49 protein-coding genes, 1 other RNA gene and 1 pseudogene are annotated in these 53,315 nt (G+C 64.0%); 38 read left to right on the top strand and 13 right to left on the bottom strand.

Annotation, left to right across the window (positions count from 1 at the left end; all coding sequences use genetic code 11):
* Positions 1 to 131: 131 nt before the first annotated feature.
* Positions 132 to 770 (bottom strand): TetR/AcrR family transcriptional regulator, encoded by a 639-nt coding sequence (locus AC5ZGW_RS32760; RefSeq protein ID WP_130231679.1) that lies wholly within the window; start codon positions 768 to 770, stop codon positions 132 to 134.
* 138 nt (positions 771 to 908) lie between these two features.
* Here AC5ZGW_RS32760 and AC5ZGW_RS32755 point away from each other — a divergent pair, with 138 nt between their 5' ends.
* A complete protein-coding gene (locus AC5ZGW_RS32755; protein ID WP_130231677.1) occupies positions 909 to 2,138 on the top strand; it encodes a cytochrome P450 in 1,230 nt (409 codons plus the stop codon).
* Positions 2,139 to 2,269: 131 nt separating this feature from the next.
* Positions 2,270 to 5,959, top strand: a complete 3,690-nt coding sequence (locus tag AC5ZGW_RS32750) for an AsmA family protein (RefSeq protein ID WP_496114024.1) — start codon at positions 2,270 to 2,272, stop codon at positions 5,957 to 5,959.
* A gap of 213 nt (positions 5,960 to 6,172) precedes the next feature.
* Here the strand turns inward: AC5ZGW_RS32750 and AC5ZGW_RS32745 are convergent, their stop codons facing one another.
* The 6 genes from AC5ZGW_RS32745 to ssrA form a co-directional block, all read right to left on the bottom strand.
* The gene (locus AC5ZGW_RS32745; RefSeq protein ID WP_130227612.1) at positions 6,173 to 7,747 is read right to left on the bottom strand and encodes an ABC-F family ATP-binding cassette domain-containing protein; all 1,575 of its coding nucleotides are present in this window, start codon (positions 7,745 to 7,747) and stop codon (positions 6,173 to 6,175) included.
* 117 nt (positions 7,748 to 7,864) lie between these two features.
* Complete coding sequence (locus AC5ZGW_RS32740) at positions 7,865 to 8,128, bottom strand: ribbon-helix-helix domain-containing protein (RefSeq protein WP_035688975.1); 264 nt, start codon at positions 8,126 to 8,128, stop codon at positions 7,865 to 7,867.
* A complete protein-coding gene (locus tag AC5ZGW_RS32735) occupies positions 8,125 to 8,313 on the bottom strand; it encodes a DUF4169 family protein (RefSeq protein WP_028161785.1) in 189 nt (62 codons plus the stop codon). Before AC5ZGW_RS32735 ends, AC5ZGW_RS32740 begins: the two co-directional genes overlap by 4 nt.
* Positions 8,314 to 8,640: 327 nt before the next feature.
* Positions 8,641 to 10,062 (bottom strand): class II fumarate hydratase, encoded by a 1,422-nt coding sequence (fumC, locus tag AC5ZGW_RS32730; RefSeq protein ID WP_130227613.1) that lies wholly within the window; start codon positions 10,060 to 10,062, stop codon positions 8,641 to 8,643.
* A 72-nt stretch (positions 10,063 to 10,134) separates the two neighbouring features.
* Complete coding sequence (locus AC5ZGW_RS32725; protein ID WP_130227637.1) at positions 10,135 to 10,656, bottom strand: SspB family protein; 522 nt, start codon at positions 10,654 to 10,656, stop codon at positions 10,135 to 10,137.
* Between the two features lie 164 nt (positions 10,657 to 10,820).
* Positions 10,821 to 11,183, bottom strand: a transfer-messenger RNA (tmRNA) gene (gene ssrA / locus AC5ZGW_RS32720).
* An 88-nt stretch (positions 11,184 to 11,271) separates the two neighbouring features.
* Here ssrA and AC5ZGW_RS32715 point away from each other — a divergent pair.
* The 14 genes from AC5ZGW_RS32715 (at position 11,272) to AC5ZGW_RS32650 (ending at position 23,101) form a co-directional block, all read left to right on the top strand.
* Complete coding sequence (locus AC5ZGW_RS32715) at positions 11,272 to 11,883, top strand: chromate transporter (RefSeq protein ID WP_130227614.1); 612 nt, start codon at positions 11,272 to 11,274, stop codon at positions 11,881 to 11,883.
* Positions 11,880 to 12,413, top strand: a complete 534-nt coding sequence (locus tag AC5ZGW_RS32710; RefSeq protein WP_130227615.1) for a chromate transporter — start codon at positions 11,880 to 11,882, stop codon at positions 12,411 to 12,413. The genes AC5ZGW_RS32715 and AC5ZGW_RS32710 overlap by 4 nt, the downstream gene beginning before the upstream one ends.
* A gap of 87 nt (positions 12,414 to 12,500) precedes the next feature.
* Positions 12,501 to 13,265 carry a tripartite tricarboxylate transporter TctB family protein gene (locus AC5ZGW_RS32705; protein WP_130227616.1) on the top strand — a complete coding sequence of 255 codons (765 nt, stop codon included), beginning with the start codon at positions 12,501 to 12,503 and terminating at the stop codon, positions 13,263 to 13,265.
* 7 nt (positions 13,266 to 13,272) lie between these two features.
* Entirely contained in the window at positions 13,273 to 14,790 is a 1,518-nt protein-coding gene (locus AC5ZGW_RS32700) for a tripartite tricarboxylate transporter permease (protein WP_028161791.1), read from the top strand.
* Positions 14,791 to 14,915: 125 nt separating this feature from the next.
* Positions 14,916 to 15,899, top strand: coding sequence for a tripartite tricarboxylate transporter substrate binding protein BugD (locus AC5ZGW_RS32695; protein WP_130227617.1), 984 nt, complete (start codon positions 14,916 to 14,918; stop codon positions 15,897 to 15,899).
* Positions 15,900 to 16,226: 327 nt separating this feature from the next.
* Entirely contained in the window at positions 16,227 to 17,021 is a 795-nt protein-coding gene (locus tag AC5ZGW_RS32690; RefSeq protein WP_130227618.1) for a thymidylate synthase, read from the top strand.
* Positions 17,022 to 17,031: 10 nt separating this feature from the next.
* On the top strand, positions 17,032 to 17,517 hold the full coding sequence (locus AC5ZGW_RS32685; RefSeq protein ID WP_130227619.1) for a GNAT family N-acetyltransferase: 486 nt from the start codon (positions 17,032 to 17,034) through the stop codon (positions 17,515 to 17,517).
* On the top strand, positions 17,517 to 17,936 hold the full coding sequence (locus AC5ZGW_RS32680) for a HEPN domain-containing protein (protein ID WP_165435346.1): 420 nt from the start codon (positions 17,517 to 17,519) through the stop codon (positions 17,934 to 17,936). Before AC5ZGW_RS32685 ends, AC5ZGW_RS32680 begins: the two co-directional genes overlap by 1 nt.
* On the top strand, positions 17,915 to 18,301 hold the full coding sequence (locus AC5ZGW_RS32675; protein ID WP_130227621.1) for a hypothetical protein: 387 nt from the start codon (positions 17,915 to 17,917) through the stop codon (positions 18,299 to 18,301). The genes AC5ZGW_RS32680 and AC5ZGW_RS32675 overlap by 22 nt, the downstream gene beginning before the upstream one ends.
* A 10-nt stretch (positions 18,302 to 18,311) precedes the next feature.
* Positions 18,312 to 18,836 (top strand): dihydrofolate reductase, encoded by a 525-nt coding sequence (locus tag AC5ZGW_RS32670; RefSeq protein WP_130227622.1) that lies wholly within the window; start codon positions 18,312 to 18,314, stop codon positions 18,834 to 18,836.
* A 161-nt stretch (positions 18,837 to 18,997) separates the two neighbouring features.
* On the top strand, positions 18,998 to 20,140 hold the full coding sequence (hflK, locus tag AC5ZGW_RS32665) for an FtsH protease activity modulator HflK (protein ID WP_130227623.1): 1,143 nt from the start codon (positions 18,998 to 19,000) through the stop codon (positions 20,138 to 20,140).
* The gene (hflC, locus tag AC5ZGW_RS32660) at positions 20,137 to 21,057 is read left to right on the top strand and encodes a protease modulator HflC (RefSeq protein WP_130227624.1); all 921 of its coding nucleotides are present in this window, start codon (positions 20,137 to 20,139) and stop codon (positions 21,055 to 21,057) included. Before hflK ends, hflC begins: the two co-directional genes overlap by 4 nt.
* Positions 21,058 to 21,131: 74 nt before the next feature.
* Positions 21,132 to 21,332: a DUF2065 domain-containing protein gene (locus AC5ZGW_RS32655; RefSeq protein ID WP_130227625.1), complete on the top strand. Its 201-nt coding sequence runs from the start codon at positions 21,132 to 21,134 to the stop codon at positions 21,330 to 21,332.
* A gap of 263 nt (positions 21,333 to 21,595) precedes the next feature.
* Positions 21,596 to 23,101 (top strand): Do family serine endopeptidase, encoded by a 1,506-nt coding sequence (locus AC5ZGW_RS32650; RefSeq protein ID WP_130227626.1) that lies wholly within the window; start codon positions 21,596 to 21,598, stop codon positions 23,099 to 23,101.
* Positions 23,102 to 23,206: 105 nt separating this feature from the next.
* Here the strand turns inward: AC5ZGW_RS32650 and serB are convergent, their stop codons facing one another.
* On the bottom strand, positions 23,207 to 24,100 hold the full coding sequence (gene serB, locus AC5ZGW_RS32645) for a phosphoserine phosphatase SerB (RefSeq protein WP_130227627.1): 894 nt from the start codon (positions 24,098 to 24,100) through the stop codon (positions 23,207 to 23,209).
* Here serB and miaA point away from each other — a divergent pair.
* From miaA to ilvC, 8 genes are all read left to right on the top strand, one after another.
* Complete coding sequence (gene miaA / locus AC5ZGW_RS32640) at positions 24,099 to 25,037, top strand: tRNA (adenosine(37)-N6)-dimethylallyltransferase MiaA (protein ID WP_130227638.1); 939 nt, start codon at positions 24,099 to 24,101, stop codon at positions 25,035 to 25,037. The genes serB and miaA overlap by 2 nt on opposite strands.
* A gap of 383 nt (positions 25,038 to 25,420) precedes the next feature.
* Entirely contained in the window at positions 25,421 to 27,196 is a 1,776-nt protein-coding gene (locus AC5ZGW_RS32635; RefSeq protein ID WP_130227628.1) for an acetolactate synthase 3 large subunit, read from the top strand.
* Between the two features lie 9 nt (positions 27,197 to 27,205).
* Entirely contained in the window at positions 27,206 to 28,189 is a 984-nt protein-coding gene (locus AC5ZGW_RS32630) for a threonine dehydratase (RefSeq protein ID WP_130227629.1), read from the top strand.
* Positions 28,190 to 28,214: 25 nt separating this feature from the next.
* On the top strand, positions 28,215 to 28,757 hold the full coding sequence (gene ilvN / locus AC5ZGW_RS32625; protein ID WP_028161804.1) for an acetolactate synthase small subunit: 543 nt from the start codon (positions 28,215 to 28,217) through the stop codon (positions 28,755 to 28,757).
* Positions 28,758 to 28,760: 3 nt separating this feature from the next.
* On the top strand, positions 28,761 to 29,456 hold the full coding sequence (locus tag AC5ZGW_RS32620) for a class I SAM-dependent methyltransferase (RefSeq protein ID WP_028161805.1): 696 nt from the start codon (positions 28,761 to 28,763) through the stop codon (positions 29,454 to 29,456).
* Between the two features lie 27 nt (positions 29,457 to 29,483).
* Positions 29,484 to 30,359, top strand: a complete 876-nt coding sequence (locus AC5ZGW_RS32615) for an EamA family transporter (protein WP_130227630.1) — start codon at positions 29,484 to 29,486, stop codon at positions 30,357 to 30,359.
* 8 nt (positions 30,360 to 30,367) lie between these two features.
* Complete coding sequence (locus AC5ZGW_RS32610) at positions 30,368 to 30,973, top strand: LysE family translocator (protein WP_130227631.1); 606 nt, start codon at positions 30,368 to 30,370, stop codon at positions 30,971 to 30,973.
* A gap of 149 nt (positions 30,974 to 31,122) precedes the next feature.
* On the top strand, positions 31,123 to 32,142 hold the full coding sequence (gene ilvC, locus AC5ZGW_RS32605; RefSeq protein WP_028161808.1) for a ketol-acid reductoisomerase: 1,020 nt from the start codon (positions 31,123 to 31,125) through the stop codon (positions 32,140 to 32,142).
* 216 nt (positions 32,143 to 32,358) lie between these two features.
* Here ilvC and AC5ZGW_RS32600 read toward each other — a convergent pair whose 3' ends face one another.
* A complete protein-coding gene (locus AC5ZGW_RS32600) occupies positions 32,359 to 33,471 on the bottom strand; it encodes a DUF2336 domain-containing protein (protein WP_245474853.1) in 1,113 nt (370 codons plus the stop codon).
* A gap of 261 nt (positions 33,472 to 33,732) precedes the next feature.
* Between AC5ZGW_RS32600 and AC5ZGW_RS32595 the strand changes: the two are divergent.
* From AC5ZGW_RS32595 to AC5ZGW_RS32585, 3 genes and pseudogenes are all read left to right on the top strand, one after another.
* Positions 33,733 to 33,996: pseudogene (locus tag AC5ZGW_RS32595) on the top strand (SDR family oxidoreductase); the annotation flags it as partial.
* Positions 33,992 to 34,165: a Rossmann-fold NAD(P)-binding domain-containing protein gene (locus tag AC5ZGW_RS32590; RefSeq protein ID WP_165435347.1), complete on the top strand. Its 174-nt coding sequence runs from the start codon at positions 33,992 to 33,994 to the stop codon at positions 34,163 to 34,165. The pseudogene AC5ZGW_RS32595 and the gene AC5ZGW_RS32590, both read left to right, overlap by 5 nt.
* A gap of 49 nt (positions 34,166 to 34,214) precedes the next feature.
* Positions 34,215 to 34,460 carry a hypothetical protein gene (locus AC5ZGW_RS32585; RefSeq protein WP_028161811.1) on the top strand — a complete coding sequence of 82 codons (246 nt, stop codon included), beginning with the start codon at positions 34,215 to 34,217 and terminating at the stop codon, positions 34,458 to 34,460.
* A gap of 141 nt (positions 34,461 to 34,601) precedes the next feature.
* On the opposite strand, the gene AC5ZGW_RS32580 is transcribed toward AC5ZGW_RS32585, so the two are convergent.
* A complete protein-coding gene (locus AC5ZGW_RS32580; protein WP_245474854.1) occupies positions 34,602 to 36,452 on the bottom strand; it encodes an ATP-binding protein in 1,851 nt (616 codons plus the stop codon).
* A 288-nt stretch (positions 36,453 to 36,740) separates the two neighbouring features.
* On the bottom strand, positions 36,741 to 37,358 hold the full coding sequence (locus AC5ZGW_RS32575; RefSeq protein ID WP_130227634.1) for a hypothetical protein: 618 nt from the start codon (positions 37,356 to 37,358) through the stop codon (positions 36,741 to 36,743).
* Between the two features lie 114 nt (positions 37,359 to 37,472).
* Here AC5ZGW_RS32575 and AC5ZGW_RS32570 point away from each other — a divergent pair, with 114 nt between their 5' ends.
* Positions 37,473 to 38,144, top strand: a complete 672-nt coding sequence (locus AC5ZGW_RS32570) for a TetR/AcrR family transcriptional regulator (protein WP_130227635.1) — start codon at positions 37,473 to 37,475, stop codon at positions 38,142 to 38,144.
* Positions 38,145 to 38,302: 158 nt separating this feature from the next.
* On the top strand, positions 38,303 to 40,012 hold the full coding sequence (locus AC5ZGW_RS32565) for a sulfatase-like hydrolase/transferase (RefSeq protein WP_130227636.1): 1,710 nt from the start codon (positions 38,303 to 38,305) through the stop codon (positions 40,010 to 40,012).
* Here the strand turns inward: AC5ZGW_RS32565 and AC5ZGW_RS32560 are convergent.
* Both AC5ZGW_RS32560 and AC5ZGW_RS32555 read right to left on the bottom strand, forming a co-directional pair.
* Complete coding sequence (locus AC5ZGW_RS32560) at positions 39,999 to 41,573, bottom strand: ABC transporter permease/substrate-binding protein (RefSeq protein ID WP_496114023.1); 1,575 nt, start codon at positions 41,571 to 41,573, stop codon at positions 39,999 to 40,001. The two genes, AC5ZGW_RS32565 and AC5ZGW_RS32560, sit on opposite strands and share 14 nt — an antisense overlap.
* Complete coding sequence (locus AC5ZGW_RS32555; protein WP_130230174.1) at positions 41,570 to 42,358, bottom strand: ATP-binding cassette domain-containing protein; 789 nt, start codon at positions 42,356 to 42,358, stop codon at positions 41,570 to 41,572. Before AC5ZGW_RS32555 ends, AC5ZGW_RS32560 begins: the two co-directional genes overlap by 4 nt.
* A gap of 160 nt (positions 42,359 to 42,518) precedes the next feature.
* On the opposite strand from AC5ZGW_RS32555, the gene AC5ZGW_RS32550 reads away from it, so the two are divergent.
* From AC5ZGW_RS32550 to AC5ZGW_RS32510, 9 genes are all read left to right on the top strand, one after another.
* A complete protein-coding gene (locus AC5ZGW_RS32550) occupies positions 42,519 to 43,319 on the top strand; it encodes an ABC transporter ATP-binding protein (protein ID WP_165435583.1) in 801 nt (266 codons plus the stop codon).
* Positions 43,319 to 44,101, top strand: coding sequence for an ABC transporter permease (locus AC5ZGW_RS32545; protein ID WP_130230178.1), 783 nt, complete (start codon positions 43,319 to 43,321; stop codon positions 44,099 to 44,101). Before AC5ZGW_RS32550 ends, AC5ZGW_RS32545 begins: the two co-directional genes overlap by 1 nt.
* Positions 44,102 to 44,269: 168 nt before the next feature.
* Entirely contained in the window at positions 44,270 to 45,295 is a 1,026-nt protein-coding gene (locus tag AC5ZGW_RS32540; RefSeq protein ID WP_130230180.1) for an ABC transporter substrate-binding protein, read from the top strand.
* Between the two features lie 10 nt (positions 45,296 to 45,305).
* On the top strand, positions 45,306 to 46,007 hold the full coding sequence (locus tag AC5ZGW_RS32535; protein WP_130230182.1) for an NUDIX hydrolase: 702 nt from the start codon (positions 45,306 to 45,308) through the stop codon (positions 46,005 to 46,007).
* Between the two features lie 10 nt (positions 46,008 to 46,017).
* Positions 46,018 to 46,965: a polyphosphate kinase 2 family protein gene (locus tag AC5ZGW_RS32530; protein WP_130230184.1), complete on the top strand. Its 948-nt coding sequence runs from the start codon at positions 46,018 to 46,020 to the stop codon at positions 46,963 to 46,965.
* Positions 46,966 to 47,462: 497 nt separating this feature from the next.
* Positions 47,463 to 49,022 (top strand): 2-isopropylmalate synthase, encoded by a 1,560-nt coding sequence (locus AC5ZGW_RS32525; RefSeq protein ID WP_130230185.1) that lies wholly within the window; start codon positions 47,463 to 47,465, stop codon positions 49,020 to 49,022.
* 349 nt (positions 49,023 to 49,371) lie between these two features.
* Positions 49,372 to 51,312, top strand: coding sequence for an adenylate/guanylate cyclase domain-containing protein (locus tag AC5ZGW_RS32520; RefSeq protein WP_130230187.1), 1,941 nt, complete (start codon positions 49,372 to 49,374; stop codon positions 51,310 to 51,312).
* A 260-nt stretch (positions 51,313 to 51,572) separates the two neighbouring features.
* Entirely contained in the window at positions 51,573 to 52,046 is a 474-nt protein-coding gene (locus AC5ZGW_RS32515) for a hypothetical protein (protein ID WP_130230189.1), read from the top strand.
* A 26-nt stretch (positions 52,047 to 52,072) separates the two neighbouring features.
* Entirely contained in the window at positions 52,073 to 52,834 is a 762-nt protein-coding gene (locus AC5ZGW_RS32510) for a lysozyme family protein (protein ID WP_245475092.1), read from the top strand.
* Positions 52,835 to 53,315: the final 481 nt, after the last annotated feature.

The following is a 53,315-nucleotide window of genomic DNA, read 5'->3' as shown; positions in this document are numbered from 1 at the left end:
ATCAAGCCGGATATTCGATCCCATTGCACATCGCTCAGAACCAGCCGATCCATGACACCCAAGGCTTCCTCCTAAAACAAAGCCTTGAATCACGTTCAATCTGATTTGAGAATCCCAAGAGTCCACACGACCTAGCGCTCCAGCCGGGCTACAGCTACGGCGCGGTCGGCGCTCCCGATCGTGCGCTGCAGATCGCCGATCGCGCGCAGGAAGCTGTCGGCGGGCGTGGTCTCCGGATCGATCAGGCGGTGCAGGCGAAAGCCGTCCTCGAGCGCCAGCACGATTGCGGCGGTCCACGCCGCATCCAGCCGGCCGTTCCTGCCGCTATCCTTCCGCGCGGTCTCGATGATGTCGGTGACCAGCTTGCGCCGGGCGCGCAGGCGCTTTGCAAGTTCGGGCCGGCGCTTCTCCGCGCGTGCGACGAACAGGATCATCTCCATGTGCAGAAGCGGCGAGCGGCCGAGCGGATCCTGCCTGGTGCGGTCCATGTGCTTCAGCGCGTCGATGAAGTCGGCGAGGTTGGTGTGTTGAGCAAGCAGGTCGAGGTTGCGCCGGATCGATTGCTCGACATGGTCCTCGAGCATCGCGATGATGAGTTCTTCCTTGCTCTTGAAGTTCGAATAGAACGCCCCGCGCGTGAAACCGGCGGCGGCCGCGATCGCCTCGATGCTGGCGCCGCCGATCCCCTGTTCCTCGAACACGCGCGCCGCCGCCTCGAACAGCTTTTCGCAGGTATCGTCCCTGGTCGGTCTGGTCCTGACTCTTGACATCGGCCCTGTTTAGGCCACAATGCAACTCGATACAAGAGTGTATCGAGTTTCAGGGGGAAACGCTTGGCTCCGCACGAAGCGGCGGCCGGTAGCGTTCAATGTGAAATCGTCGCAACGCGGCAACCGATTGAGGTCACCATGAACGAGCAAGCTCGGCCGGCGAACAGCGATCCGCTGTTCAATCCCCTGGCGCCGGAATTCATCCGCAATCCCTATCCACATTACGAGCGGCTGCGCACCGAGGACCCGATGCACGTCACGCCGTTCGGCGCTTTCGTCGCGAGCCGTCAGGCGGAGGTGAGCTTCGTCTTGCGCGACAAGCACTTTGGCAAGGACTATGCCGGCCGCGCCATACGCCGCTACGGGCCAAAGGCCATGGAGGACCCGGTCTTCCGCAGCATGAGCCAGATGATGCTGCAGCAGGATCCGCCCGATCACACCCGTCTGCGCGGCCTTGTGGTGAAGGCATTCACGGCGCGCCGGGTCGAGGACATGCGGCCGCGGATTCAGGAGATCGTCGATCAGACGCTCGATCGTGTCATCCCGCAGGGCAGGATGGACCTGATCGAGGACTTTGCGTTCCGCCTGCCGGTGACGGTGATCTGCGACATGCTCGGAATCCCCGAGGAGCATCGCGAAACGTTTTATACCGGCGCGCGCGACAGCGGGCGCATCCTCGAACCGGTGCCGTTGTCGCCTGAGGAGATCAAGCAGGGCAACGCCAGGACCAAGATGTCGGAGATGTATTTCCAGCAGCTCTTCGAGCTGCGGCGGAAGCAGCCCGGCGACGACCTGACGACGCAGCTCGTGCAGGCGGAGGAGGATGGCCACAAGCTCAGCAACGAAGAGCTGACCGCCAACATCATCCTTCTGTTCGGGGCCGGGCACGAGACGACCGTCAACCTGATCGGCAACGGCCTCTTGGCGCTGCACCGCAATCCCGATCAGCTCGCGCTGCTCAAGGCCAATCCCGGCCTGATCACCAACGCGATCGAGGAATTCCTGCGCTATGATTCCTCCGTGCAAATGACCGGGCGCGCGGCTCTGGAGGACATCGATCTCTGCGGCAAGCGCATACCCAAGGGCGAGGCCGTGCTGTGCCTGCTGGGCTCGGCCAACCACGATCCGGCTGTCTATCCCGACCGCCCGGAACGGCTCGATATCACCAGGCCCAACGTGAAACCGCTGTCCTTCGGCGGCGGCATCCATTTCTGTCTCGGCGCCCAATTGGCGCGGATCGAGGCCGAGATCGCGATCTCGACGCTGCTCCGCCGCCTGCCGGAGCTGCGGCTGGATGACGCGGAAAATCCACAGTGGCGGCCGACCTTCGTGCTGCGGGGGCTACGGCGCCTGCCGGCGAGCTGGTAACCTTCTCGACCCTCGCCAGCGGGTGCAGCGCGATACCGCTGTGACTTCGCCATACTTCTCTCTATATACTGGGCTGCTCCGGCGCTGTATTGGCCACGTGCGCCGCGGGGCGGGGCTCAAAGGGAGACACCGTGCAGACGACGCTGCTCGGCCTGGCAATCGCGTTCATTCTTGCGCTGATCGCCGCGCTGGTCGGACCGTACTTCATTGACTGGAACCAGTTCCGTCCGCAATTCGAGGCAGAGGCGACGCGAATCATCGGCGCGCCCGTGCGCATCGGCGGCGAGCTTGACGCGCGGCTACTGCCGGCGCCGCAGCTTCGGCTGCGTTCGGCCGTGGTCGGCGGCGGCAATGATCGCGGCAAGATCCGGGCCGACAAGCTCGACGTCGAATTCAGCCTGGGTTCGCTGATGCGCGGCGAATGGCGCGCCACGCAGCTCACCGTCAATGGCATGTCGGTGGATCTCGGTCTGGACCAGAAGGGACGGATCGACTGGCCGGCCTCGCAGGGCACGTTCGACTTCGCCTCGCTGGCGATCGATCGCGTCAACCTCACCGGCCGCATCGCCCTGCATGACGCCGCGAGCCGCAGCACGCTGGAATTGAGCGACATCGCGTTCAGCGGCGATGTCCGGTCGCTTGCCGGCGCGATCCGCGGCGACGGCGATTTCACGTTCGACGGCTCCCGCTATCCGTTCCGGATCTCCTCCGGCCAGAGCGCCGACGGCAATGGCACCCGCGTGCATGTCAACATCGACCCCGGCCAGCGCCCGCTCGCGGCCGATCTCGACGGCATACTCACCTTCGAGGCCCGCGCGCCGCGCTTCGAAGGCGTGCTGGCGCTGGCCTCGCCGCCCGCATCAAAGAAGGACGCGGCCGCGGCGACGCCCTGGCGTGTCGGAGCCCGGATCAAAGCGGATTATTCGGCGGCGCGGCTCGACCAGATCGAGGTCAGCTATGGCAATGACGAGCGCGCGCTGAAGCTCGCGGGCGCAGGCGGCATCCATTTCGGCGCTTCGCCGCTGCTGCGCGCCTCACTCTCGGCGCGGCAACTCGATGTCGACCGCTTTGCCGCGAAGGACAACAATGCTGAGCCGATTCATGCGCTGCCGGCGCTGCGCGCTCTGCTGTCGGGCGTTCCCCACGTCGCGCTGCCGTCCCAGATCGAATTCTCGTCCGAGCAGATCATGCTCGGCGGGCGGCCCTTGCAGGATATCGCCGCCGAGCTTCACGGCGACGACAAGGGCTGGACAGTGCGGCGGCTCGACTTCCGCGCACCGGGCGCCACGCGCGTCTCGCTCAGCGGTGCTGGCCCGCAAAGCGCCCAGTCGGACAGCTTCAAGGCGGCGCTCAATGTCGAGTCGTCCGATCCCGATGCGCTGATGGTGTGGCTGCAGGGCCGTAGCGATCCGCCGTCTCGCAATCAAAAACCGCTCAAGCTGCGTGGCGACGTCACGCTCGCCGCAACCGGCTTTGCGGTCGATGCCATGAAGGCCGAGATCGACGGCGGTGCGATCACCGGACGTGTCGCGGTGTCATATCCCACCGGCAATCGTGGCGCGAAGGTCGAGGCCACCGTGAAGGCCGACCGGCTGGATCTCGATGCGGCCACCGCGGTCATACGCTCGCTGGCGGGACCGCAGGCCGAATGGCCGGAGGAAGCGCAGCTCTCGCTTGACATCGCTCGCGCGATGTCGGCTGGGCAGGAGCTGCGTCCGCTGCAGGCCAAGCTTGCCTTTGGACCGAAGATGGTCTCGCTCGAGCGACTTAAGATTGGGCAGCCGGACAGCGTGACGATCGAGGGCACCGGCAATTTCGATCGCATCAACGCGACCGGAAAGCTCGCGCTCGACGCAAACGCGGCCTCGTTCAGCCAGTTGACTGGTCTGGTCTCATCGTTCGCACCGTCAGCCGCATCGCGCTTCAACAAGCTGGCTGCGATCCCCGGTCCGGCGCGGCTGAAGCTCGCGCTTGATCTCGACAAGGGACAGGCCGATCGCGGCAGCCTTCGCGCCGCGTTGGAGCTCGACGCGGTGCAGCTCAAGGGCACCGCTACGGTGACAGCGAAGCCGCAGGTCGCAGCGATCCGCAGCACCGATCTCGATGCCCTCAGCCGCAGCGATCTCGGCGTCGACGCCAGATTTTCAGCGGGGCAGGGGCGTGCAATGCTCGCGCTGCTCAACCTCGATCGAGTCATCGCCATCGGCGACGGCCCCGCGCAATTCGAAGGCTCGATCAACGGCGCCTGGCGCGCGCCGTTGCGGCTGAAGGCGAGGATCTGGGGCGCGGGGCTTGATGCGGACGCCGAAGGCGCGGCCGAGCCATGGGACGAGGCGAAGAAAGCCAGCATCAACCTGCGGGTCAGGAGCGCCGACATCAGTCCGCTGCTCGATCTCAAGCCGTCGGACACCCCGGTGAACGGCGTCCGCCTGTCGTCGCGCGTCTCACTCGCCGGCAACAAGCTCTCGTTCGACGATCTCGACAGCATCATCGGCGGCTCGCGACTGCGTGGCCGGGTTGCGCTCGCCATGGGGGAGGAGAAGAACATCGAGGGTGAGATCGGGCTCGACCAGGTCGCGCTTGCACCGGTGTTTGCGTTTGCGATCGGTGCCGGCGGACATGATTCGACCGAGCCGCTCGGCGGGGGCATCATCAAGGGCTGGCGCGGCAACATCGTCTTCCAGGCGTTGCGCGGCGAGCTGCCGGGCGGCAGCGAAGTGCAGCCGGTGAGCGGCACGATCAAGAGCGATGGCCAGGCGCTGACCTTTGAGGCCCTCAAGGGCAAGATCGGCGGCGGCGATCTCAGCGCCGCCATCGATGCAAGGCCGAGTGCGAATGGCATCACCGTCAATGCGAGCGTGCAGCTTAGCGGCGTTGACGGAACGGCGTTGCGCTACCGAAATCTCAACATGCCCAAGGGGCGCGCCTCCTTGCAGATGACATTGATGAGCCAGGGCCGCAGCGCGTCGGCGCTGGCTGGCGCGCTGTCCGGCAGCGGCACGGTCACGCTTGAAAGTGCGCGCATTGCCGGGCTCGATCCGCGCGCCTTCGACGTTGCGATCCGCGCCAGCGAGAACGGGCAGGTTTCGGATGACGCTAGGCTGAAGCAGATCGTCGAGCAGGCGCTCGCAAACGGCGTGCTGTCGGTCGCCTCAGCCCAGCTTCCGTTCAACATTCGCGACGGGCGGATCCGCGTTGGCGCCAGCACGCTGGCGGCCAATGGCGTCAACGCCACGATCTCCGGCGGCTACGACATTCCGGCCGATCAAGCCGACATCCGCGCCGTGCTGGTGCCGACCGCGATCACCGCGGCGAGCCGGCCGGAAATCCAGTTGCTCGCGGTGGGCACGCCCGACGGGCTCACCCGCAGCGTCGATGTCGCGGCGTTATCGTCGTGGCTCGCGGTGCGCGCGATCGACCGCGAGACCAGGCGATTGGATGCGATTGAGCGCGGCGAGCCGCCTCCAACGTTCCAGCCGACGCCGCCGCTGATCCCGCCGCAGGAGCCGGCGGAAGCTCCCGATGCAAGCGCGACGATCCCGCCGACAGCAACTGATGTGCCGATCCCGGGCCGCGATCCGCGCAAGGGAGCACAAAAGCCGAAAACGACCGCACCGCGGCCGCCGCTGGCGCAGCCTCCGGCCAGCGCGCCAGCCGCCAATCCGCCCGCGTCAGTCGCGAGCCAACCGCAGCTCGCGCCATTGCCGCCGCCGATCGACGTCAAGCCGCCGCCGGGCGCTGCGAAACCAAAACCCCGTCCGCCGCTCGCACTGACGCCCCAGGTCGCCAACCCACCATCGCGTCCGGCGGCGCAAAATTAGAGCGCGATTAAGGTCAGGGTCGAACTGTGTCCGCGACCGAGGCTGCGCTTCCTCTCCCCGTTCTTACGGGGAGAGAGTTGGGGTGAGGGGCTCTCTCCGCGAGCACGGTGACAGAAGGACTCGCGGAGCCTCCCCCTCACCCGAAGTTCGAGCTGTGCTCGAATTTCGACCTCTCCCCGCAAGCGGGGCGAGGTGAACCCGGGGCTCGCCGCCTCAGAGCGTAATCTCCCGTTCGATCCCGATCGCCTGCAGGAATGCCCTGTCAGGGCTGACGACGACCAGCGCGCCATCGAAGTCGCGCAGCGCGCTTTCCAGTTCTTCGATCGCGGCGAGGTCGAGATGGTTGGTGGGTTCGTCCAACAGCAGCAATAGCGGCGGCTCCGGCCGTGCGAACACGCAAGCCATACCTGCGCGAAGGCGCTCGCCGCCGCTCAACGTATCCACGATCTGCAATGCGGCCCTGTTGCGGAAGGCAAATCGCGCCAGCGCGGCATGCGCTTCATTGGCTGACAATTCCGGGTTGAGCCGGCGCAGATTGTCCAAGATGCTGGTGCCGGCATCGAGCAGGCCGACATGCTGGTCGAGCATCGCGATCCGCTCGGTGCGACGATGGATCATGCCGGCGGTCGGCTGCGCCTCTCCGGTGATCAGGCACAGCAATGTGCTCTTGCCCGTGCCATTGGCGCCGTCGATCGCAACGCGCTCGGGGCCGCGCAGTTCGAACGACAGCGGCCCGAACAGGCGGCGGTTGGCAAAGGCCATCGCCACGCCGTCGAAGGCGACGAGCTCGCGATTGGAGGGAAGGGCGGTCTTCGGCAGGTCGATCGACAGCGGCGTCACGATCTCCACCCGCGCGCGGGCCTCCTCGAATGCATCCGCGCGCTCGCCGATCAGGCGCTCGGCGAGATGGCCTTCGCGGGCGGCGCTGGCCTCCGCGCGTTCCTTCTCGCGGTCCATGAACATCTTGTCTTCGATGCCCTTGGCGCGCCAGGCTCGGCCGGCCTTGTCGCGGCGCGACTTTCTTTCGCGCGCCTTCTGCGTCGCGCGCTCGGCGCTGCGCAGCGCGTCAGCCGCCCGCTCCAGTTCGGTTTCCGCACGCGAGCGCGCCGCGTCGCGCTGCTCGGCGAAATCAGGCCACGCGCCGCCAAAAATCGTGACGCCAACCGGCGTCAGTTCGACGATGCGGTCGACATGCTCGAGCAGCGTACGGTCGTGGCTTGCGACCACGATGCCGCCTTGCCATCGCCCGAGCAATTGCGCCACCGCCTCGCGGCCGTCGGCGTCGAGATTGTTGGTGGGCTCGTCCAGCAGCAGCACGTCAGGTGCCTGGATCAACAGGCGCGCCAGCGCGACGCGCGTTCGCTCGCCGCCGCTGAGCGATGCCACCGGGCGATCGAGCGATAGCGTGGGCAGGCCCGCTTCCGTCAGCGCGGTCTGTAGTCGTGCTTCCAGTGTCCAGTCAGCCGCGGCTGCATCCTCGAGTGTGCCGTCGCCGCGCTCGAGCCGGCGCAGGCACGCGAGCTCGCTATCGACGCCGACGGCTTGCGCCACCGTCGCCCGTTCGTCGGCGATCTGCGCGAGCATGCCGATCGATCCGGCACGGTAAACCGATCCGGCTGCCGGTTCGATCTCGCCCGCGATCAGGCGCAGCAGTGTCGATTTGCCGCAGCCGTTCCGTCCGACGATGCCGGTGCGCTCGCGTCCAATCGCGAGCGTCAGCTCATCGAACAGTGAGCGGCCGTCAGGCGCGTGAAGCGAGATGGAATCCAGGACGACAAAGGCAGGCATGGAGAGCTTCCGAAATGGACAGGTTTCGCGGCGCGGTTAGCTTGGCGATATCCATTTCGCTCTCCACTCAGGTTTGTCGGTGAAGCCGGTGCCTGAGCACCGGCTATCTGCAACGGATCAGGCTTGCGGCCTGTTGTCCGGTGCCTGGACCGTCGTCGCGGCGACTGCGCGCGAACGGAAATACTCCAGCACGAAAAGCCGGATCGCCGACGACAGATTGCCCTGCTGGCGATTGCTGTCGATTTCGCCGACCAGCTCCGACAGCGTCATGTTCCGAAGGCCCGAGATTTCCTTCATGCCATTCCAGAACGCTTCTTCCAGGCTGACGCTGGTCTTGTGGCCGGCGACCACGATCGAACGTTTGACGACGGGCGATTTCATGATGCGTCTCCGCCGTCGATACGATGCTGATCCAACAGCTTCTCGTCGCGCGCTTTGCGAAGCTCGTCCGCTTTCCGTTCGGACTTGGTGCGACCAAATCGTGCGCGGTTGGTTTCGGCCTGCTTCGCAGCTTCTTTGCGCTGCTCTTGTTTTCTTGCTCGGTTCAAGTTGATCACGTCCCCCATGCTCGCCCCATCATCCAGCGATCCGAAGGCGCAAATGCCTGTTGGCGAAACAGGCCGCAGCCAAGTTGCGCGCAAGCACTGCACATGCCCATCCGAAATCCCTATATAGCGCCTAGTGATAAGCATCAAAAGGTCAGCTTCGCCCCACGAAAACCTATATTTCGCTGCTGTCCCATGCGTCAACGCAACGCCCGCTGCAACCGATCTTATTCTTTAGGCGTTATGATCCATAATTATATCACGCGCGGGGCTAGCGCTAATTCGTAGCGAGTCAGCGCAACGCATCACCGTTTTTTCCCGGGAAAATTATGCAATTTGCAGTTTCACTTAACCCGGATGTGTCATTTTGTCCGGCTGCACCAGGGAGTCGAATTCACGTTCCGATACATAGCCGAGCCGCAGCGCCTCTTCCTTGAGCGTCGTGCCGCGCGCATGTGCTGCTTTCGCGACTTTCGCGGCGTTGTCGTATCCGATCTTCGGCGCAAGCGCAGTGACGAGCATCAGCGATCGCTGCATCAACTCACCGATGCGTTTCTCGTCGGCGCGTATCCCGACGACGCAATGCTCGGTGAAGGAGCGGATAACATCCGACAGGAGCTGAACGGAACTCATCATGCAATACGCCAACACCGGCTTGTAGACGTTCAGCTCGAAGTGTCCCTGGCTGCCCGCTATGGTGACGGCGGTTTCGTTCCCGAAGACGTACGTGCATACCATCGTCATCGCCTCGCATTGCGTCGGGTTCACCTTGCCCGGCATGATCGATGAGCCCGGCTCGTTCTCCGGCAGGATCAGTTCGCCGAGGCCTGAGCGCGGACCCGAGCCGAGGAAGCGGATGTCGTTGGCGATCTTGAACAGCCCGGTCGCCACCGAATTGATCGCGCCGTGCACCAGCACATAGGCGTCGTTGGAGGCCAGCGCCTCGAACTTGTTCGGCGCACTGATGAACGGCAGCTTCGTGATCTTGGCGACGTGCCTTGCGAACAGTCTCGCAAAGCGTGGCTTGGAGTTGAGGCCGGTGCCGACGGCGGTGCCGCCTTGCGCGAGCGGCAACAGATCCTTCGCCGCCGTGCGTAGCCGCGCGATGCCACTCTCGACCTGCGCGGCATAGCCGGAGAATTCCTGACCCAGCGTCAGCGGCGTCGCATCCTGGGTGTGGGTGCGGCCGATCTTGACGATCTTCGCGAACGCTTTCTCCTTGCGGCGCAGCTCGCGATGCAATTCGCCGAGCGCAGGAATCAGCCTCTCGAAAATTCCCTGCGCCGCCGCGATGTGCATCGCCGTCGGAAACGAGTCGTTCGACGATTGGCTCATGTTGACGTGGTCGTTGGGATGAACCGGTTTCTTCGCGCCGAGTTCAAAGCCGAGCAGTTCGTTGGCGCGGTTGGCGATCACCTCGTTGAGGTTCATGTTGGTCTGCGTGCCCGAGCCTGTCTGCCACACCACCAGCGGGAAATGATCGTCGAGCTTGCCTTCGATCACTTCTTTCGCGGCACGCGTGATCGCATTGGCTCGGCGCGCGTCGATCAGACCAAGCTCGCGGTTGGTGAGCGCTGCCGCCAGTTTCACGATGCCGAGCGCATGCACGATCTCGATCGGCATGCGGTCGCGGCCGATGCGGAAGTTCTGCCGGGAGCGTTCGGTCTGCGCGCCCCAATAGCGATCGGAGGCGACGTCGATCGGACCGAAACTGTCGGTCTCGACGCGGATGGTTTTGTTTTTTTGTGAAGAGGATGTTGATCGAGCCATTGCCAATGTCCGTTGCGCCGTGAAGCGGCGTAACGTTCATTCTACAGCGTCGATGATTGGTGCGTGTTTAGATTATTTCTTGCGGAAGCGGTCGAGCCGAACCACCTCGGCGCCTTCGCTCGGCTTGTCCGAGTCTTCCTTTTCTTGCGAATCACTCTCGGCCGCCGGAGCAGGCGGCGGTGGCGCAGGCGAAGCCGCAGGCAGCTTGGGCTCGGGCTTCTCGGGCGCAACGTCCTCCTCGGACGGTTCGAAATGCAGGCCGAACTTCACGGAGGGATCGAGGAAGCTCTTGATGGCGGCGAAGGGCACGACGAGCCGTTCCGGAATGCCGCCGAACGAAAGTCCGACCTCGAAACGATCGTCCGTCACCACGAGGTCCCAGAACTGGTGCTGCAGGATGATCGTCATCTCCTGCGGATATTGCGCGAGCAGCCGCGGCGATATCTTCACGCCGTCGGCGTTGGAGATGAAGGTGATGTAGAAATGATGCTCGCCGGGAAGTCCGTGCTCCGCGGCGTCCGCCAGCACGTGGCGTACCACCCCGCGCAGCGCGTCCCGCGCCAGCACGTCATATCGGATGTGATCGGTCGCCATGATGGTCCTGTCGCGTTCAAAAATGGCCGGCCGCATGCCGGTCGCCCGACTCGCCTTTAGCTCTATGGTATCCCGGCCACAAGCCAAGGTCAGCAGGCCTTCCGGATCGAATTTGCGGCACAAGCACCCGCTTGGGATGCACGCACTTTACCATGCGAATGTGAAGTGGAGGCTTCTGTTGCCAGGTGCCTCCGAACCCCGCCTAGCGGAGCTTAACCCGCTAGGGCTTTAAAGTGGTCTTTCAAACTGCGTTACGCAGCCTGAGCAACCGGAGCATAGTTGTCGTTGGCAACTATTGCATTGGCCCGATATCGGCGGAACCATACCGAGAAAAAACACGCCCTTTACGCCCTCGTCGATCCTATTTCGCCCCCGCCGGAACCCACGGCTTGCGTTCCGCATGGGCTCTGGTGGAGGCGCCGGGTACCGCCCCCGGGTCCGAATGGTTTATTTCGACGGTCGTTTATTTCCATAGCCGGCAAGCCGGCACCCCCAATATAGGCTGCAAAGCGACGGAAAAACAGACCCTTGGCGGCCCCATCCCGGCGTTTCGTGCATGGAACGGCTTCGGTTTATCGCCTTGGCCGGCAGGATGCGGCATTTTAGGCTCTTGCCATGTCCTCCGATTCTCCGCCGGCCGCCGTTCCCGTGGCGGACCTTCCTGCCTCGACCCCGCCCATCCAGCCCAGCCTGGGGGAACTGTTCGTGGCCTTTGCAAAAATGTCCCTGGCCGGGTTCGGCGGGGTTCTGGTCTGGGCGCGCCGGGGCATCGTCGAGCAGCACCGCTGGATGACCGCGGACGAGTTCAACGAGACCTTCGCGCTGTGCCATTTCCTGCCGGGGCCGAATATCGTCAATCTGTCGTTCGTGTTCGGCTCCCGCTTCCGGGGGCTTGCCGGCGGGATTGCGGCCTTTGCAGGGCTGGTCGGTCCGCCGATGCTGATCGCGATCGTGCTCGCGGCGCTCTACAAGAACTATGGCGAGATCGAAGCGCTGCGGCGGACGCTCGCCGGCGTAGCCTGCGTCGCCGTCGGCCTTCTGCTGTCCGTGATGCTCAAGATGACGATGCCACTGGTCAAGCGGCGCGATATCGCCGGCCTCGTGGTCCTCGTCGCGGTCTTCGTCGCCATCGGGGTGTTGCGGCTGCCGTTGGCAGAGGTGCTGCTGGTCGCCGTTCCCACAAGCCTGGCCGTGACACTGCTGATTCGCCAGCGGGGGCGGCCATGAACGAGCATACGAACCCGATTGCGACGCTGATCTGGACGTTCGGCCTGATGTCGCTGTTTGCCGTCGGCGGTGCCAATGCGGCCATCCCCGAAATGCACCGGATCGCCGTCGAGGTCCGGCACTGGATGACCGACAAGGAGTTCGCCGACGTCTTTGCGATCTCGCAATTGTCGCCGGGGCCGAACGTGCTGATCGTGACCCTGATCGGCTACTCCGTCGCCGGTATCGCCGGTGCGCTGGCGGCGACGCTTGCGATGTGCGGGCCGACCGCGCTGCTTGCCTATTATGTGAGCGGGCTGCTTACGCGCTCGCGCCATTCGCGCTGGCCGGCGATCATCCAGGCGGCACTGGTTCCGCTTTCGATCGGGCTGATGGCCGCGAGCGGGTTCATTTTGGCCCGGACCTCCGACCAAAGTTGGATTGCCGCTCTGACGACGGTGATAACGGCCATTGTTGCCTTTGCGACGCGGCTTAACCCTTTTTGGCTGCTACTGGCCGGGGGCGTCCTCGGTTTCGCTGGCGTTATCTGACGAAAATCGCTAGGCAAGGCCGGGGCAGGTTGCAAATCCAGCCGATAGAATAACAGGGCCCGCGGTGCGGGCACGGAGGAGACATGCATGGCCGAAACGATGGGCCAAACCGCATCAAGCACACGTAACACGAACGCCGCCATCGGCATTTTCGTGCTGGCATTGGCGCCGCACCTTTTTGAGCTTGTGTGGTCGCTCGGCACGATCATCGGAGTGGGTACGGGCCGCGGGCCGGCGCAGGTGCTGCTCGCCCATGGCGGGGCGCTACTATCCGCCGCACCCAACGCGGTGTTCGGATCGATCGCCGTCGACGCCAAGAAGGGCTTTTCCTCGGATGTGCTGCTGGCGCTGATCTATTCCTATCCGTTGTTTGCGGTTGCGATCGTCACGCTGTTCGTCAAGATCCGCGCGCCGCAGGATTATATCGGCGGCATCGTGCTGATGGCGCTTGCGCTGCTGGCGCTATGGGCTTCAAGCGACCTGCAGGGCATGCGCGGCTTCTCCTTCGGCGCCGGCACCGCTCCGCGGATGTTCGGCGTGCTGTTGGTTGCGCTCGGCGCCGGCATTGCGGTGACGGGGCTGTTCACCGACGGACCGGAACTTGCGCATTATTCCTGGCGCGGACCGCTGTTCGTAATGGCCGCAATCCTCTTTTTCGCTCTCGCGATCCGTCCACTCGGTTTGGTGGTGTCGGCGTTTGCAAGCTTCATGATCGCGGCAGCCGGCTCGCATGAGACGCGATGGATCGAGGCCATCATCGTCGGCGCCTGCCTGACGCTCGCTTGCGCACTCCTGTTTCCCTATGTGCTGGGGCTGCCGATGCCGATGTTCCCGCGTTTCCTGATCCAGTGAGGGCGTGATGGTCGATCTTTTTGCTAATCTCGCCCACGGTTTTGCCGTCGCCTTCTCGCCGATCAATCTGTTGATGTGTCTGATCGGTGCGCTTGTCGGCACGCTGGTCGGCGTGTTGCCGGGCATCGGCACCATCGCCACGGTGGCGATGCTGCTCCCGATCACGTTCGGCTTGCCGCCGGTCGGCGCGCTGATCATGCTCGCGGGCATCTATTACGGCGCCCAATATGGCGGCTCGACCACCTCGATCCTGGTCAATATCCCGGGCGAGGCGACCTCGGTCGTCACTGCCCTTGACGGCCACCAGATGGCAAAACAGGGCCGCGCCGGCCCGGCGCTGGCGATCGCCGCGATCGGCTCGTTTTTCGCCGGCTGCGTCGCCACCGTCCTGATTGCCATCCTGGGAGCGCCGTTGACAAAACTCGCGCTGGCGTTCGGGCCGGCCGAATATTTCTCGCTGATGGTGCTCGGCCTGATCTTCGCGGTGGTGCTCGCAAAGGGCTCGGTGCTGAAGGCGATCGCGATGATCGTGTTCGGGCTGCTGCTGTCGATGGTCGGCTCCGACATCGAGACCGGCGCGTCCCGCATGGCCTTCAACATCCCCGAGCTCGCCGACGGCCTCGGCTTCGCCACCGTGGCGATGGGCGTGTTCGGCTTCGCGGAGATCATCCGCAACCTCGACCACGGCGCCGAGATGAGCCGCGATCTGGTGCAGCAGAAGATCACCGGCCTGATGCCGACGAGAAAGGACCTCATCGACTCCGCGCCAGCGATCGGACGCGGCACGGTGCTGGGATCGATCCTCGGCATCCTGCCGGGCGGCGGCGCCGTCATTGCCTCCTTCGCCGCGTATACGCTGGAGAAGAAGCTCGCCAAGAATCCGTCGCGGTTCGGCCGCGGCGCGATCGAGGGCGTGGCGGCGCCGGAGAGCGCCAACAATGCCGCGGCGCAGACCTCCTTCATCCCGCTGCTCACGCTCGGCATCCCGCCCAACGCGGTGATGGCGCTGATGGTCGGCGCGATGACCATCCACGGCATCGTGCCGGGACCGCAGGTGATGCAGAAGCAGCCGGATCTGGTCTGGGGCATGATCGCCTCGATGTGGATCGGCAATCTGATGCTGGTCATCATCAACCTGCCGCTGGTCGGCATCTGGGTGCGGCTGTTGCGCGTGCCGTACCGGCTGATGTTCCCCTCGATCGTGATCTTCTGCGCGATCGGCATCTACTCCGTGAACAACGCCCCGGTCGACGTCATTCTGGCCGGCGTGTTCGGCCTGGTCGGCTATTGGCTGATCAAGCACGATTTCGAGCCGGCGCCGCTGCTGCTCGGAATGGTGCTCGGGCCGCTGATGGAGGAGAACCTGCGCCGGGCGCTCCTGATCTCGCGCGGCGACTGGAGCGTGTTCGTCAGCCGCCCGCTGTCGGCGGTGCTGCTGGCGATCGCCGCCGGCCTGCTGGTGCTGGCGGTGTTGCCGACCCTGCGCGCCAAGCGCGACGAGGTGTTCGTGGAGTCCGAGGGGTGACCTGAGACCCAGCCTGCGTCGGCGTGTCGCAGGCGGAAGTCGTATCGACTCCCAGAAGTTGGGTATGAAAAGAAATGCCGGCCGTTTGGCCGGCATTTTCGTTTAACGGACCTCAGGGGATCTTGATGAATTGGTATGGTCGCTCGCTTGCGGGTGCTTCTCTCGCGCTGGCAGCCTTGCTGTCGGCTGTTGTCGCGCCGGCGCGCGCGCAGGACTATCCGACGCGGAGCATCACCATGATCGTGCCGTTCGCGGCTGGCGGCCCGACCGACGTCATCGCGCGCATCGTCACCGGCCATATGGCGCAAACGCTCGGCCAGAGCATCATCATCGAGAACGTGGTTGGAGCTGGCGGCACCACGGCGAGCGCACGCGCGGCGCGCGCCGCCAATGACGGCTATACGCTGATCACGGGGCACATGGGGACGCACGCGGCCTCGGTGCCCCTCTATCCCAATCTGGCCTACCATCCGGAGAAGAGCTTCGAGCCGGTGGGGCTCCTGGCCGGCACGCCGATCCTGATCCTGGCGCGCAAGGACTTTCCGCCGAAGGACCTGAAGGAATTCGTGACTTACGTGAAGGCCAACGCCGAGAAGGTCAACGCGGCGCATGCCGGCGTCGGATCGGTCTCCCACGTCTCCTGCCAACTCCTGAACTCGGTCCTCGGCATCGAGCCGGTCGGCGTGCCCTTCAACGGCACGGGCCCGGCGATGAACGCGCTGGTGGCCGGACAGGTCGACTATATGTGCGACCAGATCGTCAACGCCGTGCCACAGATCAATGCCGGCACCATCAAGGCCTATGCGATTGCGACCCCCGAGCGGAACCCGTCGCTGCCGAACGTTCCGACCACGGCCGAGGCCGGCCTCCCGGCCTTCCAGGCCCAGGCCTGGAACGCGATCTTCGCGCCCAAGGGCACGCCGGCGCCGATCATCGCCAAATTGAACGCGGCAGCCGTCAAGGCGCTGGACGACGAGACCGTCCGCAAGCGCCTGCTCGAGCTCGGCAGCGTCATCCCGCAGCCAGCCGACCGCACGCCGGAGGCGCTGGGGACGCTGGTCAATAACGAGATCAAGAAGTGGACCCCGGTGCTCAAGCCAGCTGGCTAATCGCTAGCCCGGGTGGAGCGAAGCGCAACCCGGGACATCTCGCCGTCATTCCGGGGCGTCCGAAGGACGAGCCCGGAATCCATCGGGCGGCATGCGCCGGCGGCGAAATGGATTCTCTGATGTGCAATTGCACATCATAGCTCGCGCTCCGCGCGCCCCGGAATGACGGCGAGAAAAGCAAGTGGCGGAACGCGGGTTCCGCCCTTGTCGTTTAAGAATGGGCCATCATTTTTCGGGGTATAATCGCCAGGGAAGGCCGAATCGCCGTGTCGACGGCCGTTTGCGGCCGGTACATTCGCCGTTCCCGAAAGGCCCGAAGCTCACGCCATGAACCAGTATCACGACCTGCTCGAACGCATCCTCGCCGACGGCGCGGAGAAGCACGACCGTACCGGCACCGGGACGCTGTCGATCTTCGGCCACCAGATGCGCTTCAACCTGTCGGCCGGCTTCCCGATGCTGACGACCAAGCGGTTGCCGCTGAAGGCGATCGTGCATGAACTGCTCTGGTTCCTGGCTGGCGACACCAACATCAAATATCTGCGCGACAACGGCGTCACCATCTGGGATGAATGGGCCGACGCCAATGGCGATCTCGGCCCGGTCTACGGTTCGCAATGGCGCTCCTGGCCGGCGCCCGACGGCCGCAGCATCGACCAGATCGCGAACGTGATCGACATGATCAAGCGCAATCCGGATTCGCGCCGCCTGATCGTCAGCGCCTGGAATCCGGCCGACGTCGACAAGATGGCGCTGCCGCCCTGCCACTGCCTGTTCCAGTTCTATGTCGCCAACGGCAAACTATCCTGCCAGCTCTACCAGCGCTCCGCCGATGTTTTCCTCGGCGTGCCCTTCAACATCGCGTCCTATGCGCTCCTCACCATGATGGTGGCGCAGGTGACGGGACTGAAGCTCGGCGATTTCGTGCACTCGCTCGGCGACACGCATCTCTATTCCAACCATATCGAGCAGGCGCGGCTGCAGCTCACGCGTCCGACCCGGCCGCTGCCGGTGATGAAGATCAATCCCGAGGTCAAGGACATCTTCGCCTTCCGCTACGAGGACTTCAAACTCGAGGGCTACGACCCGCACCCGCATATCAAAGCGGAAGTCGCGGTATGAGCGCTTAAGGATGTCGCTGACAATCCGCCGCGCGCGCGCCGATGAAGCCGGGCTCGTCCATTCGTTGGTTCGCGAGCTTGCCGAATACGAGAAGCTGCTGCACGAGATGAAGGCCAGTGAAGCCGATATCGCCGGCGCGCTGTTCGGCGATAATCCGCGGCTCATTTGCGATATCGCGGAGTGGGACGGCGAACCTGCGGGCTTTGTCGTCTGGTTCGTCAATTTCTCCACCTTCGCTGGAAGCCACGGTATTTATCTCGAGGATCTGTTCGTCCGCCCGGTGCTGCGCGGCAAGGGCATCGGCAAGGCGCTGCTCGTCCATCTTGCGAGGGAATGTGTCGCCAACGGCTGGGCGCAATTGCAGTGGGCGGTGCTCGACTGGAACACGCCCTCGATCGAATTCTACAAATCGCTCGGCGCCGTGATGATGGACGAATGGACGCTGTGCCGCGTCACCGGCCCGGCGCTGCAGGCGCTGGCGGACGGGGCGCGCTGATGGCGGCGCTGCCCAGAGGAACACTGCAGCGTTTGGCGCTGGCTAAGATTGAGGATGCCCGTCTCTTGTACGAGAATAGTCGCTTCTCGAACTCCTACTATCTTTATGGTTACGGCATCGAGCTTGGCCTGAAGGCCTGCATAGCGCGCCAGATGGTGGCCGAGACTGTACCGGATAAAGCGGTTTTGCGCGGCTTTCTCGATCATGAAATAACCAAACTAGTAGGTCTGGCAGGTCTTGCTGAGTTCCTCAAAACAGAACGTGAAAATCGTGAATTCGACGTTCGCTGGGCTATCGCGACCGAATGGTCGGTCGAGTCCCGATATGATATGATTGATGCGGTAACGGCGGCTGCCATGAGAGATGCTGTCGAGAATCCAGAATTCGGGGTCATGAAATGGCTGCAGCAGTTTTGGTAGACGCAGATATCGATATGGGCAGTGAACTCGTCCGAATTCTCGACGAAGCAAGATTTCCGGTGACTGGCGCTGCCTGGATATTCTTTCCTGACGTCGAGGAGTGGCGGCTCGTTATCCGTACGCCGAAGGCAGAGAAAAACTTGCAACAAGCTTTGCTTGAGATGGCCGTCGCTCTCGATGACCGAGGCGATTTGAGAAAGCGGCTCGACCTATCGAGAGTAAAGCTCGTTCCACCCCAGGACAAAATGCTTGCCGCAATGGGTAGTATTATCAAGGTAGACGGCATTTCGACGATTCGTTTCAGTCGAAATCTGATCAACGGTGTGCTTATAGACGATGCATTGGTGTATCGCCTCGCTGCATGATTGCCGCGGAATGAATTCAGTTCTTGAGATCGTGCTGATCGCAGCGGTTGCCGAGAACGGCGTGATCGGGCGCGACAATGCGATCCCGTGGCGCTTGAAGAGCGACCAGCAGCGCTTCAAGGCCATCACCATGAACAGGCCGGTGGTGATGGGGCGCAAGACCTTCGAGTCCCTGCGCAGGCCGCTCCCCGGTCGGACCAACATCGTGGTGACGCGCGACGTGGACTATCGCGCTCCCGGCGCGATCGTCACCCAGTCGTTCGAGAACGCCCGTGCGATCGCGCTCGGCGATGCGCTGCGGCGTTTCGCCACCGAGATCGCCGTCATCGGCGGCGCCGAGATCTACGCGCAATGGATCGATAGCGCCGACCGGCTCGAAATTACCGAAGTGCATGCGCGGCCGGAAGGTGATACGTATTTCGCCACAATTGACACGGCGAAATGGGAAGAAGTGGCGCGGGTGCGAAATCCGGCCGGGCCGCATGACAGCGTCGATTTTTCCTATGTGACATATCGCCGGCGGATCAAGCGTTAACCCCGCTAGCCAATGTTTGCATTGACAATTATGTCCGCAGGCATAGCTCGTTCAGCTTGGAAGCTTGCGTTGTAAGGGGCCATCCGGTCCCCTATAAAGCCGGGCGACTGACGAGGCCGGGCGTCCATCATCCATCCCGGGCTTGCCGAGGAGAAGCGTTAATGCCGTGGAAGAATCAAGGCGGGGGGCCGTGGGGCTCGGGTCCGAAGGGACCATGGGGCACCGGACCGCAATCGCCCGGACCGCGCCCGCCGGATCTTGAGGACCTCCTGCGCCGCGGCCAGGACCGCCTGCAGCAGCTCCTGCCCGGCGGTCATTTCAGCAGCATGGGGATCGCGCTTGTCGTCGTCGGCGCGCTCGCGATCTGGGGCCTGTCCGGCTTCTTCCGGGTGCAGTCGGAAGAACTCGGCGTCGTCCTGCGCTTCGGCAAGCATGTGCGCACGGTGCAGCCGGGCCTGAACTATCATTTGCCTTATCCGATTGAGACAGTGCTGCTGCCGAAGGCGCTGCGCGTCTCCACCATTTCGATCGGCATGACCCTGATCGACGACCCGGCGCGGCGCGGCCGCACCATGCGCGACGTTCCGGAAGAGAGCCTGATGCTGACCGGCGACGAGAACATCGTCGACGTCGATTTCACCGTGCTGTGGCGGATCAAGCCCGACGGCGTCGGCGACTTCCTGTTCAACATCCAGAATCCCGAGGGCACCGTGAAGGCGGTGGCGGAGAGCGCCATGCGCGAGGTGATCGGCCGGTCGCAGATCCAGCCGATCCTCACCGGCGCGCGCACCACCACCGAGCAGAACGTGCAGGAACTGATGCAGAAGACGCTCGATACCTACGGCGCCGGCGTCATGATCACCCAGGTGCAAATGCAGAAGGTCGATCCGCCGCAGCAGGTGATCGACTCGTTCCGCGACGTGCAGGCCGCGCGGGCCGACCTCGAGCGGTTGCAGAACGAGGCACAGACCTATGCCAACCGTGTGATCCCGGAGGCGCGCGGCCGCGCCGCCCAGATCGTGCAGGCGGCCGAAGGCTACAAGGAGCAGGCGGTGGCGGAGGCCAAGGGCCAGAGTGCGCGCTTCCTGAAGGTCTATGACGAGTACAAGAAGGCCCCCGACGTGACGCGGCAACGCATTTATCTGGAGACCATGGAACGCATCCTCGGTGGCTCCGAGAAACTGGTCTATGACGGCGGCGCGTCGGGCCAGAACAGCATCGTGCCTTATTTGCCGCTGAGCGAGCTGACGCCGCGGCGTCCGTCCGCCACCACTGGTCAGCAGCAGGGCGGAGGCACGCGATGAGGTCCCCCGTCACCGGCATTGCCGCGCTGATCATTCTGCTGGTGCTGGTCATCATCGGCTACAGCTCGGTCTTCACCGTGCAGCAGACCGAGCAGGTCCTGGTGGTCCGGCTCGGCGAGCCCGTCCGCGTCGTCACCGAGCCCGGCCTCAACTTCAAGGCGCCGTTTATCGATTCCGTGATCTCGATCGACAAGCGCATCCTCGACCTGGAAAACCCGTCGCAGGAAGTGATCGCCTCCGACCAGAAGCGACTGGTGGTTGACGCCTTCGCTCGCTACCGCATCAAGAACGCGCTGCGCTTCTATCAGAGCGTCGGCACGATCCAGGCGGCCAACGTGCAGTTGACGACGCTGCTCAACGCGGCGCTGCGCCGCGTGCTCGGCGAGGTCACCTTCATCAACGTCGTCCGCGACGAGCGCGAGAGGTTGATGGCGCGGATCCGCGACCAGCTCGACCACGAGGCTGACGGCTACGGCATCCAGGTCGTCGACGTCCGCATCCGCCGCGCCGACCTCCCGGAGCAGAACAGCCAGGCGGTCTACCAGCGGATGCAGACCGAGCGTCAGCGCGAGGCCGCCGAATTCCGCGCCCAAGGCGGTCAGAAGGCGCAGGAGATCCGCTCCAAGGCGGATCGTGAGGCAACCGTCATCGTCGCAGAGGCCAATTCGTCCGCCGAGCAGGTGCGCGGCGAGGGCGACGCCGAGCGTAACCGGCTGTTCGCCGAGGCCTATGGCAAGGACGCGGATTTCTTCAGCTTCTACCGCTCGATGACTGCCTATGAGAACGGTCTGCGCGCCAACGACACCCGTTTCCTGTTGCGCCCGGACTCCGATTTCTTCAAATATTTCGGCAGCGCGGCCGGCCGTCCGCCGTCCGTCGGTCCGTCGGCAGCGGCCGCCGCGCCGAAGCAGCAGTAACCGCATCACGAGGGCGAAGCATCCGCTTCGCCCTTTAGCCAAGAAGAAACGCCCGGACGAGAGGTCGCCATCCGATGAGGTCCATAGCGTTCGCCGACTTCCTCATCGGTGTGGGAATTCTGTTCGTGCTCGAGGGCCTGATGTTCGCGGCAAGCCCGAGCTGGATGCGGCGCGCGATGAAAAGCGCGCTGGCAACCCCGGACAATGTCTTGCGCGTGGTCGGGATCGGATCGGCAGTGGCTGGCTTGATCCTGATCTGGCTGGTGCGGCGGTAGCGGTCGCTGCGAACGCAGGCATCGTCATGCCCGGGCTTGTCCCGGGCATCCACGTTCTTGGCCGCCACAAAGAAAGCGCGTGGATGGCCGGGACAAGCCCGGGCATGACGAAAAAAATTGGCTGCCCGGAACTTGTCGGTCCAACGCGATCGTGAGCCGCAAGGCGCCGGTTTTTCGCCGAAATGGTTGTCTCAAATGCTTGCGCGGCCACCCCGTTCGGGCGCACTGTGGCCGTATATTATACTTCCTGGAGAGAAGCTGACATGACCGGTGCCAGACCCGCCTTGAGCCGTCGCCTGCGCCTGATGGGAGCCGCGATCGCCATCGGCGCCGCCGGCATGCTTGCCTCGGTGCCGGCGGCCTTCGCGCGAGGACCCGACGGCATTGCCGACGTTGCCGAAAAGGTGATCGATGCGGTCGTGAACATCTCGACGTCGCAGACGGTGGAGGCCAAGGGCGGCGGCGCCATGCCGCAACTGCCGCCGGGCTCGCCCTTCGAGGAGTTCTTCGACGACTTCTTCAAGAACCGCCGTGGCCCCGGTGGCGGCAAGGGCGGGGACAAGAACGGCGAGTTTCAGCCGCGCAAGACCAACTCGCTCGGCTCCGGCTTCATCGTCGACACCGCAGGCATCGTGGTGACCAACAACCACGTGATTGCCGATGCCGACGAGATCAACATCATCATGAACGACGGCACCAAGGTGAAGGCGGAGCTGGTCGGCGTCGACAAGAAGACGGATCTTGCCGTCCTGAAGTTCAAGCCGCCGAAGCCGCTGACCGCGGTGAAGTTCGGCGATTCCGACAAGCTCAGGCTCGGCGAATGGGTGATCGCGATCGGTAACCCCTTCAGCCTCGGCGGCTCGGTGACCGCCGGCATCGTGTCGGCGCGCAACCGCGACATCAGCCAGGGTCCCTATGATAGCTACATCCAGACCGACGCCGCCATCAACCGCGGCAATTCGGGCGGACCGCTGTTCAACCTCGAAGGCGAAGTGGTCGGCGTCAACACGCTGATCATCTCACCGACCGGCGGCTCGATCGGCCTCGGCTTTGCCGTGCCGTCGAAGACGGTCGCTGCCGTCGTGGATCAACTGCAGAAATTTGGCGAGCTGCGCCGCGGCTGGCTCGGCGTGCGAATCCAGCAGGTCACCGACGAGATCGCCGACAGCCTCAACATCAAGCCGGCGCGTGGTGCGCTGGTTGCCGGCGTCGACGACAAGGGGCCGGCGAAACCCGCGGGCATCGAGCCTGGCGACGTCGTGGTCAAGTTCGACGGTAAGGACGTCAAGGATCCCAAGGATCTCTCCCGCGTCGTCGCCGACACCGCCGTCGGCAAGGAAGTCGACGTTGTCGTCATCCGCAAGGGCAATGAGGAGACCAAGCGGGTCACGCTCGGCCGGCTCGAGGACACCGATAAGGTGCAGCAGGCCAACGCCAAGACCAAGGATGAGCCGGCGGAGAAGCCGGTGACGCAGAAGGCGCTCGGGCTCGATCTTGCGGCGCTGAACAAGGATCTCCGCACCAAGTACAAGATCAAGGACAGCGTGAAGGGCGTGATCATCACCGGCGTCGATGGCTCCTCCGATGCTGCCGAAAAGCGCCTGTCCGCCGGCGACGTCATCGTCGAGGTCGCGCAGGAAGCGGTCGCCAACGCCGCCGACATCAAGAAGCGTGTCGACCAGTTGAAGAAGGACGGCAAGAAGTCGGTCCTCCTGCTCGTCTCCAACGGCGACGGCGAACTGCGCTTCGTGGCGCTGAGCGTGCAGTAGGAGTTGTCATTGCCGGGCTTGACCCGGCAATCTATCGCTACGCAAAGACTTTTTTCGAAGCTTGATGGATGCCCGGGTCAAGCCCGGGCATGACGGTCGAGGAGCCTACCCCTCCACGAATTCATCCCGCCGATAGCCCTGTGCGTAGAGCAGCGCGGTGAGGTCGCCGTAGTCGATCCGCGCCGCCGCGGCGGCTGCGACCGCGGGCTTGGCGTGGTAGGCGACGCCGAGGCCGGCGGCCTCGATCATGCCGAGGTCGTTGGCGCCGTCGCCGACGACCAGCGTGTCGATGGCATCGAGGTCGAAGGCCTCGCGCAGCTCGATCAGCGTGGCGAGCTTGGCGGCGCGGCCGACGATCGGCTCCTTCACTTCGCCCACGAGCTTGCCGCCTTGCGCGATCAGCTCGTTGGCGCGGTTCTCCTGGAAGCCGATCTTGGCGGCGATGGCGCTCGTGAACAGCGTGAAGCCGCCCGAGATCAGGCAGGTCCAGGCGCCATTGGCGCGCATGGTCATCACCAGTTCGCGGCCGCCCGGCGTCGGCGTGATGCGCTTCTCCAGGACCTCGTCGACCACGCTGACCGGCAGGTCCTTCAATAGCGCGACGCGCTCGCGCAGCGCCGGCTCGAAGGCGATCTCGCCGCGCATCGCGCGTTCGGTGATTTTTGAGACGTGCTCCTTCATCCCGGCGAAATCGGCGAGCTCGTCGACGCATTCCTGGCCGATCATGGTGGAATCCATGTCGGCGAGAAAAAGTTTCTTGCGCCTGAAGGCGCGAGGCTGCACCACAATATCGATCGGCAGGTCGCCGCGCGCCTCTTGCAGGCGGGCTTCGATCGCCTTGATATCCTCGCTGCCGTCAAAGGGGATGTCGATGGCGACTTCGTCGAACAGCCACTCTGCTGCGCCGGGCGACGGCAGGACGGCCAGCGCGCCGTCGACAATGGTGGAGTCGAGCGCCGGATTGGCGGGATTGCAGATGAGGGTGGCGACAAGCGACATGGCGGCGGCTTCGAAAGCTGGGACAAGAGCGGTGCTTATCGCAGGGCCGACCGCCAGCGGCAAGTCGGCGCTGGCGCTCGATCTCGCGCAAAAAGCCGGCGGCGTCGTGATCAACACCGACTCAATGCAGGTCTATCGCGACCTCCGCATCATCACGGCGCGGCCGACGGTCGAGGAGGAGGCGCTGGTCGCGCACCGGCTCTACGGCCATGTCGACGCAGCTACGAATTTCTCCGCCGGCGCCTGGGTCGCGGATGCCGCGAAGGTGCTTTCCGAGGTGCGCGCCGAGAACCGGCTGCCGATCTTCATCGGCGGATCGGGCCTGCATTTCAAGGCGCTCACCCGCGGGCTGTCGGCGGTGCCGCCGATCGCTGCCGAGGTGCGCGAGGTTGTGCGCGAGCGGCTTGAGCGTGACGGCGTCGAGGCGCTGCATGCGGAACTTTCCCGGCGTGATCCCGCCTATGCCGAGCGCCTGAAGCCGCGGGACCGCACCCGCATCGCCCGCGCGCTCGAAGTCGTAGAGGCGACCGGCCGCTCGCTGAGCGATTGGCATCGCGACGGCCTGCCGCCGCTATTGCCGCCGGGCGAGTTCTCCGCGCTGTTCCTCGCGCCCGAGCGCGACAAGCTCTATGCCCGGATCGATGCCCGGTTCGAGGCGATGCTGAACGCTGGCGCGCTGGACGAGGTCGCAAAGCTCGCGGCGCGCGATCTTGATCCCTTGCTGCCGGCGATGAAGGCCCACGGCGTGCCGGCCGTGATCCGGCACCTCAAGGGCGAGATCGGCCGCGAGGAGGCATCCGAGATCGGCCGCGCCGACACCCGCCATTACGCCAAGCGCCAATTCACCTGGTTCCGCCACCAATTGCCGGAATTCGAATGGGTGGCGCCGGAAGCGGCGAGGGGATGGGTGGACAACGTCGTTCCGGGGCGCGACTGAAAGGAGCGAACCCGGAACCTCGAGATTCCGGGTTCGCGCTGCGCGCACCGCATTGTGGGGCCAATCTCGCATGGCTGGGAACAACAATTTCACACTCGCCGAACGCCAGGAACCCCGCTACATTACGAAAAGCCGCGCTGAACGCGTCCCTGCCTTGACATTCGGGCATTGGTCGGTATGGTCGCGCAACCTTTGGGAAGCCTGAGCCGGTCCATGCGTAACATTATTACCAAACTCATCGTCGTCGTACCCAGGCACACCGCCGGGGATGGCTAGCGGCCATCTGACAGACAGGCGGTGTGCATGGGGCCTCTCGGGCCCTTTTTTATTTCCCAAATCAAAGACCTAACGCCGCGCAAGAAACCGCGCATCCGGAGCCAGCCATGAAAGACAAGAGCCACGATCCGAACCAGATGACGGGAGCCGCGATGATCGTCCGCGCGCTAATCGATCATGGCGTGCAGCACCTTTTCGGCTATCCCGGCGGCGCGGTGCTGCCGATCTATGACGAGATCTTCCAGCAGAGCGAGGTCGAGCACATCCTGGTGCGGCACGAGCAGGGCGCCGGCCACGCGGCCGAGGGCTATGCGCGCTCGACCGGCAAGCCCGGCGTCGTGCTGGTGACCTCCGGCCCCGGCGCCACCAACATGGTGACGGCGCTCACCGACGCGCTGATGGATTCGATTCCACTGGTCTGCATCACCGGCCAGGTGCCGACCCATCTGATCGGCAACGACGCGTTCCAGGAATGCGACACGGTCGGCATCACGCGCCCCTGCACCAAGCACAATTGGCTGGTGCGCAACGTCAACGACCTCGCAAAGGTCCTGCATGAGGCGTTCTACGTGGCGACCTCCGGCCGCCCGGGGCCGGTCGTGGTTGACGTGCCGAAAGACGTGCAGTTCGCGGTCGGCACCTATCATCCGCCGCGCAAGTCCGACGTTCACATCTCCTACGCGCCGCGCGTCAAGGGCGATGCGACCCAGATCCGCAAAGCGGTGGCACTGCTCGCCTCCGCCAAGCGGCCGGTGATCTATTCCGGTGGCGGCGTCATCAATTCCGGCCCCGAGGCCTCCAAGCTGCTGCGCGATCTCGTCGAGTTCACCGGCTTCCCGATCACGTCAACCTTGATGGGCCTCGGCGCCTATCCGGCATCGGGCAAGAACTGGCTCGGCATGCTCGGCATGCACGGCACCTACGAAGCCAACATGACCATGCATGATTGCGACGTCATGCTGTGCGTCGGCGCGCGCTTCGACGACCGCATCACCGGCCGCATCGATGCGTTCTCGCCGGGCTCGAAGAAGATCCACATCGACATCGATCCATCCTCGATCAACAAGAACATCCGCGTCGACGTGCCGATCATCGGCGATTGCGGAAACGTGCTCGGCGACCTCTTGCAGGTGTTCAAGGCCGAAGCGAAGCGGCCGGACATCAAGGCGTGGTGGCAGCAGATCGCGCAATGGCGCGCGCGCAACTCGCTGTCCTACCGCAAGAACAACGATATCATCCTGCCGCAATATGCGATCCAGCGCCTGTTCGAGCTGACGCGCGGCAAGGACACCTACATCACGACCGAAGTCGGCCAGCACCAGATGTGGGCGGCGCAATTCTACGGCTTCGAGGAGCCGCACCGCTGGATGACCTCCGGCGGTCTTGGCACCATGGGCTATGGCCTGCCGGCCGCGGTCGGCGTGCAGGTGGCGCATCCCGACAGTCTCGTCATCGATATCGCAGGCGACGCCTCGGTGCAGATGACGATCCAGGAGATGTCGACGGCGGTCCAGTATGAGCTGCCGATCAAGATCTTCATCCTGAACAACCAGTACATGGGCATGGTGCGGCAGTGGCAGCAGCTTCTGCACGGCAACCGCCTGTCGCATTCCTATACCGAGGCGCTGCCGGACTTCGTCAAGCTCGCCGAGGCCTATGGCGGCGTCGGCCTGCAGGTGATCAAGCCGGCCGATCTCGATGGCGCGATCAAGGAGATGATCGCGATCAAGCGCCCGGTGCTGTTCGACTGCCGCGTCGCCGCGCTCGAGAACTGCTTCCCGATGATCCCCTCCGGCAAGGCGCACAACGAGATGTTGTTGCCGGAGGAGGCGACCGACGAGGCAACCGCGACCGCCTTCGCCGGCGGCAAGGCGCTGGTGTGAGATGGACTGATGTTCGATCTTGGACAGCTCGAGCGCGCGCAGGCGATTGTCGGCACGGTGGTGCCGCCGACGCCGGTGTATGCCTGGCCGCTGCTAGCTGAGCGGCTGGGTGCGAATGTCCTGGTCAAGCATGAGAACCACACGCCGACCGGCGCCTTCAAGGTGCGCGGCGGGCTCGTCTATCTCGATCGGCTGAAGCGCGAGCAGCCCGATACGCGAGGGATCATCTCGGCGACGCGCGGCAATCACGGCCAGAGTCTCGCCTTCGCCGCGCGTCGTAGTAATGTCCCTGCGACGATCTACGTGCCGCATGGCAATTCGGTCGAGAAGAACCGCGCCATGCGCGCCTTCGGCGCCGAGCTGGTCGAACACGGCGAGGATTTTCAGGCGGCGCGGGAGGAGGCGGTGCGGCGCGCCGAGAGCGCGGGCCTGCACATGGTGCCGGCGTTCCATTCCGACCTGGTGCTGGGCGTTGCGACCTATGCGTTGGAGCTGTTCAAGGCCGCACCGGACCTCGACCTGCTCTATGTGCCGATCGGGCAGGGCTCCGGCATCTGCGGCTGCATACGTGTCCGCGATCTCCTCGGCCTGAAGACCGAGATCGTCGGCGTGCAGTCGACGGAGGCGCCGTCCTATGCGCTGTCGTTCGCCGCCGGCGCGCTCGTCAGCACCGAGACCGCCAACACCCGCGCCGACGGCATGGCGACCCGCATTCCCGAGGCCGATGCGCTCGCGATGATCCGCAAGGGTGCCTCCCGCATCGTGCAGGTGAGCGACGACGAGATCGGCGCCGCCATCCGGTGTTACTGGACCGATACGCACAACCTCGCCGAAGGCGCCGGCGCGGCGCCGCTCGCGGCCGCGCTGCAGGAGCGGGACAGGATTCAAGGCAAGCGCGTCGGCCTTGTCCTGAGCGGCGGCAATATCGATTTCGACCTGTTCCGCCAGTGGGTCGGGACGGACGCCGCCATCGCCGAGCGGGCGATGGCGTGACAGAGCAATCCTTGAGGGGACGACCATGAACCAGCCCGCATCCGCCTACTTCCTCGAAGAGCGCCACGATCCGAACGAGTCGCACACGCTTTCGGTGCTCGTGCAGAACGAGCCGGGCGTGCTCGCGCGCGTGATCGGGCTGTTCTCCGGCCGCGGCTACAACATCGAAAGCCTCACCGTCTCCGAGACCGAGAGCCAGAAACATCTTTCGCGCATCACCATCGTGACCACGGGCACGCCGATGGTGATCGAGCAGATCAAGCATCAGCTCGACCGCATGATCCCGGTCTACCGCGTCGTCGACATGACGCTGTCGGGACGCTCGATCGAGCGCGAGCTCGCAATGGTGAAGGTGCGCGGTACCGGCGACCACCGCGTCGAGGCGCTGCGGTTGGCGGATGCGTTCCGGGCGCGGGTCATTGATGCCACCACCGAGAGTTTTGTGTTCGAGATCACAGGCAATACCGCCAAGATCAATCAGTTCATCGACCTGATGCGCCCGCTCGGCCTGGTCGAGGTGTCACGCACGGGCGTCGCCGCGATCGGACGCGGGCCGGAAGGGATGTGAACCATGTTGGCGCGCGACTGGTACTACACGCAAAGACGCCGGGTCGGCATCGATACCGCGGTCGCCTCGATCTATGGCCGCGATGACGACAGCGACGTCCGCGCCCGCCAGACGCTCAACATGCTCGGCGTCAAGCCGGGCTGGCGCGTCGCCGATATCGGTTGCGGCAACGGTGTGCTCGCCTGCGAAGCGGCGTTGATGGGCGCCGACGTCGACGCGATCGACATCTCGCCGGCGATGCTGACGCTCGCCAATATCTATGCCCGCGACCGCAGGGCGCGCATCCGCACCCAGCCGGCGGGACTTCTCAGCTTCGCCTATCAGCCGAATTCCTATGACCTGATAGTCAGCGAATTCACGCTGCATCATCTGCCGGATTTCTGGAAAGCGGTGGCGCTGTCGCGGATCTTCAACGCGCTGAAGCCGGGCTGCGAGTTCTATCTGCGCGACATCGTGTTCGTCAGCATGCCCGACGGCGTCGAGCGCGACGTCGAGGGCTGGGCCGATTTTTCCATCAAGAACCACGATTTCGAGCGCGAGGGCGTGGTGACGCACATGCGCGACGAATATTCGACCTTCGGTTGGGTCATGGAACGCATGCTGACGGAGGTCGGCTTCACCCTGGTCTCCGCCGACTACCACGCGCCGCTGCACGGCACCTATCTCCTGCGCAAGCCGAAGCCGGAACAGAAGAGCTAGAACCAAAGAGCTGGAAAAGACGAGCCAATGAAACCGGCCGACGTCTGCATCGCCGTCATGGTCGCGGTGATCTGGGGGCTTGCCTTCGTCGCCAGCCGGATCGCGCTTGACGAATTGCCGCCGGAATTGATGACGGCGCTGCGTTTTGGGATCGCGGCGGTGCCGTGCCTGTTCCTGCGCAAGCCGAAGGTGTCCTGGCCGCTTCTGATCGCGATCAGCCTGAACCTGTTCCTCGGCCAGTTCCTGGCGCAGTCGATCGCCATTGCGCATGGCATGCCGGTCGGGCTCACCAGCGTGATCGTGCAGAGCCAGGCGCTGTTCACGATCGCCTTCGCCGCCATCATTTTCGGCGAATGGCCGAGCCGGATGCAGATGGTCGGCATCGGCATTGCCGCGATCGGCCTCTTGATGATCTCCGGCACCGTCGGCCATGATTTCAGTGCCGGCGCGTTCGCGATCCTGATGATCTCCCCGATCTGTTTCGCAGTCGGCAATCTCCTGCTGCGGCCCGCGCAGGGTGCGCGCATGTTCGATCTGTTCGCATGGCTGTGCCTCTGCGCCGCCGTTCCCCTGTTCGCGCTGTCGCTGGTCACCCTCGGGGTGAAGCCGACCTGGCAGGCGCTGTCGCAGATGTCGATGGCCGGTATCGCCTGCATGCTGTTCGTCGGCGCCGTCTCAACCAGCATCGCCTATTGGCAGTGGGGTCGGCTCTTGCGCGACCATCCGGCGGCGCAGGTGGTGCCGTTCGCGCTCCTGGTGCCGTTCGTCGGCTCCGCCGCCTCCAGCATCGTGTTCGGCGAACGGTTCGGGCCGCTGCGGCTAGCGGGCATGGCCGCCGTCATCGGCGGCATCGCCATCATGCTGTTCTCGAGAAGTCCGCAACCCCAGACGAAGATCGCATGAGTGGTGTCATGTCGCAGTCGGTTCTGATCGCCTTCGTGATGTTCGCCGTGGTGATGTTCTTCACGCCGGGGCCGAACAACATCATGCTGCTGTCCTCGGGATTGACTTACGGCTTCCGCCGCACGGTGCCGCATATGGCGGGCATCACGGTCGGATTTGCGTTCATGGTCGGCGCCGTCGGGCTTGGCCTCGGCACCGTCTTCATCGCCTATCCCGTGCTGCAGACCATCCTCAAATATATCGGCGTCGCCTATTTGATCTATCTTGCCGCCGCGATCGCGATGGCCGAGCCATCCTCGCCGGAGTCCGGTGACGGAAGCGGCCGCCCGATGACCTTCTGGGGCGCGGCCATGTTCCAATGGGTCAACGCCAAAGGCTGGGTGATGGTGATCGGTACCATCACCGCCTATGCGGCGATTGCCGCATTCCCCTGGAATATCGCGATCCAGGTCGGCTTGAGCCTGATCCTCGGCACCTTGTCCTGCATCGCCTGGGCGCTGTTCGGCACCGCGCTGCGGGCGATCCTGACCTCGCGCCAGGCGGTCCGCGCTTTCAATATCGTGATGGCGATCCTGTTGCTCGCCTCGCTCTACCCGGTCTTCATGGACGCATGATGCCGCACCGCGCCATGCGAGAACAGGGTTTCCCCTGACGGGAAAAATGCTCTAGACCACGCCGGAAATTCGCGGGCGCCGGCGGTCTTGATCCACCTGCAAGCCCAAATCCATCGGCCGATGTTCGGCCCCCTCAAGAGGAAACTACGATGCGAGTTTATTACGATCGCGATGCCGACCTGAACCTGATCAAGGGCAAGAAGGTCGCCATCGTCGGCTATGGCAGCCAGGGCCACGCCCACGCGCTCAACCTGAAGGATTCCGGCGTCAAGGAAGTGTCGATCGCGCTGCGTCCGGGCTCGGCCTCGGCCAAGAAGGCTGAGGCTGCCGGCTTCAAGGTGCTGAGCGTTGCGGATGCCGCCAAATGGGCCGACCTCGTGATGATGCTCACCCCCGACGAATTGCAGGGCGACATCTATCGCGAGCACCTGCACGACAACATGAAGAAGGGCGCGGCGCTGGTGTTCGCGCACGGCCTCAACGTCCACTTCAACCTGCTCGACCCGCGTGCCGATCTCGACGTCCTGATGATTGCCCCCAAGGGCCCCGGCCACACCGTGCGCTCCGAATATCAGCGTGGCGGCGGCGTGCCCTGCCTGATCGCGATCGCCAAGGACGTCTCCGGCAACGCGCATGATCTCGGCCTGAGCTACGCCTCCGCGATCGGCGGCGGCCGCGCCGGCATCATCGAGACCACATTCAAAGAGGAATGCGAGACCGATTTGTTCGGCGAGCAGGTGGTGCTCTGCGGCGGCCTGGTCGAGCTGATCAAGGGCGGCTACGAGACGCTGGTCGAAGCCGGCTATGCGCCGGAGATGGCCTATTTCGAGTGCCTGCACGAAGTGAAGCTGATCGTCGACCTGATCTATGAAGGCGGCATCGCCAACATGAACTACTCGATCTCAAACACTGCCGAATACGGCGAATACGTCACCGGTCCGCGCATCGTGACGGCCGAGACCAAGGCCGAGATGAAGCGCGTTCTCGCCGACATCCAGGGCGGCAAGTTCGCCCGCGACTGGATGCTGGAGAACAAGGTCAACCAGACCTCGTTCAAGGCCACCCGCGCCAAGCTCGCGCAGCACCCGATCGAGGAAGTCGGCGCCAAGCTGCGCGACATGATGCCCTGGATCAAGAAGGGCGCGCTGGTCGACAAGACGAAGAACTAAGGCGCGATCAAGAAGTAAGGTGGGCAGAACGCAAGTATGCCCACCTTCAGCACTCCGCTCGTGATGGTGGGCACGCTGTGCTTTGCCCACCCTACGGCTTCTGCGAGTGCTCTGTGCCCTCTCCAAGTCATTGCGAGCGCAGCGAAGCAATCCATGCCTCCACAAGCGGTGAGATGGATTGCTTCGCTGCGGTCGCAATGACGGCACTGTTGCGGTTTACGGCGCCGCACGCCCTTCCGCCGGCTTCTCGATCCGGTTGTGGAGCTGCCAGAAGCGCACGGTGCGCTGGGCGGTCTCGATCGACAGACGGCGGAAATCGCGCTGGGCCTGCTCCATGGTTTGTGCCGAGATCGGTTGCGCGGCCGGCCGGTTGCTCAGGATCGTCTCCACCGTCGGCCAGTTCAGCCTGGCTGCGCGGCAGGGGATCAGGATCAGGTCGGAGCGGTGCCCCTCCATCAGCCGCGCGATCATCTCGGGCTCGACGTCGTTGAGCAGGGCGATCGCGACGATCACCTCGTCGAACTTGCCCGCTTCGGCGAACTTGAACACCGCCGCGTCGTCCAGCTCGTTCAGCTCCTTCATCAGCTTGACGAGCTGTTCGGCAATGCCGAAGCCGCGTCGCACCGCAGGCTCCTCGCGCGCGATCTCGTCGAGCACCTCGCGGATCTCCTCCTGCAGCGCCGGCGGTGCGATCGAGAGCAGGCGGGCGCGCACGGCATCCTTGGCGCGGTGCAAGAGCTCGCGCAGGAACTTGGTCGGAAGATCGATGCGCAGTCCCAGGATTTCGACCAGCTCGTCGTCGCTTTCCGCGCGCGCGACGATGCCGGAATAGCCGGCCTCCGAGAAGCGCGCGCCGGCATTGTTGGCGAGCCGGCGGATCACGCGCACCTCGCCGCGATCGACGATCACGTCGGTGACCTCCTCGGGGAGGCTCGCGCGGCCGGAGATCGCAAGCAGGTGGTCCTGCCCCTTGGTGCTGGCAACCTCGACCAGGGTCTCCGTCGAGACGCGGATCGAATGCGCCAGCACTTCGCCGGCGACCTCGATCTTGTCGTCCTTTGCCAGGTGCTGGATGACCTCGAACGGCGCGTAGTCGATCGGCGCGAGGCGCTTGCTGAGCTCGGCTTTGGCCCGGCTCTCGACGCGCGTGATCAGGAGGCACAGGACGTCGTCGAACACCTTGACCTGTTCGTCGCTCAAGCGTTCGCCGTCGTGCAGGAAGAGATCGGTCACCCGCCGAAGGGTCTTGATCCGCTTCGCCGACGAGCCGTCTCTCACGGCTTCCTCGAGTTCGGCGATGATCGAGTGGGCCGGCTGTTGCGCCATCATTGGAATTGTTCTTGTTGCAGGTTCTCTGATTGGTCCGGAAGATGGCAAGCGCGACCTTACGCCTGCGTTAAGCTGGAACCCGGTCCTGGGCGGAGCTCGCGGGGAAGGTTAGCAGGACGTAACCAATTCAACTCAAGATCGCCGGATCGTGCCAGCCGCTCGGCTGGATCAAGGATCCAGCGTTTTCTTCACGCGAAGCCGGTATCCACTTCGCTCGAAAACGCTGTAGATGTCCCCGGGAACATCAGGGGAGACCAGGTCATGAGATCGGTCGTGATCACCGGCGTGTCTACCGGCATCGGCTGCGCGACGGCCAGGTTTCTGCGCGACCGCGGCTTCCGCGTGTTCGGCAGCGTGCGCAAGCAGGCCGATGCCGACCGGCTCACAGCCGAGTTCGGGGCCAATTTCACGCCGTTGATCTTCGACGTCACCGATGAGGCTGCGGTATTTGCTTCCGCGCGCCAGGTTCGCGACGCGCTGAATGGCGAGACGCTTGCGGGCCTCGTCAACAATGCCGGCATTGCCGCCGGGGAAGATCGCTGAGACCATCTTCAATGCGCTGACGGCGCCGAACCCAAAGGTGCGTTACCAGATCGCGCCGGATCGGATGCAGCATATCGTGGCGTCAATCCTGCCGAAGCGTACGCTCGACCGGATCATCGCCAAGCGCCTCGGCCTCATGCCATCAACGTGAGCATGCTGGCGACATGCCCTTGCCGCATTCGCCCGTCACGAGAGCTTGCATGTCCACCATCGGCAAGACCCCTGCGGAACTGACCGCAATCGCCAATGATGCGCTGCGCAGCCAGCCCGGCTGCGAGACAGCGCAGGTTGTCGCCGTCTCCAATCGGCCGCATGCGAGTGCGGGCCGCAATTGGGAAATTCCGAACGTCGTCCTCGGCGACAGCCTGATCAGCGACGTCGACCGCGCCGTCATCACCGTGCATCACCAGCTCGGCCGCAGATTCCATCTCGTGGGGGGCGAGTGAACTCCCGGAGGGGACATCAGCCAGCAGACTACCGCCGCTCAATCGGTCGAAAATGCCCCCAAAGCTGCCTAACGGACGAGTCGGCTCTCCGAGCTAGTTTGGACAGCCATGCTTTGGCGGATAGCCACCGCCGCACCGGGATTAGGTTGCACTCACGACAGCTGGTTGCTTGGCAAGGTCTGGCGCGGCGGGAAGGCTGAACTCAAAAATCGCGCCGCGAGGCACATTGGCCTTCGCCGATAATCGGCCCCCATGCGCTTCGATGATCGAGCGACAAATCGACAGTCCCAGTCCAAGACCGCCGGGCTTCGTCGTGTAGAAGGCGTCGAAAAGCTGATTGAGAGTCGCTGGTGCCAGCCCTGGTCCCGTATCTCGCACCTCGACGAGAACGACGTCACGTTCCGTTTGCCGGGTGCTGATGAGCAACTCTCTCGCGTCCTCGCTGGTAGCATTCATAGCTTCGACTGCATTCATCACGAGATTCAGCATCACTTGTTGGAGTTGCACCCGGTCGCCTTCCAACGGTGGTGTGCCTTCTGCTAGAAACGTGTGCACCGAAATGCCATTCTTCATCGTTTCGCCGCGAACGAGCTCAATGACCTCGCGGACTGCATCATTGATGTTCAGGAGTTGCTTCCTCGGTTGCGCTTTTTTGATCATGTCCCGGATCCGGTCGACGACATCGCGCGCCCGCATACCATCGCTAACGATATAACCGAACGTCTGCCAGGCTTTTTCCAGATTTGGCGGTTGAGCGCCCAGCCAGCTCAGTCCGGCCTGCGCGTTGGTCACCATCGCGGCGACCGGTTGCTTCACTTCATGGGCGATAGAAGCTGCGAGTTGGCCCATGGTGGCGACGCGATTGGCGTGCGCCAACTCTGTCTGCATCTCGCGGTATTTCTGTTCACTTTGTCGCGCTTCTGCTTCGGCCTGCTTGCGCTCGGTCAGATCGAGTACGAAAGCGACGCCATGGCCTCGTTGTTCGTCGAACGCGGCCGAGCCAATCAGTATCGGCACTCGGCTGCCGTCCTTTCGGAAATACTCCCTCTCGTACGGTTGGACCGTTCCGGTCTTCTTTAGCTCGGTCACCGCCCGCTCATCGCGGTCGCGCCATTCCGGTGGCGTGAGGTCCGCCCAGCGAACGCTACCCGCGACGAAATCCTCCTGGTTGTATCCCACCATCTGTAGGAATGCGTCGTTGGCCTCCACAATGCGACCTTCAAGATCAAAAATGAAGATGCCAATGATGTTGGCGTCGACCAGACGCCGTACCTTCGCTTCGCGTTGTGCGAGATCGCGGTTGGCGTGCGCAAGCGCCAGCGCGCGTTGCTTCTCGGCTTCGAGCAGGCGTACGTTTTCGATCGCGATCGCCGCCTGGTCGGCGAACGTCTCGAGAAGCGCGATCTGGTTGTCGGAGAATGGTCGGACCTCCCATCGCCGGAACAGAATTACTCCAATGGGGGTACGCTCGCGCAGCAACGGTGTTCCGAGCGTGGTGCGATGGCCCTGGCGTTTTGCGTCACTGCTGCCCAACGGGTACTCGCTATCCTCGGCGGCGAGATCGTGGACATGAACCGACCGCCGATCACATACAGCTCGTCCTATCACCCTGTCGCGATTTGCGGGAAATCCCCCACGGGCTTGAATATGCACCGGAAGTTCTCCGTATGAAGCCACCAAGCGGAGAACGTTGTTATCCAGGCGATAGATCTCGGCATTATTCGAGTCGCACAGGCGTGCGGCATGTTCGGCCACCGCGTCCAGCACCGACTGAAGCGGCGAATCCGAGATGATGCGCAGCATCTCGGAGGTGGCAGTTTGCTGCTTCGTAGCCTCGACTAGGCGCTCCCGCGCGTTAGCGATCTCCTGTTTGCATGTTTTAAGCTGTCGTTCGAGATCGGCGCGGCTTTTGCTAGCTCGACCAGCGCGCGCCTTCGCGCCGGTCGAATGAAGCTTGCGACCTCGCGTTCGACTCTTTGCCCAGTTGCGCACCAAGATCACCTCCCGTGCCAGACGCCGTCCAATGCTGGTCGTCGCAGCCGGGGACGGGCCTGCGCTGAGAATATCAGATAGCCCAGAGTGCGCATCACCATATATGACCGCCTTCGACAAACGGTGTCACCGCCCTTCTGGTGGCGCAGCTAAGAAGGCCAGCCCTCAGGGCCATGTCGCCTTCTGGCCCATCGCGTCATTTCGCTGTTGCGCAGCAACTGCGTCGCTTTTAGTGGCAAGCGGACATTAGCTTCGTTGCGTCACGCTTTATGAGCGTGGTTTAAGCCATCAGGCCTCGATGGCGCGCGGCGTCCGCCTTGATGCCATCGCGATCATTCGCAAGCCGAACACCGCTATGAGCGGGATCAGGAACAGCGCATAAAGCGGCATCTCCGGAATCCGCTTGCCGAATGAGACCGTGAACTGCACCAGAAGATAATAGCCGCCGACCAGGTGCAGCGTCCGCCAGGCGCGTGCGCCGAGTGCAGCCGCGGTGCGGTCGAATGAGGTTGCCGTCATCGCGATGATGAAGGCGTAAGCGATGCCGCCGAAGATGTAGGACGCGGCCGAGGTCGCAGCCGCATAGCCGGCTGGGTCCATCAGCGCGAAGCAGCCGATCGCCGCAGCATGGATGGCGTGCGACGCCGCGAAGCTGACGCCGAGCGCGCGGCGGTTGCGGCGCTGCCAGCGGGTCCAGGCGTTCGGCCAGAGCTGCGCCAGCGCGGACGCCGAGAAGGCAAGGCAGAACAACAACAGCGAAGTCCGCGCCGTGAAGCGGATCACCATCCTGACGCCGTCGACCTCGAACTGTCGCATGCCAGCGATCCAGAGGCTGAGCGCGACCAGGATCGATGTGAGGATGGCGAACAGCCGCCACCCTTCGAACCAGCGTGGCCCCATCGGCATGTTTCGCCTCCCTGCTGTTGTTGTATGTAATCACTGGTTACATTGCCTGCCGAGATGTGGTCAATCCGTGTAATCACCGCTTACATTCACGACCCGGTGATGTTAGGGAAAGACATGCGTCGCGCCACGAAATCCTCAGCCGCAAAGCCGCGCCGCCGCAATCCGTCCGCGGCCGTCGCGAAGCCCTATCACCACGGCGACCTCCGGCACGCGCTGGTCCACGCCGCGCTGCAATTGGTGGACGAGGGCGGGCCGGACGCCGTCAGCGTGCGCGAGGCGGCGCGCCGCGCCGGGGTCTCGCCGGGCGCTCCGTTCCGTCATTTTCCGAGCCGCGACGCGCTGATGAACGCGGTGGCGGAAGAGGCGCAGCGGCGTTTTCGGGCCGAGATCCAGGCGGCGCTGGATACTGCTTCGGCCGGCGACCCCTTAGCGCGGTTTCGCGCGCTCGGATTGGCCTATGTGCGCTGGGCGATGAAGAACCCAGCCCATTTCGAGATCATCTCCAGCCGCCGCTTTTTTGATCATGACCGGTCGGGCGGGGTTTCGCGCGACAATGCCGAGCTGATTGCGCTGACTGAACGGACGCTGGCGGAAGCCTTTGTCCAAGGCCAGCTCCGCGCGTCCGACCTGCAGCAGGTTCAGATCGCCGGCCGCGCGCTGGTCTATGGCTTTGCCCGCATGAACATCGACGGTCATTTCCCGCGCTGGGGCGTCGCGGATGACGATGCCGAACGTACCGCGGAGGCGATCATCGATCTCTTCATCGACGGGATCGCGAACCGCTGAACCGCGCGGCGTCACGCTGTCGCCGCAAATTCATTGCGCATTCATGACGCTTACATTACGGTTTTGTGACACGACGCGGGTTCCGGCTGCGTCGTCCGCCTCCTGGTCACCTCCAGCCAAGGCGAACTACCGCGCCGGGGAATGTTGCGTCGTCACCCATGGCGCCCGCGCCAAATCAAGGCTCTTCGATTGCTGCGATCGCGGGCGGCTTGGCCGCGATCGGCATCTGGCGGCTGCTCGCCGTCGCTGCGCCACAGATGGCGGCGCTCGGGATCATGGTGCAGACCGAGACCGATTTCGGCTCGCGACTCTGCTTCCTGTTGTCCTGGGGCATCCTGAACTTCTTCTTCATCGCGTTGCTGCGGCGGCCGGCGCTATCGGGGGCGCTGTCGCTGACGCTGGTGGTGGCGCTGGTGCTGCTCTCGCGGTTCAAGCACGAAGTCGTGCAGATGACTGCGAACTTCGTCGACCTGATGGTGGTCGACCACGACACCGCGTCCTTCCTGCTGACAATCTTCCCGAACCTGCGCTGGTCGCTGATCGGCGCAGGCGCCGTCACGCTGCCCTTGATGTATGCGCTGTGGTGGCTCGATCCGTTCCGCGTCCGCCGCCTGCCGGCGCTGGCCTGCAAATTGGCATGCCTTGCCGCACTGGCAGGATATGCCGTCACCTGGCCGGACGAGGATTGGCGCGGCTATTACGACGACGGCTATCTCTCGAAATTCGCCCGCTCCGCCGTCACGGCGGCTTCCGATTTCATCAACTATGGCTTCATGGAGTCGGACGCGGTCGCGAGCGAGCACCTCAAGATTCCGCTGGTGGACTCCTGCCATCCGGCCGGCCGCCGGCCGAACATCATCCTGATCCACGATGAATCGAGCTTCGATATCCGCGCGGCCGAAGGCGTCAAGGTGCCGCCGGGCTACGGCGCGCAGTTCAGGTCCTATGACGGCGTCGAGCGAAAATTCCTGGCCGAGAGCAATGGCGGGCCGAGCTGGTTCACCGAATACAACGTGCTCGCCGGGCTCTCCTCGCGCTCCTTCGGCCGTTTCGCCTATTTCGTCACCCGCATCGCCTCCGGCCGCGTCGAGCGCGGGCTGCCGCTTGCGCTCCGCCGCTGCGGCTACAACACGCTTTCGCTCTATCCGGCGTTCGGCGCGTTCATGAGCGCGCGCAGCTTCCAGGCCACGACCGGCATCCAGCGCTTCTACGATGCGCGCGATCTCCGCGCCAAGGATGTCGAGCCCGACCGCTTTTTCTACGACAAGGCGCTGCGGCTGATGGCCGAGCAGCCGCCCGGCGCGCCGCAGTTCACCTTCGTCTATCTCGCCGCCAACCATTTCCCGTGGAAGACGGCGTTGCGCCCCGACCTGACGCCGTCCTGGCGCCCGCTCGGCAACGCGCCCGTCATCGATGAATATCTGCGCCGGCAGGCGATGAGCGCGACTGACTACGCCGCCTTTGTCGCGGGACTGAAGAAGAAGTTTCCGGCGCAGCCGTTCCTGATCGTTCGATACGGCGATCACCAGCCGGAATTCGCGCCGCATCTTCTCGACCCGAGCCTCGATGCGGCCGGCATCGGCAAGAAGCTCGAGACGTATGACCCGCGCTATTTCGCGACCTATTACGCGATCGACGCCATCAATTTCGAACCGGTGAAATCAGCAGCCGTGATGGACACGATCGATGCGGCCTATCTGCCGCTGGTGATCCAGGAAGCCGCCGGCATTCCGCTCGATCCCTCGTTCGAGGAGCAGAAGCACATCATGCTCCGCTGCAACGGCCTGTTCTATGCCTGCAAGGACGGCGCCGAGGCCCGCCGCTTCAACCGCCTCCTGATCGACGCGGGTGTGATCAAGGGGCTGTAGGCCGCCGCGTCGCGATCTTCTCCCACAGCCAGCGCGCGACCGCGTCCGGCGAGGAGGAGCCATCATTGCCGGCGGCGCGCAAATTCGCCTCCCGCATCGTGGCGATGTCGATGCGTCCGAGCAGCGGCAGCAATGCCGCGCGGAGCTTGGTGTCATCCTTGCGCTTGGGCGCCAGCAGCATCACTGCGTCATAGGGCGGGATCGCGTGCTTGGGATCGCCGAGCAGCGTGAGATCGTATTTCGCGATCAGGCCGTCGCTGGTATAGCCCGCGATCACATCGACCTCGCCGGAGGCGACGGCGGCATACATGAAGTCCGGCTGCATCTGTCGTAGCGTGCGGAACGATAATCCATAGGCCGCTTTGATGCCGGCCCATTCCGGCCGCGAGAAGAATTCGTAGTCGCCGGCGATCGACAGTGACGGCGCGAGCGCGGCGAGATCAGCGATGGTATGGACGCCGAGCGCTTCCGCGCGCTGCTTCGGCATGATGAGAGCGTAGGCGTTCGCAAAGCCGAGGTCGCCGAGCAGGGTGATGTCCTGTTTCGCCAGGATCGACTTCAAGTCGGCGAGCAGCTCTTCGCGCGGCCGGATCTCGGTGTGGTGGAACTGGTTGGCCCATAGCGTGCCGGAATAGTCGAGATAGACATCGATATCGCCGGCTTTCAGCGCATCGAAGATCACGCTGGAGCCGAGGCCGGCGCGCGTGGTCGCAGGAAGGCCGTCCGCGTTCAGCCGCTGCGCGATCAGCGCCGCCAGCACATATTGCTCGGTGAAGGTTTTCGCGCCGACGACATAGCTCGATGCCGAGCGCGCCATCGCAGGCACCAGCGTCGCAGCGACCAGCGCCGCGATGCCGACGCCGCCGAGCGCGGCACGCAGCCGGCTGCGGTGGCGCAGGCCGTTCTCGATCAGCGCCAGCAGCTGGTCGACGGCGAGCGCGAGCGCGGCGGCGGCGAGGCAGCCGAACACGACGAACACCCAGTTTTGGGTCTGCAGTCCCGCAAAGATATAATTGCCGAGGCTGGTCTGCCCGATCGGCGTCGACAGCGTCGCGGTGCCGATCACCCACACCGCCGCGGTGCGGATGCCCGCCATCATCACCGGCAGCGCCAGCGGCAGCTCCACCATGAACAGCGATTGCCGTTCCGTCATGCCGACGCCCTGCGCCGCCTCCGTCAGCGCCGGGTCGACGCCCGACAGGCCAGTGATGGTGTTGCGGAGCACCGGCAGCATCGAATAGAGCGCGAGCGCCAGCACCGCGGGCAGAAATCCGAAGGCGGAGAAATCGAAGCCGAACCAGGACAGCGTCAGCGCCGCGAGCACCAATAGCAGCGGATAGAACAGCGCCAGCAGCGCCAGTCCCGGCACGGTCTGCACGATAGAGGCAAAGCCGAGCAGCGCGCCGCGCAGCACTGGCCGGTTGCGTGCGAGGATCGCCAGCGGCAGGCTGACGATCAGCCCGAGCGCGAGCGCGGCGAGGCTTACGCGCACATGGTTGCCGAGATAATCGGGCAGATGCGCGAGCGCTTCGCTCCAGCGCGGATCGGAAAACAGGTTCATGCGGCGCCGTCCCGCGGCAGCAATTTGCCGAGCCGTTCCGCCTGCCGCCGCGGCGTGTGCAGGAGTTTTTCGACGTAAGGATCGTTGCTTTCGGAAAGCTCCGCTGGGGTGCCCTGCGCCAGCAGCCTGCCTTCGTGCATGACAGCGACGCGGTCGGCGAGCAGCAGCGCTTCCGTCATGTCATGGGTGATCATGATCGTGGTCAATTTGAGCCTGCGATGCAATTCGCGGAAATCATCGCCGAGCGCGTCGCGGGTGAGGGGGTCGAGCGCCCCGAACGGCTCGTCCATCAGCACGATGCGGGGTCGTGCGGCCAGCGCCCGCGCGACGCCGACGCGCTGCCGCTGCCCGCCGGAGAGCTCGCTCGGCAGCCGCTCCCGATATTGCCCGCCGTCGAGTTGCACCAGTTCGAGCAGTTCGTCGACGCGCGCTGCGATCTCCGCCGCCGGCCAGCCGAGCAGCTTCGGCGTGATGCCGATATTGGCGCCGACGGAAAGATGCGGAAACAGCCCGCCGCTCTGGAAGACATAGCCGATGCGCCGCCGCAGGCGGATCGGATCGACATTGCGCACGTCCTCGCCCTCGACCGTGACGTTGCCGCTGTCGGCGTCGATCAGCCGGTTGGCGAGCCGCAGCAAGGTGGTCTTGCCCGAGCCGGAGCCGCCGACGATGGCAAGGAACTCGCCCTCGGCGACATCAAGCGAGACGCCGTCGACCGCGACCACGCCGCCATTGGCGAAGGTCTTGCCGACCTTGGTGTAGGCAATGAGTGGTCCGTTGGACAATGCCGTTCAAACCTCGCGCTGGCCCTGCCTTAAGAGATCACAGTTCAACTAGCACGTCGCGATGCTGCGTTGAACTTGTCCGCGCGAGAGGCTAAGGCATCCTCCCGAACAGGGAGGGAACGTGGTGGACAAGGCCAAGCCCACAGCCAGGCCCACAGCGGTGGCGCTCGAGGATGCGACGGTGGCGTTTCGTCTCGCCGATGCCCGCGTATATACCGCGGTCGAGAAGGCGCGCCTTGCGGTCGCCCATGGCGAATTCGTCGCGATAGTCGGTCCTACCGGCTGCGGCAAGTCGACCTTGCTGAACGTGGCCGCCGGCCTGCTCAAGCCGGCCGCGGGCGCGGTCAGGATCTTCGACCAGCCGCTCACAGGATTGAACCGCGACGCCGGCTACCTGTTCCAGGCCGATGCGCTATTCCCCTGGAAGACCGCGATCGACAATGTCGCGATCGGGCTCGAGATCAAGGGCACGCCGCGGGCGAAGGCGCTGGAACAGGCGCAGGCCTGGCTGACCTCGGTCGGGCTTGGCGCATTCGCAAACCGCTATCCGCACATGCTCTCGGGCGGCCAGCGCAAGCGCGTCGGCCTTGCGCAGGTGCTGATCCGCGATCCAAAGATCCTCCTGATGGACGAGCCGTTCGGCCCGCTCGATGCCCAGACCCGGCAGGTGATGGGCAATCTGCTGCTCGAACTCTGGACTGCCGACCGCAAGGCGGTGCTGTTCGTCACCCATGACCTGGAGGAGGCGATCGCGCTCGCCGACCGGGTCGTCATCATGTCGGCCGGCCCTTCCTCGCGCATCATCGGCGACTGGCGCGTGGAACTGCCGCGCCCGCGCGACATCTTCGAGGTGCGGTTGGACAAGCAGTTTCACGAACTGCATCGCGAAATCTGGGGCGTGCTGAAGGAAGAGGTGATGAAGGGTTACGCGCAATCATCGCAAGCCGCGGGAGCCGAGTGATGTCCCGCGCTGCGCTCTTGCTCTGCCAGGTCCTGGTCGCCGTGGTCGCGCTGGCGCTGTGGCAGGTCTTTACCACAGTCCCGCTGTTCGGCCGCATCCTGCTGCCGCCGTTCTTCTTCTCCAATCCCATCGACGTCTTCGACCAGATCGTCAAATGGTTCTCGACCGGCGTGATCTGGAAGCATCTTGCGATCACGCTGTGGGAATCGATCCTCGCTTTCGTGATCGGCTCGTCCCTCGGCGTTCTGGTCGGCTTCTGGTTCGCGCGCCAGCCGCGCGTCGCGGCCGTGTTCGATCCTTACGTGAAGATGACGAACGCGCTGCCGCGCGTCGTGCTGGCGCCGATCTTCGCGCTATGGTTCGGCCTCGGCATCTGGTCCAAGGTCGCGCTCGGCGTCACCCTCGTCTTCTTCATCGTGTTCTTCAACGTCTATCAGGGCGTCAAGGAAGTGAGCACGACCGTGCTCGACAATGGCCGCATGCTCGGCATGAGCGAGCGGCAATTGATGCGGCATGTCTATTGGCCCTCGGCGCTGTCGTGGATGTTCTCCTCGCTGCATACGTCCGTCGGCTTTGCGGTGGTCGGCGCCGTCGTCGGCGAATATCTCGGCGCCGCCGCCGGCCTCGGCTATCTGATCCAGCAGGCCGAGGGCGTGTTCGACGTCGCCGGCGTCTTCGCGGGCATGTTCGTGCTGTCGGCCTTCGTGATTCTGATCGACATGGCCGTGACGCTGGTCGAACGACGCCTGCTGGTCTGGCGGCCGACGGTACGCGCATTGTAGATCGTAGGGTGGGAAAAGCGCAGCGTGCCCACCCTTTCTTGCACCGACCGTGGATGGTGGGCACGCTGCGCTTTGCCCACCCTACGGGACCGCGTTTCGCAATGACGGCGGAGCCTTCTCAACGCCCGCGTGCTGCTTTATCTTGCTCCCAACGGAACGGAGACGATCATGAGGAAACTGTTCGGCCACCTGGCCGGCGTGCTGCTGGCGCTGGTGCTGACGTCGGGTCTTGCCGCAGCGCAAAGCAAGGTCACGATCGCGGTCGGCGGCGGCGCCTGCCTGTGCTATCTGCCGACGGTGCTGGCCAAGCAGCTCGGCGAATATGAGAAGGCGGGGCTTGCGGTCGAGCTGGTCGATCTCAAGGGCGGTTCGGATGCGCTGAAAGCCGTGCTCGGCGGCAGCGCCGACGTCGTCTCGGGCTATTTCGATCACTGCGTCAATCTCGCCGCCAAGCGGCAGGAATTGCAGGCTTTCGTGGTCTATGACCGCTATCCCGGCCTGGTGCTGGTGGTGTCGCCCAAGCACACCTCAGAGATCAATTCGATCAAGGATCTCGCCGGCAAGAAGATCGGCGTCAGCGCGCCCGGCTCCTCGACTGATTTCTTCCTGAAATATCTGCTCAAGAAGAACGGGCTTGATCCCACCAGCGCCTCCGTGATCGGCGTCGGCCTGGGCGCGACGGCGGTCGCGGCGATGGAGCAGGGCCAGATCGATGCCGCCGTGATGCTCGATCCCTCCGTCACCGTGCTGCAGGGCAGCCATGCCGACCTGAAGATCCTGAGCGACACCCGCACCCAGCACGATACGCTCGCGGTGTTCGGCGGCGAATATCCGGGCGGCGCGCTCTATTCGACTGCGGCCTGGGTCAAGTCGCATGAGAAGGAAGCGCAGGCGCTCACCAACGCGATCCTTGCCACGCTCGCCTGGATCCATTCGCATTCGGCGGAAGACATCATGGCCAAGATGCCCGACGAGATCGTCGGCAAGAACAAGGCGCTCTATCTCGCCGCGCTGAAGAACACGATTCCGATGTATTCGGAGACCGGCAAGATGGATCCGAAGGGCGCCGACGCGGTGCTGGCGGTGTTCAGCGAGGGGTCGCCGGAAGTCGCCAAGGCCAATATCGACGTCAGCAAGACCTACACCAACCGACTGGTCGAGCAGGCGAAGACTACAGGGCAGGGTGCGAAGTAAGCGCTCGTCAATGACGCCACCTTCCATTCATCGCGTTACCGCGCTCGATCTCAAGGTGCAGCCATGGGCGTGGCCGTTCGCACAAGAACGCCGCGCCGAGATCGATGCGCATTTCGCCGAGGCGCAGCGCGAGCGGCCAAACCTCTGGAACGGCCGTGTTCTGCTGGGCCGCAGTGCCACGTTCGAAGGCGAGCGCCTGAGCGCGAGCTATTTCGAGACCGATTTTGCGAGCTTCCTCGCCTGGCGCGACTGGGGCTTTCCCGATAGGGGCGTCTTCAACGGCTTTGGCATGGGCGCGCTGCTGGCAAGCGATGGCGCGTTCGTGCTTGGCGAAATGGGCCATCACACCTCCAACCCCGGACGGGTCTACTTCCCGTCGGGCACGCCTGATCTCGATGACATCAGGGGCGAGGCGCTCGATATTGCCAGCAGCGTCGCACGCGAGGTGGAGGAGGAGACCGGACTCACCGCTGCCGACTATCGTCCCGATGCGCATTGGGATTGCGTCTTCACCGGTGTCGCCATCGCCATGATGCGGGTCCTCTATGTCGACATGCCCGGCGATGCCTTACGCGCTCGCATTGAAAGCAATCTTGCCTCGCAGGAAGACCCCGAATTGGCGGCGATCCATCTGGTGCGGGATTTTAGCGACCTCACTGCCGCGATGCCGCGCTTCGTCACCGCTTTCATCGAGATGCATCTGAGCAGGTAAGAAAGGGCCCATGGGCAAGAAATCGAAGCTGCTGGCTGACGAGCTGAAACCTTTTGTGTCACCGTTCCGCATCGACGGGTCGGAGCAGTTTCACCTCAAATCGCTCAAGACCAATGAGAAGGGCGGCATCGACAAGGCAGCGGGTGAAGAGATCATCGAGGCCAATCGCAGGCGGCTGAACGATTTCCAGGAGAAGCTCTACGCCCAGGACCGCTGGTCGCTGCTTCTGATCTTCCAGGGTATGGATGCCGCGGGCAAGGATTCCGCGATCAAGAGTGTGTTCGAGGGCGTCAATCCGCAGGGCTGCGAGGTCACCTCGTTCAAGGAGCCGTCGTCCAAGGAGCTCGACCACGATTTCATGTGGCGTTCGATGATCGCGTTGCCAGAGCGCGGCCGCATCGGCATCTTCAACCGCTCCTATTATGAGGAATGCCTGGTGGTGCGCGTGCATTCCGAAATCCTCGCCAAGCAGAAGATTCCGCCGCGGCTGGTGACCAAGAACATCTGGCGCGAACGCTTCGAGGACATCTCGGCGATCGAGCGCTACCTCTCGCGCAACGGCATCGTGGTCTTGAAGTTCTTCCTCAACGTCTCCCGGCAGGAGCAGCGCGCGCGCTTCCTGGAGCGGCTGGAGGAGCGGTCGAAGAACTGGAAGTTCTCGATGGCCGACATCAATGAGCGCGCGCTGTGGCCGCGCTACATGGCCGCCTACCAGGACATGATCCGCCACACCGCAACCCGCGCCGCGCCGTGGCACGTCGTACCGGCCGACCACAAATGGTTCGCCCGCGTGGTGATCGGCTCCACCATCGTCAGCGCACTCGAGAAGCTCGATCTGCATTTCCCGAAAGTTGACGAGTCCGAGCGCAGCGAATTCAAACGCGTCCGCGAGGCCCTGCTGGCGGAAGGCAAGGGCGGGGCGGGGAAGAAGGCGAAGGCAGGAAACAGGGCGAAGTAGGTCTCAGCCGTCATGGCCGGGCTTGTCCCGGCCATCCAGGTCCTTGCCGTGGCAGCAAAGAACGTGGATGCCCGGCACAAGGCCGGGCATGACGGAGTACGATGGCTTGACGGCTACGAAGCCGCATGGCGGCGGGTATTTAGGTCAGCCCCACTGACCATCTTTTTACCGTTGCGGCCGGCCGCTCTCTTCGTCTAGAAACGGCCCGCGGAGGTGGCCTCGGCAACCAACCATCAATGGTTTGGGCCTCCAAAGGGTACTGGCAATGCTGATTCGCAGCGAAATCGATGGAGTTCTGACGGGAACGGCCCAAGCCGCCCCCGCGATTCCGGCTGCGTCGCTGCCGACCCTCCTTCTTGGCGGGCTTCTGCTTCTTATCGGCCCCTGAGGGCCGTCTGGGCGGTTGCGCCTGGGCACTCAGGGGTTGCGCGAGAACGACAGAAACCCTTCAGCGCTCAGTGATAAGATAGCGCGATCGACCCAAAGGAACTTTGCAGATGACCACCGCCAACAAGTCCGAGAAGGACCGCGTAATCATTTTCGACACCACGCTGCGTGACGGCGAGCAGTGCCCCGGCGCTACCATGACCTTCGAGGAAAAGCTCGAGGTCGCCGAACTGCTCGACGATATGGGCGTCGACGTCATCGAGGCCGGCTTCCCCATCACCTCGGAGGGCGACTTCCAGGCGGTCAGCGAGATCGCCCGCCGCTCCAAGAATGCCGTCATCGCCGGCCTGTCCCGCGCCCATCCGAAGGACATCGACCGCTGCGCGGAAGCGGTGAAATTTGCCAAGCGCGGCCGCGTCCACACTGTCATCGCGACCTCGCCGCTGCACATGCGGGTCAAGCTGAACATGACGCCGGAGCAGGTGATCGAGACCTCGATCGCCAATGTCAGCCGCGCCCGCAACCAGATCGACGATGTCGAATGGTCGGCCGAGGACGGCACCCGCAGCGAGATGGATTTCCTCTGCCGCATCGTGGAAGCCGTCATCAAGGCCGGCGCCACCACGGTGAACATCCCCGACACCGTCGGCTACACCACGCCCGACGAGTACACCCACTTCATGCGCACGCTGATCGAGCGGGTGCCGAACTCTGACAAGGCGATCTTCTCGGTCCACTGCCATAACGATCTCGGCATGGCGGTGGCCAACTCGCTGGCCGGCATCGTCGGCGGTGCGCGCCAGGTCGAATGCACCGTCAACGGCATCGGCGAGCGCGCCGGCAACGCGGCGCTCGAAGAGATCGTGATGGCGATCAATGTACGCAACGACAAGTTTCCGTACTGGAACAGGATCGACACCACGCAACTGACGCGCGCCTCCAAGCTGGTGTCGGCGGCGACCTCGTTCCCGGTCCAGTACAACAAGGCCATCGTCGGCCGTAACGCGTTCGCGCATGAGAGCGGCATCCACCAGGACGGCGTGCTGAAGGATGCCTCCACCTACGAGATCATGCGGCCTGAGATGGTCGGGTTGAAGCAGTCGTCGCTGGTGCTCGGCAAGCACTCCGGCCGCCATGCCTTCGTCCACAAGCTGGAGGAGATGGGCTATAAGTTGGGCCCGAACCAGCTCGAGGATGCGTTCGCGCGGATGAAGGCGCTCGCCGACCGCAAGAAGGACATCTACGACGAGGACATCGAGGCGCTGCTCGACGAGGAGATCGCGGCCGCCCACGACCGCATCAAGCTGACCTCGCTGACCGTCATCGCCGGCACCCATGGCCCGCAGCGCGCGACCATGAAGCTGGATGTCGACGGCCAGACCCGGATCGAGGAAGCCGAGGGCAACGGCCCGGTCGATGCCGTCTTCAACTGCATCAAGCGCCTGGTGCCGCACGACGCCAGGCTGGAGCTCTACCAGGTGCACGCGGTGACCGAAGGCACCGACGCGCAAGCCGAAGTCTCGGTGCGCCTTGCCCACGACGGCCGCTCCATGACCGCCCGCGCCGCCGACCCGGACACGCTGGTCGCCTCGGCGAAGGCCTATCTCGGCGCCCTCAACAAGATCGTCATGAAGCGCCAGCGCGACATCCCGGCGGCGGTTGCGGGCTAAGAGAATCGTAGGGCGGATTAGCTTTGCGTCTTCGCTCGAAGAGCGAATGCGCAAGGCGTAATCCGCCATCCCTTCCGCCACGCCCACCGCCGTCATTCCGGGCGCGCGTCAGCGCGAGCTATGATGTGCAATTGCACATCAGAGAATCCATCGGGCCTCAAGCGCAGGCGGAGGAATGGATTCCGGGCTCGATGCTGCGCCTGTCATCGGGCCGCGCTTCGCGCGGACCCGGTGGCATCGCCCCGGAATGACAGAATTCAGAACCGAAAATGCGCGGCGCATAAGCCGATATCCCGCGGCCGGGAACTTGTGGTAATCTCCACCAGGTACCTCCTGAGGAGGACTAGGCGTGGAGCGGGAGCGAGTCCGACGAAGACTCGCGGCGATCCTGGCTACAGACGTCGCGGGTTATAGCCGTCTGGTCGGCGCGGACGAGGAGGGCACCCTTGCCCACTTCAAGCTCCTCCACCGTGAGCTTGTGGCCCCCAAGATTGCTAAGCATCGTGGCCGGGTCGTGAAGACCACCGGGGACGGCCTGCTGGCCGAGTTCGCAAGCGTAATCGACGCACTCCGCTGCGCTGTTGAGGTCCAACGGTGCATGGCTGAGCGAAATGCCGGGCTACCCCAAGACAAGCGCATCGAGTTCCGGATCGGTATTCATCAGGGAGATATCGTCATCGAGAGAGGCGACATCTTCGGTGATGGGGTCAACGTGGCTGCACGCTTGCAAACGCTCGCCGAGCCTGGAGGCATCTGTGTGTCCGCCCGCGTGCAGGAGGATGCGCGGGGCAAGTTCGACATTCCATTGGAGGACACCGGCGAGCAGCAGCTCAAGAATATCGCTCGGCCCGTGCGCGTCTATCGAATACGGCCGAGCGATCCAGCGACGAGCTCACCGTGTTCGTCGCCGCTCTCCGACACGCCGCCGATGGTTTCGTCTCCGATTGCTGTCTTTCCGTTACGCCTGCGGCGGATGCTTGGTGCACGGCACGTTCGAACGGCTCTGATGACAGCACTGGTCCTTCTCATGACCAGCGGCGGTGCGGCTTATTGGTATCTTCGGGGAGGCGAGCCGCAGCCGCAGGAGCATCGCTTGTCCATTGTCGTGCTGCCATTCACAAATTTAAGCAACGAGCCCGAGCAGGATTACTTTGCGGAAGCCCTCACTGACGATCTGAGCGCCGATCTCTCACGGATCCAGGACAGCTTTGTGATCGCACCCAACACAGCCCGCGCCTACAAGAACGTCGACCCAAAGCGCGCTGGCCGCGAACTTGGCGTTCGTTATGTTCTCGACGGCAGCCTGCGCAGGACCGAGACGATGGTTCGAATCCATGCCCGGCTGATCGATGCCCGGACCGGCGCCGAGGTCTGGTCGGAGCGCGTCGACGGCGACTGGTCAAAGTCGATGCAACTTCAGGACATCATCACCGGACGGCTGGCCCGGCGGTTTGATCTTGAACTGATTAACCAGGAAAGCCGCGACGCGGAGCTTGCGCGACCGAACAGGCCGGACGCAGTCGATCTCACGATGCGCGGGTGGGCTGTGCTGAATCAGCCCTATTCGCGCGAGCAGTTGGCGCAGTCTCGCACCCTTTTCGAGCGCGCGCTTCAGATCGATTTCGGCTTCCCCAAGGCGCTGGTGGGCCTGGCAGATGCTCTGGCCATGGAGGTCAACTATCGCTGGAGCAACGCGCCGGCGGACCAACTGCAACGTGCCGAGAACGCTGTGGGGCAGGTCCTGTCAAAGTTTCCCAGTGACGCAATGGCACATTTTGTAAAGGGAGAAATCCTGCGGGCCAGAGGTCGGAACGTCGAGTCCGCCGTCAGTGAGTACGAAGAGGCAATCGCAATCAATCCCAGCCTCGCCCCGGCCCATGGTGCGCTCGGTGCCGCCAAGATCCGCGTCGGGCGTTCCGCGGAGGCCTTTGCTCCGCTTCAAATGGCAATTCAGCTCAGCCCCCGTGATCCGCTGCTGAGCACGTGGTACTTCTACATCTGTCATGCGCACAGCCATCTCGGGCAATATGAAGAGGCGATCGATTGGTGCCGCCGCTCCATCGCGGTGAGCGCCCTCTGGATTGCCTACGCAGACCTCGCTGCCGCCAGTGCGCTGACTGGACACGAGCGCGAAGCTCGAGCTGCCGTCACCGAACTCCGTCGGCTCAGGCCGAATTACACTGTTGCCCTTTGGTTGCAGGATGGGAACGGGTGGTCCGACAATGTCACCTTCCTTGCCGAGTTTCAGCGCATTGCCGAGGGTTTGCGCAAAGCGGGCCTGCCGGAGTGAGAGGTATGGCTGCGATCCTTGCGTGACGACCCTCACCGCAAGTTAAGGGATCTTTATTCTTTGTGGCAGGCCATTGTTCCAACAGGCTACCTCCCAGACCCGCGTTAACCCTACTCCAGATCTTTTCCGATCAAGGTCCCGGCAGGGTTCACGTCCGCCGCCAAGCCGCCTCATTGGACCCTAGCAATTGCATTTGCATTCTCGGGACCCATTCCTACCCGGCGTGATCGAGGACTTTCGCTCGGAAAGCGCGAGATCAGATGAGGGCGGCTCTCATCCTTGTTGGCCTCGGTACGCTTGCGGTGATGGAGATCCAGACTCCGCCGCGGGCGACAAAGTCTGTCGCGACGGAGCTTGCTCAGGCAACTCTGAGCTTCGCCGCCCCTGGCGATACGCTGACCGCAGCAGATCGGCTCGAAATCCCGCACGCGCAACAGCAGGCATCGGCTCAGCAGATCTTCTCGCCCGAACCAATCGCGCCGCCGGTTCAATCCGCCGCGGCTGCGCCGGAACCCGCGCCGATCGTTGAGCCGCCTGCGCGCGCGGTCCCAGCCGCAAAACCCGTTGTCGTGCTGCCGAAACCTCGACCCAAGCAACTGCCCAAGCACGAGATTGCCAAAGAGGCGGCAAAGACCACGCGTTCGAAACCAACTGTCGAGGCCAAGTCCTGTCAGCCCGGCGCCTTCGACGGCCTGTTCAAAGCATTGAGCCTGCCACTGGGATGTCAAACCTAGCGCAACAATCCTTTGCCTTCGAAGGGGTGGCTGATACCGGGCCGCGCCACCCCATGCCCAGATCCATGCCCACGTCCATGCCCATGTCGAAGCCGGCAGGCCGTGCTGATGAAATCAGGCCGCCTGATCCGGATGAACGTCGGAACATCGTGCCGGCGCGGCAGTGGTGGTCAGTGGAAGCCATTGCCATCCTGCTGGCGGTCGCGATCGCATTCGCCGTCACGGCAAGCCTGTTGTTGTTTCGCGACGTTCCGTTGAAGGACGAACCGATCGACCAGGCCGCGATCAGGGCGCTGGTCGAGCGCATCATCACGGCTGAATCAAACGGCGATGCGAATGCGAAGAACAAACGCTCGAGCGCGACCGGAGCCGCTCAGTTTCTCGACGACACATGGCTTGAAGCCGTTCGAAGACACCGACGCGATCTGGTCCAGGGACGCAGCGACAAGGAAGTGCTGGAGCTGCGTCGGGATACCGGGCTTGCCCGGGAAATCACCGCACGCACGATCGAGCGAAATGCCGCAATGCTGAGCAAGCGGGGCCTGCCGATCACGCCGGGTTCTCTCTACCTCGTGCATTTCGCCGGACCGGCAGGGGCGGTGGCGTTGCTGACCGCAGCAGAAAACGCCGACGCGGCTTCGCTTATGGCCGCCGCCGACGTGACAGGCCGCACCACCCGCGAGAAGCTGGTCACCGCCAATCCGTTCCTGAAGATGTTGACGGTGGGCGATCTCAAGCTTTGGGCCGATCGCAAGATGGCAGTGAGTGGTTCACCCGGGCGCTCGTGAGACTTGAATAAAACGGCGCTCGGCCTCCAAACACCTACCGCTGTCATTCCGGGGCGCGACGAAGTCGCGAACCCGGAATCCATTTGCCCACTTACGGAAGCGGAAAAATGGATTCTCTGATGTGCAATTGCACATCATAGCTCGATGCTATCGCATCGCCCCGGAATGACTGAGGGACGCATTGCGCAATCCTCTCCTTCGTCATGGCCGGGCTTGCCCCGGCCATCCACGTTCTCTCCCGCGCACCGAGGCAAAGGACGTGGATGCCCGGGACATCTGCGCGAAGACGCGCTTCGCGCTTTTGCCCGGGCATGACGGCGTCGTATCGTTCGCGCGATTTTCCTTAAGCGAATCAATGTGATTTGCCCGGTCCAGCCCTCGCGCGAAAAACATTCCGCTTTCGCCGTCGGGCAAATCAGTGATTTAACTCCGCGCGTCTCACGGCGAATGAGGGGCGGGTCGCGATCGTCACGAACGTTGC

The sequence above is a fragment of the Bradyrhizobium sp. Crot121 genome, from assembly GCF_059512385.1.
Note: the sequence above shows the minus strand (reverse complement) of the source record. Positions and strands in the feature narration are given on the sequence as shown.

Bases quoted from the DNA above. Each gene is read 5' to 3' on its own strand.
- AC5ZGW_RS32760 (WP_130231679.1), bottom strand. From the start codon at position 770: ATGTCAAGAGTCAGGACCAGACCGACCAGGGACGATACCTGCGAAAAG.
- AC5ZGW_RS32755 (WP_130231677.1), top strand. From the start codon at position 909: ATGAACGAGCAAGCTCGGCCGGCGAACAGCGATCCGCTGTTCAATCCC.
- AC5ZGW_RS32745 (WP_130227612.1), bottom strand. From the start codon at position 7,747: ATGCCTGCCTTTGTCGTCCTGGATTCCATCTCGCTTCACGCGCCTGAC.
- AC5ZGW_RS32740 (WP_035688975.1), bottom strand. From the start codon at position 8,128: ATGAAATCGCCCGTCGTCAAACGTTCGATCGTGGTCGCCGGCCACAAG.
- AC5ZGW_RS32735 (WP_028161785.1), bottom strand. From the start codon at position 8,313: ATGGGGGACGTGATCAACTTGAACCGAGCAAGAAAACAAGAGCAGCGC.
- fumC (WP_130227613.1), bottom strand. From the start codon at position 10,062: ATGGCTCGATCAACATCCTCTTCACAAAAAAACAAAACCATCCGCGTC.
- AC5ZGW_RS32725 (WP_130227637.1), bottom strand. From the start codon at position 10,656: ATGGCGACCGATCACATCCGATATGACGTGCTGGCGCGGGACGCGCTG.
- AC5ZGW_RS32715 (WP_130227614.1), top strand. From the start codon at position 11,272: ATGTCCTCCGATTCTCCGCCGGCCGCCGTTCCCGTGGCGGACCTTCCT.
- AC5ZGW_RS32710 (WP_130227615.1), top strand. From the start codon at position 11,880: ATGAACGAGCATACGAACCCGATTGCGACGCTGATCTGGACGTTCGGC.
- AC5ZGW_RS32705 (WP_130227616.1), top strand. From the start codon at position 12,501: ATGGCCGAAACGATGGGCCAAACCGCATCAAGCACACGTAACACGAAC.
- AC5ZGW_RS32700 (WP_028161791.1), top strand. From the start codon at position 13,273: ATGGTCGATCTTTTTGCTAATCTCGCCCACGGTTTTGCCGTCGCCTTC.
- AC5ZGW_RS32695 (WP_130227617.1), top strand. From the start codon at position 14,916: ATGAATTGGTATGGTCGCTCGCTTGCGGGTGCTTCTCTCGCGCTGGCA.
- AC5ZGW_RS32690 (WP_130227618.1), top strand. From the start codon at position 16,227: ATGAACCAGTATCACGACCTGCTCGAACGCATCCTCGCCGACGGCGCG.
- AC5ZGW_RS32685 (WP_130227619.1), top strand. From the start codon at position 17,032: ATGTCGCTGACAATCCGCCGCGCGCGCGCCGATGAAGCCGGGCTCGTC.
- AC5ZGW_RS32680 (WP_165435346.1), top strand. From the start codon at position 17,517: ATGGCGGCGCTGCCCAGAGGAACACTGCAGCGTTTGGCGCTGGCTAAG.
- AC5ZGW_RS32675 (WP_130227621.1), top strand. From the start codon at position 17,915: ATGGCTGCAGCAGTTTTGGTAGACGCAGATATCGATATGGGCAGTGAA.
- AC5ZGW_RS32670 (WP_130227622.1), top strand. From the start codon at position 18,312: ATGAATTCAGTTCTTGAGATCGTGCTGATCGCAGCGGTTGCCGAGAAC.
- hflK (WP_130227623.1), top strand. From the start codon at position 18,998: ATGCCGTGGAAGAATCAAGGCGGGGGGCCGTGGGGCTCGGGTCCGAAG.
- hflC (WP_130227624.1), top strand. From the start codon at position 20,137: ATGAGGTCCCCCGTCACCGGCATTGCCGCGCTGATCATTCTGCTGGTG.
- AC5ZGW_RS32655 (WP_130227625.1), top strand. From the start codon at position 21,132: ATGAGGTCCATAGCGTTCGCCGACTTCCTCATCGGTGTGGGAATTCTG.
- AC5ZGW_RS32650 (WP_130227626.1), top strand. From the start codon at position 21,596: ATGACCGGTGCCAGACCCGCCTTGAGCCGTCGCCTGCGCCTGATGGGA.
- miaA (WP_130227638.1), top strand. From the start codon at position 24,099: ATGGCGGCGGCTTCGAAAGCTGGGACAAGAGCGGTGCTTATCGCAGGG.
- serB (WP_130227627.1), bottom strand. From the start codon at position 24,100: ATGTCGCTTGTCGCCACCCTCATCTGCAATCCCGCCAATCCGGCGCTC.
- AC5ZGW_RS32635 (WP_130227628.1), top strand. From the start codon at position 25,421: ATGAAAGACAAGAGCCACGATCCGAACCAGATGACGGGAGCCGCGATG.
- AC5ZGW_RS32630 (WP_130227629.1), top strand. From the start codon at position 27,206: ATGTTCGATCTTGGACAGCTCGAGCGCGCGCAGGCGATTGTCGGCACG.
- ilvN (WP_028161804.1), top strand. From the start codon at position 28,215: ATGAACCAGCCCGCATCCGCCTACTTCCTCGAAGAGCGCCACGATCCG.
- AC5ZGW_RS32620 (WP_028161805.1), top strand. From the start codon at position 28,761: ATGTTGGCGCGCGACTGGTACTACACGCAAAGACGCCGGGTCGGCATC.
- AC5ZGW_RS32615 (WP_130227630.1), top strand. From the start codon at position 29,484: ATGAAACCGGCCGACGTCTGCATCGCCGTCATGGTCGCGGTGATCTGG.
- AC5ZGW_RS32610 (WP_130227631.1), top strand. From the start codon at position 30,368: ATGTCGCAGTCGGTTCTGATCGCCTTCGTGATGTTCGCCGTGGTGATG.
- ilvC (WP_028161808.1), top strand. From the start codon at position 31,123: ATGCGAGTTTATTACGATCGCGATGCCGACCTGAACCTGATCAAGGGC.
- AC5ZGW_RS32600 (WP_245474853.1), bottom strand. From the start codon at position 33,471: ATGATGGCGCAACAGCCGGCCCACTCGATCATCGCCGAACTCGAGGAA.
- AC5ZGW_RS32585 (WP_028161811.1), top strand. From the start codon at position 34,215: ATGTCCACCATCGGCAAGACCCCTGCGGAACTGACCGCAATCGCCAAT.
- AC5ZGW_RS32575 (WP_130227634.1), bottom strand. From the start codon at position 37,358: ATGCCGATGGGGCCACGCTGGTTCGAAGGGTGGCGGCTGTTCGCCATC.
- AC5ZGW_RS32570 (WP_130227635.1), top strand. From the start codon at position 37,473: ATGCGTCGCGCCACGAAATCCTCAGCCGCAAAGCCGCGCCGCCGCAAT.
- AC5ZGW_RS32565 (WP_130227636.1), top strand. From the start codon at position 38,303: ATGGCGCCCGCGCCAAATCAAGGCTCTTCGATTGCTGCGATCGCGGGC.
- AC5ZGW_RS32560 (WP_496114023.1), bottom strand. From the start codon at position 41,573: ATGAACCTGTTTTCCGATCCGCGCTGGAGCGAAGCGCTCGCGCATCTG.
- AC5ZGW_RS32545 (WP_130230178.1), top strand. From the start codon at position 43,319: ATGTCCCGCGCTGCGCTCTTGCTCTGCCAGGTCCTGGTCGCCGTGGTC.
- AC5ZGW_RS32540 (WP_130230180.1), top strand. From the start codon at position 44,270: ATGAGGAAACTGTTCGGCCACCTGGCCGGCGTGCTGCTGGCGCTGGTG.
- AC5ZGW_RS32535 (WP_130230182.1), top strand. From the start codon at position 45,306: ATGACGCCACCTTCCATTCATCGCGTTACCGCGCTCGATCTCAAGGTG.
- AC5ZGW_RS32530 (WP_130230184.1), top strand. From the start codon at position 46,018: ATGGGCAAGAAATCGAAGCTGCTGGCTGACGAGCTGAAACCTTTTGTG.
- AC5ZGW_RS32525 (WP_130230185.1), top strand. From the start codon at position 47,463: ATGACCACCGCCAACAAGTCCGAGAAGGACCGCGTAATCATTTTCGAC.
- AC5ZGW_RS32515 (WP_130230189.1), top strand. From the start codon at position 51,573: ATGAGGGCGGCTCTCATCCTTGTTGGCCTCGGTACGCTTGCGGTGATG.